50 protein-coding genes and 1 tRNA gene (2 of these 51 running past the window's edge) are annotated in these 57,671 nt (G+C 63.1%); 31 read left to right on the forward strand and 20 right to left on the reverse strand.

Going from position 1 to position 57,671, the window contains the following annotated elements:
• On the reverse strand, positions 1–448 hold the 5' portion of the coding sequence (locus tag JYP46_RS20095; protein WP_206549125.1) for an SDR family oxidoreductase. 257 nt of this gene lie to the left of the window's left edge; only the first 448 of its 705 coding nucleotides appear in the window; it begins with the start codon at positions 446–448; the stop codon falls past the left edge of the window.
• Positions 449–477: 29 nt separating this feature from the next.
• Positions 478–1,815, reverse strand: a complete 1,338-nt coding sequence (gene aroA, locus JYP46_RS20100) for a 3-phosphoshikimate 1-carboxyvinyltransferase (RefSeq protein ID WP_113156111.1) — start codon at positions 1,813–1,815, stop codon at positions 478–480.
• Between the two features lie 302 nt (positions 1,816–2,117).
• Between aroA and JYP46_RS20105 the strand changes: the two genes are divergently transcribed.
• The 10 genes from JYP46_RS20105 (at position 2,118) to JYP46_RS20150 (ending at position 12,544) form a co-directional block, all read left to right on the forward strand.
• On the forward strand, positions 2,118–2,522 hold the full coding sequence (locus tag JYP46_RS20105; RefSeq protein ID WP_113153747.1) for a TIGR02300 family protein: 405 nt from the start codon (positions 2,118–2,120) through the stop codon (positions 2,520–2,522).
• Between the two features lie 174 nt (positions 2,523–2,696).
• Positions 2,697–2,772 (forward strand) — tRNA-Ala (locus JYP46_RS20110).
• 426 nt (positions 2,773–3,198) lie between these two features.
• Positions 3,199–4,785, forward strand: a complete 1,587-nt coding sequence (locus tag JYP46_RS20115) for a peptide ABC transporter substrate-binding protein (RefSeq protein WP_113153748.1) — start codon at positions 3,199–3,201, stop codon at positions 4,783–4,785.
• A gap of 74 nt (positions 4,786–4,859) precedes the next feature.
• Complete coding sequence (gene oppB, locus JYP46_RS20120; protein ID WP_113153749.1) at positions 4,860–5,777, forward strand: oligopeptide ABC transporter permease OppB; 918 nt, start codon at positions 4,860–4,862, stop codon at positions 5,775–5,777.
• Positions 5,770–6,912, forward strand: a complete 1,143-nt coding sequence (locus tag JYP46_RS20125; RefSeq protein WP_206546553.1) for an ABC transporter permease — start codon at positions 5,770–5,772, stop codon at positions 6,910–6,912. The genes oppB and JYP46_RS20125 overlap by 8 nt, the downstream gene beginning before the upstream one ends.
• A 1-nt stretch (position 6,913) precedes the next feature.
• Positions 6,914–8,554, forward strand: coding sequence for an ABC transporter ATP-binding protein (locus tag JYP46_RS20130; RefSeq protein WP_206549126.1), 1,641 nt, complete (start codon positions 6,914–6,916; stop codon positions 8,552–8,554).
• Positions 8,555–9,102: 548 nt separating this feature from the next.
• Entirely contained in the window at positions 9,103–10,122 is a 1,020-nt protein-coding gene (locus JYP46_RS20135; RefSeq protein ID WP_206549127.1) for a TRAP transporter substrate-binding protein, read from the forward strand.
• A gap of 84 nt (positions 10,123–10,206) precedes the next feature.
• Positions 10,207–10,797 carry a TRAP transporter small permease gene (locus tag JYP46_RS20140; RefSeq protein ID WP_222474306.1) on the forward strand — a complete coding sequence of 197 codons (591 nt, stop codon included), beginning with the start codon at positions 10,207–10,209 and terminating at the stop codon, positions 10,795–10,797.
• 15 nt (positions 10,798–10,812) lie between these two features.
• Positions 10,813–12,096 (forward strand): TRAP transporter large permease, encoded by a 1,284-nt coding sequence (locus JYP46_RS20145; protein ID WP_206546555.1) that lies wholly within the window; start codon positions 10,813–10,815, stop codon positions 12,094–12,096.
• A gap of 10 nt (positions 12,097–12,106) precedes the next feature.
• A complete protein-coding gene (locus JYP46_RS20150; protein WP_206546556.1) occupies positions 12,107–12,544 on the forward strand; it encodes a universal stress protein in 438 nt (145 codons plus the stop codon).
• A 135-nt stretch (positions 12,545–12,679) separates the two neighbouring features.
• Here JYP46_RS20150 and JYP46_RS20155 read toward each other — a convergent pair whose 3' ends face one another.
• Entirely contained in the window at positions 12,680–12,859 is a 180-nt protein-coding gene (locus tag JYP46_RS20155) for a hypothetical protein (RefSeq protein WP_113153756.1), read from the reverse strand.
• 309 nt (positions 12,860–13,168) lie between these two features.
• Between JYP46_RS20155 and JYP46_RS20160 the strand changes: the two genes are divergently transcribed.
• A complete protein-coding gene (locus tag JYP46_RS20160; protein WP_206546557.1) occupies positions 13,169–14,089 on the forward strand; it encodes a LysR family transcriptional regulator in 921 nt (306 codons plus the stop codon).
• A 188-nt stretch (positions 14,090–14,277) separates the two neighbouring features.
• Here the strand turns inward: JYP46_RS20160 and JYP46_RS20165 are convergent, their stop codons facing one another.
• The 5 genes from JYP46_RS20165 to JYP46_RS20185 are packed head-to-tail and all read right to left on the reverse strand — an operon-like array spanning position 14,278 to position 19,569.
• Entirely contained in the window at positions 14,278–15,105 is an 828-nt protein-coding gene (locus tag JYP46_RS20165) for an ABC transporter ATP-binding protein (protein WP_113153758.1), read from the reverse strand.
• Positions 15,102–15,971: an ABC transporter ATP-binding protein gene (locus JYP46_RS20170; protein WP_113153759.1), complete on the reverse strand. Its 870-nt coding sequence runs from the start codon at positions 15,969–15,971 to the stop codon at positions 15,102–15,104. The genes JYP46_RS20165 and JYP46_RS20170 overlap by 4 nt, the downstream gene beginning before the upstream one ends.
• Position 15,972: 1 nt before the next feature.
• Positions 15,973–16,908, reverse strand: coding sequence for an ABC transporter permease subunit (locus JYP46_RS20175; RefSeq protein WP_210343997.1), 936 nt, complete (start codon positions 16,906–16,908; stop codon positions 15,973–15,975).
• A 2-nt stretch (positions 16,909–16,910) separates the two neighbouring features.
• On the reverse strand, positions 16,911–17,915 hold the full coding sequence (locus tag JYP46_RS20180) for an ABC transporter permease subunit (protein WP_206549128.1): 1,005 nt from the start codon (positions 17,913–17,915) through the stop codon (positions 16,911–16,913).
• Between the two features lie 58 nt (positions 17,916–17,973).
• A complete protein-coding gene (locus tag JYP46_RS20185; RefSeq protein WP_206546559.1) occupies positions 17,974–19,569 on the reverse strand; it encodes an ABC transporter substrate-binding protein in 1,596 nt (531 codons plus the stop codon).
• Positions 19,570–19,797: 228 nt separating this feature from the next.
• Here JYP46_RS20185 and JYP46_RS20190 point away from each other — a divergent pair, with 228 nt between their 5' ends.
• Together JYP46_RS20190 and JYP46_RS20195 are read left to right on the forward strand one after the other, a co-directional pair.
• A complete protein-coding gene (locus tag JYP46_RS20190; protein ID WP_206549129.1) occupies positions 19,798–20,349 on the forward strand; it encodes a DUF924 family protein in 552 nt (183 codons plus the stop codon).
• A gap of 155 nt (positions 20,350–20,504) precedes the next feature.
• Complete coding sequence (locus tag JYP46_RS20195; protein WP_210346649.1) at positions 20,505–22,280, forward strand: long-chain-fatty-acid--CoA ligase; 1,776 nt, start codon at positions 20,505–20,507, stop codon at positions 22,278–22,280.
• 265 nt (positions 22,281–22,545) lie between these two features.
• Here JYP46_RS20195 and JYP46_RS20200 read toward each other — a convergent pair whose 3' ends face one another.
• Both JYP46_RS20200 and murA read right to left on the reverse strand, forming a co-directional pair.
• On the reverse strand, positions 22,546–23,445 hold the full coding sequence (locus tag JYP46_RS20200; protein ID WP_206549131.1) for a glucosamine kinase nucleotide-binding domain-containing protein: 900 nt from the start codon (positions 23,443–23,445) through the stop codon (positions 22,546–22,548).
• Positions 23,442–24,698, reverse strand: a complete 1,257-nt coding sequence (gene murA / locus JYP46_RS20205; RefSeq protein WP_206549132.1) for a UDP-N-acetylglucosamine 1-carboxyvinyltransferase — start codon at positions 24,696–24,698, stop codon at positions 23,442–23,444. Before murA ends, JYP46_RS20200 begins: the two co-directional genes overlap by 4 nt.
• Before the next feature lie 195 nt (positions 24,699–24,893).
• Between murA and JYP46_RS20210 the strand changes: the two genes are divergently transcribed.
• A complete protein-coding gene (locus tag JYP46_RS20210; RefSeq protein ID WP_206546564.1) occupies positions 24,894–25,745 on the forward strand; it encodes a MurR/RpiR family transcriptional regulator in 852 nt (283 codons plus the stop codon).
• A 13-nt stretch (positions 25,746–25,758) separates the two neighbouring features.
• On the opposite strand, the gene JYP46_RS20215 is transcribed toward JYP46_RS20210, so the two are convergent.
• Positions 25,759–26,715 (reverse strand): AraC family transcriptional regulator, encoded by a 957-nt coding sequence (locus tag JYP46_RS20215; RefSeq protein WP_222474307.1) that lies wholly within the window; start codon positions 26,713–26,715, stop codon positions 25,759–25,761.
• Between the two features lie 198 nt (positions 26,716–26,913).
• On the opposite strand from JYP46_RS20215, the gene JYP46_RS20220 reads away from it, so the two are divergent.
• From JYP46_RS20220 to JYP46_RS20235, 4 genes are all read left to right on the forward strand, one after another.
• Entirely contained in the window at positions 26,914–27,366 is a 453-nt protein-coding gene (locus tag JYP46_RS20220) for a cupin domain-containing protein (RefSeq protein ID WP_113153768.1), read from the forward strand.
• Between the two features lie 152 nt (positions 27,367–27,518).
• A complete protein-coding gene (locus tag JYP46_RS20225; protein WP_206549134.1) occupies positions 27,519–29,009 on the forward strand; it encodes a flavin-containing monooxygenase in 1,491 nt (496 codons plus the stop codon).
• Positions 29,010–29,139: 130 nt separating this feature from the next.
• Positions 29,140–30,180, forward strand: coding sequence for a dihydroorotase (gene pyrC / locus JYP46_RS20230; protein ID WP_113156113.1), 1,041 nt, complete (start codon positions 29,140–29,142; stop codon positions 30,178–30,180).
• 181 nt (positions 30,181–30,361) lie between these two features.
• Complete coding sequence (locus JYP46_RS20235) at positions 30,362–32,740, forward strand: S8 family serine peptidase (protein WP_206549135.1); 2,379 nt, start codon at positions 30,362–30,364, stop codon at positions 32,738–32,740.
• Between the two features lie 58 nt (positions 32,741–32,798).
• Here the strand turns inward: JYP46_RS20235 and JYP46_RS20240 are convergent, their stop codons facing one another.
• From JYP46_RS20240 to JYP46_RS20265, 6 genes are all read right to left on the reverse strand, one after another.
• Positions 32,799–33,044 (reverse strand): formate dehydrogenase subunit delta, encoded by a 246-nt coding sequence (locus JYP46_RS20240; RefSeq protein WP_113153772.1) that lies wholly within the window; start codon positions 33,042–33,044, stop codon positions 32,799–32,801.
• Entirely contained in the window at positions 33,034–33,861 is an 828-nt protein-coding gene (gene fdhD, locus JYP46_RS20245) for a formate dehydrogenase accessory sulfurtransferase FdhD (RefSeq protein ID WP_206549136.1), read from the reverse strand. Before fdhD ends, JYP46_RS20240 begins: the two co-directional genes overlap by 11 nt.
• A 16-nt stretch (positions 33,862–33,877) precedes the next feature.
• Positions 33,878–36,781: a formate dehydrogenase subunit alpha gene (gene fdhF / locus JYP46_RS20250; protein WP_206546569.1), complete on the reverse strand. Its 2,904-nt coding sequence runs from the start codon at positions 36,779–36,781 to the stop codon at positions 33,878–33,880.
• A 10-nt stretch (positions 36,782–36,791) separates the two neighbouring features.
• The gene (locus tag JYP46_RS20255) at positions 36,792–38,348 is read right to left on the reverse strand and encodes a formate dehydrogenase beta subunit (protein WP_206546570.1); all 1,557 of its coding nucleotides are present in this window, start codon (positions 38,346–38,348) and stop codon (positions 36,792–36,794) included.
• Positions 38,345–38,818 (reverse strand): formate dehydrogenase subunit gamma, encoded by a 474-nt coding sequence (locus JYP46_RS20260; RefSeq protein ID WP_113153776.1) that lies wholly within the window; start codon positions 38,816–38,818, stop codon positions 38,345–38,347. Before JYP46_RS20260 ends, JYP46_RS20255 begins: the two co-directional genes overlap by 4 nt.
• 95 nt (positions 38,819–38,913) lie before the next feature.
• On the reverse strand, positions 38,914–39,813 hold the full coding sequence (locus JYP46_RS20265) for a LysR family transcriptional regulator (protein WP_113153777.1): 900 nt from the start codon (positions 39,811–39,813) through the stop codon (positions 38,914–38,916).
• Positions 39,814–39,986: 173 nt separating this feature from the next.
• On the opposite strand from JYP46_RS20265, the gene JYP46_RS20270 reads away from it, so the two are divergent.
• Both JYP46_RS20270 and paaG read left to right on the forward strand, forming a co-directional pair.
• On the forward strand, positions 39,987–41,147 hold the full coding sequence (locus JYP46_RS20270) for an Mrp/NBP35 family ATP-binding protein (protein WP_206549137.1): 1,161 nt from the start codon (positions 39,987–39,989) through the stop codon (positions 41,145–41,147).
• 145 nt (positions 41,148–41,292) lie between these two features.
• Positions 41,293–42,090: a 2-(1,2-epoxy-1,2-dihydrophenyl)acetyl-CoA isomerase PaaG gene (gene paaG / locus JYP46_RS20275; protein ID WP_206549138.1), complete on the forward strand. Its 798-nt coding sequence runs from the start codon at positions 41,293–41,295 to the stop codon at positions 42,088–42,090.
• A 141-nt stretch (positions 42,091–42,231) separates the two neighbouring features.
• Here the strand turns inward: paaG and JYP46_RS20280 are convergent, their stop codons facing one another.
• Positions 42,232–42,714, reverse strand: coding sequence for an SRPBCC family protein (locus tag JYP46_RS20280; RefSeq protein ID WP_113153780.1), 483 nt, complete (start codon positions 42,712–42,714; stop codon positions 42,232–42,234).
• A 168-nt stretch (positions 42,715–42,882) separates the two neighbouring features.
• On the opposite strand from JYP46_RS20280, the gene chrA reads away from it, so the two are divergent.
• Complete coding sequence (gene chrA / locus JYP46_RS20285) at positions 42,883–44,100, forward strand: chromate efflux transporter (RefSeq protein ID WP_206549139.1); 1,218 nt, start codon at positions 42,883–42,885, stop codon at positions 44,098–44,100.
• A 42-nt stretch (positions 44,101–44,142) separates the two neighbouring features.
• Here chrA and pdxR read toward each other — a convergent pair whose 3' ends face one another.
• The gene (gene pdxR / locus JYP46_RS20290) at positions 44,143–45,639 is read right to left on the reverse strand and encodes a MocR-like pyridoxine biosynthesis transcription factor PdxR (RefSeq protein ID WP_113153782.1); all 1,497 of its coding nucleotides are present in this window, start codon (positions 45,637–45,639) and stop codon (positions 44,143–44,145) included.
• A 162-nt stretch (positions 45,640–45,801) separates the two neighbouring features.
• On the opposite strand from pdxR, the gene pgi reads away from it, so the two are divergent.
• The 8 genes from pgi to JYP46_RS20330 all read left to right on the forward strand — a co-directional run bounded on the left by pgi (position 45,802) and on the right by JYP46_RS20330 (position 56,284).
• Complete coding sequence (gene pgi, locus JYP46_RS20295) at positions 45,802–47,442, forward strand: glucose-6-phosphate isomerase (RefSeq protein ID WP_206546575.1); 1,641 nt, start codon at positions 45,802–45,804, stop codon at positions 47,440–47,442.
• A gap of 263 nt (positions 47,443–47,705) precedes the next feature.
• Positions 47,706–48,644, forward strand: coding sequence for an N-acetylmuramic acid 6-phosphate etherase (gene murQ / locus JYP46_RS20300; RefSeq protein ID WP_206549140.1), 939 nt, complete (start codon positions 47,706–47,708; stop codon positions 48,642–48,644).
• 79 nt (positions 48,645–48,723) lie between these two features.
• On the forward strand, positions 48,724–50,232 hold the full coding sequence (locus tag JYP46_RS20305; RefSeq protein WP_222474308.1) for an ABC transporter substrate-binding protein: 1,509 nt from the start codon (positions 48,724–48,726) through the stop codon (positions 50,230–50,232).
• Between the two features lie 359 nt (positions 50,233–50,591).
• Positions 50,592–51,551 carry an ABC transporter permease gene (locus JYP46_RS20310; RefSeq protein ID WP_113153785.1) on the forward strand — a complete coding sequence of 320 codons (960 nt, stop codon included), beginning with the start codon at positions 50,592–50,594 and terminating at the stop codon, positions 51,549–51,551.
• Entirely contained in the window at positions 51,551–52,390 is an 840-nt protein-coding gene (locus JYP46_RS20315) for an ABC transporter permease (RefSeq protein ID WP_065816583.1), read from the forward strand. Before JYP46_RS20310 ends, JYP46_RS20315 begins: the two co-directional genes overlap by 1 nt.
• Positions 52,387–54,132 carry an ABC transporter ATP-binding protein gene (locus tag JYP46_RS20320; RefSeq protein ID WP_206549142.1) on the forward strand — a complete coding sequence of 582 codons (1,746 nt, stop codon included), beginning with the start codon at positions 52,387–52,389 and terminating at the stop codon, positions 54,130–54,132. The genes JYP46_RS20315 and JYP46_RS20320 overlap by 4 nt, the downstream gene beginning before the upstream one ends.
• A gap of 2 nt (positions 54,133–54,134) precedes the next feature.
• Complete coding sequence (locus tag JYP46_RS20325) at positions 54,135–55,148, forward strand: serine hydrolase domain-containing protein (RefSeq protein ID WP_206549143.1); 1,014 nt, start codon at positions 54,135–54,137, stop codon at positions 55,146–55,148.
• 8 nt (positions 55,149–55,156) lie between these two features.
• Positions 55,157–56,284: an anhydro-N-acetylmuramic acid kinase gene (locus tag JYP46_RS20330; RefSeq protein WP_206549144.1), complete on the forward strand. Its 1,128-nt coding sequence runs from the start codon at positions 55,157–55,159 to the stop codon at positions 56,282–56,284.
• On the opposite strand, the gene JYP46_RS20335 is transcribed toward JYP46_RS20330, so the two are convergent.
• Positions 56,281–56,727: a GNAT family N-acetyltransferase gene (locus JYP46_RS20335; protein ID WP_206549145.1), complete on the reverse strand. Its 447-nt coding sequence runs from the start codon at positions 56,725–56,727 to the stop codon at positions 56,281–56,283. The two genes, JYP46_RS20330 and JYP46_RS20335, sit on opposite strands and share 4 nt — an antisense overlap.
• Positions 56,728–56,916: 189 nt before the next feature.
• Here JYP46_RS20335 and JYP46_RS20340 point away from each other — a divergent pair, with 189 nt between their 5' ends.
• Together JYP46_RS20340 and JYP46_RS20345 are read left to right on the forward strand one after the other, a co-directional pair.
• Entirely contained in the window at positions 56,917–57,282 is a 366-nt protein-coding gene (locus tag JYP46_RS20340; RefSeq protein WP_113153789.1) for a YciI family protein, read from the forward strand.
• Positions 57,279–57,671, forward strand: the 5' end (the start) of a protein-coding gene (locus JYP46_RS20345) for an RNA polymerase sigma factor (RefSeq protein WP_206549146.1). The gene runs 837 nt beyond the window's last position; only the first 393 of its 1,230 coding nucleotides appear in the window; its start codon is at positions 57,279–57,281; the stop codon falls past the right edge of the window. The genes JYP46_RS20340 and JYP46_RS20345 overlap by 4 nt, the downstream gene beginning before the upstream one ends.

A 57,671-nucleotide genomic window follows, 5' to 3' on the forward strand; every position in this document is an offset into this window, starting at 1 on the left:
ACACGCCCGATGTGGGGAATGCGGCTTCCGGCTCGAACGTGGCGTAGGTGGAGATGTTGACGATCGAGCCCGATTTCTGCGCCTGCATGATCGGGGTGACGAGCCGTGTCGCGCGCACCACGTTGAGCAGGTAGAAATCCATGCCCGTGTGCCAGTCCCCGTCCGAAAGCGCCAGCACGTCGCCCTTGGGGCCGTGGCCAGCGCCATTCACCAGCGCATCGATGCGGCCGAAGCGCTCCATCGTCGCGTCGGTGAAGCGCTTGAGGTCATCCGTGGAAAGGTTGGAGCCGGTGAAGCCCAGCCCGCCCAGTTCCCTGCCCAGCGCCTCGCCCTTGCCGGAGGACGACATGACGGCGACCTGATAGCCGTTTTCGGCCAGCTTGCGGGTTGCAGCAGCGCCCATGCCGCTGCCGCCGCCGACAATCATGGCTGTTTTCCCGGTGCTCATGCCGTTTCCTCCCGTGCAGGTTTTTCGTGTCAGTCCAGCTTTGCGCCCAGTCGCGTCATCAGGGCGGTGAAGTCGGGGAAGCTGGTTGCGATCATCGCCTGGTCGTCGATGGTCACCGGCTTCTCGCTCGCCAGGCCCATCACGAGGAAGCTCATGGCGATGCGGTGGTCGAGATGCGTCTTGACCGTTCCGCCGCCAAGGCCCTTGCCGCCGGGGCGGCCCGTCACGCGCAGGGTTGCTTCGCCTTCTTCGCAGTCGACGCCATTGGCCTTGAGGCCGTCGGCAACGGCGGAAAGCCGGTCGGATTCCTTGACGCGCAGCTCTTCCAGCCCCTGCATCAGTGTGTCGCCCTCGGCAAAGCAGGCTGCCACGGCGAGCACCGGGTATTCATCAATCATCGACGGCGCGCGGTCTTCGGGCACGGTCACGCCCTTCAGTTCGGAGCCGCGCACGCGCAGATCCGCCACGTCTTCGCCGCCCTCATTGCGGCGGTCGAGAATCTCGATATTCGCGCCCATCTCGATCAGCGTGGTCACGAGGCCGGTGCGGGTCGGGTTCATCAACATGTTTTCGATGACCACGTCTGAGCCCGGCACGATCAGCGCCGCCACCAGCGGGAAAGCGGCCGAGGACGGGTCGCCCGGAACGGCGATGGTCTGGCCCGTCAGCGTCGGCTGGCCTTCGATGCGGATGTGGCGCACGCCGTCGGCGTCGGTCTCCACTTCCAGCGATGCGCCGAAGCCGGCCAGCATCTTTTCGGTGTGGTCGCGGGTCGCCACGGGTTCGATCACGGTGGTCACGCCGGGCGTGTTCAGCGCGGCCAGAAGCACGGCGGATTTCACCTGTGCAGACGGCATCGGCACCCGGTAGCTGATGGGGGCAGCGTGCTTGGGGCCGCGCAGCGTGATCGGCAGGCGGTCGCCCGGCTCGGCGGAAACGACCTGCAGACCCATTTCCTTAAGCGGATCGAGCACGCGGCCCATCGGGCGCTTGGAAAGCGAGGCGTCGCCGATGAAGCGCGTGGTCATGTCGTAGGAGCCGACAAGGCCCATGGTCAGGCGCACGCCGGTGCCGGCATTGCCGAAGTCGAGCGGCTCTTTGGGTTCCAGCAGCGCGCCGTTGCCCGTGCCGATGGCGATCCATTCATCGCCGCGCTTTTCGATTTTCGCGCCCATGGCCTTCATGGCCTCGCCGGTGCGCAGAACGTCTTCGCCTTCCAGAAGGCCGGTGATGCGCGTCTCGCCCGCAGCCAGGCCGCCAAACATCAGCGCCCTGTGCGAGATCGACTTGTCGCCGGGCACCCGGGCCCGGCCGGAAAGGGCGTCGGATTTGCTGGCGCTCATGGGGCGCGGTTCATGATCGTGCATTGCGTGGTCCTTGGCGATATGCATGCTGCCGGGCGGCAGATTATTCGAGGATTTTCACAGCTGGCTCTAGCATGATGGCGATAGCTGGTCATCCCCCGGTTGACGGATGGCCCCTGACGGGGTTGTAAAGAGAGTGCGCCTTCGCAGGAGAGGCATAATCCAGGGTTCGCATTAAGCTTTGACAGGTGCTCGACTTGCCGTTATGGGGACCAAAATTTTCAAGTAGGCAGGAAGCGCTTCCGGTGCCGGCCGCGATGGAGCCGTCGCAGGCTGGGCCGACCGCAAGACGATGAGGCAGCAAGGTGGCTAAACCGGAACTCGGAACAAAACGCATCTGCCCGGAGACGGGCCGTAAATTCTACGATCTGAACAAGGATCCGATCGTGTCGCCCTATACGGGGCAGACCTATCCGCGCAGCTTCTTTGAAGCTGTCTCCGACACTTCCGTGGAAGAAGAAGAGGAAGTGGAAGAGAAGGAAGTGGATGGCGAGGGCGAAGGCCCCGAAGTGGTTTCGCTCGAGGACGCCGATGATGAGGCGACCTCCAGCAAGAAGTCGGAAATCCCGGATCTCGACGACGATGACGACGACGATGATGTCGATCTCGGCGACGATGATGACGACACGTTCCTCGACGAGGACGATGATGACGACGACGACGATATGAAAGACATTATCGGCGTTGGCGACGACGAAGACGAAAGCTGATTTTTCAGCACCTGCGGGAAGAAAAACCCCAGCCAGCGTTAAAATCGACGCACAGGCGAAAAACGGGGCTTGATCTTCCCGCCGGGCGGGTTTAGAAGCCGCCCACACGGTTGGCCCAGCGGGCCGGCCGGACCTCTTCGCCGGAGACGGCGACCGGCCAAATCGCCGGAGTGTGGGGCCATAGCTCAGTTGGGAGAGCGCTTGAATGGCATTCAAGAGGTCAGGGGTTCGACTCCCCTTGGCTCCACCAAATTTTCTCTGATCTCAGACACACAGAACCGGTCAAGTCGAAGTTGCTTCTTCTTCCGCGGCTTTTGCACAGTCAATCCGGTTGCGTGTTGCGACATATGGCCTTGAGCGATGTGGACGCACAGGCCGTCACAGCCGTCCGTCGGGCTGCATGAAATGTCGCAGGCAGAGGCCCGGCCCCAGCGTGAAATCAAGCCCGGACGCCTTGCTCCCCAAACGCATCTTTTGCCCTCTGCCCGAAAGCCGTCGAGCCTCTCGCAGTGTTCCGCTCAGCGGTAATGCATCCCATCGGTGTTTGCTGCGAATTTCTTGCAACCTTAGGAAATCCTCCCCGAAAGCGTTTGACGTATACGGAAATTCGTTGCCAAATGCCGCGTCTCTCATCCGTTCGTCGGATGATATGAAAGCAAAATGGGAGTGAGGGAAAATGTTGAAATCCCTGGTACGGCCGCTGCTCGCGGGTACGATTCTGGTCTCGACGGCGATGGCAGCGTCCGCCGTGACCTATGTACGCGGCAATGACGGCGATCCGGAAACGCTGGACCAGCACAAGACGTCGCTTGTTGCCGAAGCCCACCTGATGCGCGATCTCTATGAAGGCCTGGTCGTCTATGACGCCAACGCCAAGATCATTCCGGGTGTGGCCGAGGAGTGGAGCGTGTCCGATGATGGCACCGTCTACACCTTCAACCTGCGCGACGATGCAAAATGGTCGAATGGCGACCCGGTGGTGGCTGAGGATTTCGTGTTCTCGCTGCGCCGTATCATGATGCCCGACACGGGCGCGAAATACGCCAACATCCTCTATCCGATCAAGAACGCCGAGGCGATCAACAAGGGTGAGATGGAAGCCGATCAGATGGGCGTGAAAGCCGTCGATGATCGCACGCTTGAGATTACGCTCGAGCAGCCGACCCCGTTCTTCCTGGAGCTTCTCACGCACCAGACCGGCCTGCCGGTGAACCCGAAGGCCGTCGAGGCGCATGGCACGGATTTCGTGCAGCCCGAAAACATCGTCACCAACGGCGCCTACAAGCTCGTTTCCTTCACGCCGGGCGACAAGATCGTCATGGAGAAGAACGAGAACTTCCATGACGCCGACAATGTCCAGATCGACACGATCGAGTACATTCCGTTCGAAGACCGCGCGACCTGCGTGCGCCGCTTCGAGGCCGGCGAGGTTCAAAGCTGCTCCGATCTTCCGACCGAGCAGATCAAGTCCATGAAGGAGCGTCTGGGCGATCAGGTTCGCATTTCGCCCTATCTCGGCACCTACTATTACTCGCTCAACATGAAGCGCGATGTCATGTCGGACCCGAAGGTGCGGCAGGCGCTTGCCATGGTCATCGACCGCGAGTTCCTGGGCGACGAGATCTGGGCCGGCGCGATGCTGCCCGCCTATTCGCTGGTTCCGCCCGGCATCGGCAATTATGAAGGCGGCGGTTCGCCGGCCGAGTGGGCCGACATGTCCCTGCTCGATCGCGAAGACAAGGCCATCGAGCTGATGACGGAAGCCGGCTACGGTCCGGACAATCCGGTCACGGTCGAGCTTGCCTACAACAACTCCGAGAACCACAAGAACACGGCAACTGCGATTGCCGACATGTGGAAGCCGCTCGGCGTCAATGTCGAATTCAATGTCCGCGACCTGTCCGCTCACTATGCGAACCTGCGCGACCAGAAGGATTTCGACGTGGCGCGCGCCGGCTGGATCGGCGACTACTCCGACCCGCAGAACTTCCTGTTCCTGGTCGAGAGCGACAACACCGGCTTCAACTACGCCCAGTATGAGAACCCGGACTATGACGCACTGATGGACAAGGCCGCTGCCGAGACCGATCTGGTCAAGCGCGCCGAGATCCTGCGCGAGGCAGAAGCGACGTTCATGGCAGACATGCCCTACATCCCGCTTCTGTTCTACTCGTCCCTGTCTCTGGTGTCGCCCAAGCTCAATGGCTGGGAAGACAACATCCAGAACGTCCATGGGACGCGCTTCATGAGCATCAGCGAGTAACAACAGCGTTCGATCTTTCCGCCCGGCCCCTTCGTGGGCCGGGCGGTTTCGAACACATATGAGAGTTGGTAGCGATGCTCGGTTATGCCGTGCGCCGTCTTCTTGGCGCTATTCCGACCCTGTTCCTCATTGTCACCTTCGCCTTCTTCCTCATGCGGGTGGCGCCGGGCGGTCCCTTCGACCGCGAGCGCACGCTGGAGGCCAAGGTCCTGGAAAACCTCAACCGCGTTTTCCACCTCGATAAGCCGCTTTGGGAACAGTATTTCTATTATCTCGGCAACCTCGCCCGTGGCGATCTGGGTCCGAGTTTCATCTATCGTGATTTCTCCGTTCAGCAGTTGATCGGCAATGGTCTGCCCGTGTCCATCCAGCTCGGTGGCATGGCCCTGCTTGTTGCGCTGCTGATCGGTAGCGTGCTCGGCAGTATTGCCGCGCTGCGCCAGAATTCCTGGGTCGACTATTCGGTCATTGCGGTCGCCACTTTCGGCATCACCGTGCCGAACTTCGTCGTCGCCCCGCTTCTGTCGCTGATTTTCGGCGTCTGGCTCAGCCTGTTGCCGGCCGGCGGCTGGAGCAGTCCTGAATCCATGGTGCTGCCCGTCATCACGCTCGCCCTGCCGCAGGTGGCCATCATCGCCCGCCTGATACGCGGCTCCATGATCGAGGCGTTGCGTTCCGACCATGTGCGCACGGCGCGGGCCTATGGCCTGCCGACCCGCATGATCGTGGTCGTGCATGCGTTGCGGGCGGCCTGTCTGCCGGTGATTTCCTATCTCGGGCCTGCGGCTGCCGCGCTGCTGACAGGGTCCGTGGTGGTGGAAACCATCTTCGGCCTGCCGGGCATCGGCCGTTACTTTGTCCAGGGCGCCCTGAACCGCGATTACACGCTGGTCATGGGCACCGTCATCATCATCGCCGTCTTCGTGGTGGTCTTCAACCTGATCGTCGACCTCCTCTATGCGGCGCTGGATCCGAGAGTGCGTTATGACTGACATCGCCACCGGCCCAATGCCGCCAGAGGGCGAGCTGCCGACCACCAAGAGCCGTTCGGCCTGGGAGACGGCTTTCATGCGGCTGCGCAAGAACCGCGCAGCCATGGCCAGCCTGTTCGTTCTGATCCTGTTCGTTTTCGCGGGCATCTTCGGGCCGATGCTGGCGCCGCATCCCTATGCGCGCGTCTATTCGGACTTCGTGAAGGTGCCAGCGAGCCTCGAGCCCTATCCGCGTCAGGCAGAAATCGTGCCGCTGGCCGAGTCCGCCCTGTCGCGGGCGCGGCTTGAAACCAGTTCCATCGAGCTTGATGGCGACAGGGTGCGGATCGAAGCAACATCCAGCCGCGAGATCGATCCGCGCGTGACGCGCTATCTCGACCGCTCGGATCTGTTCTCGAACGCCCGTGTGGTCGAGCAGGCCGGCGACAACAAGTCGATCATCATGGAGGCAGACGTCCAGCGTCTGCGTTTCATATTCGGCACGGATGCAAACGGGCGCGACCTGTTTGCACGCGTGCTGATCTCGATCCGCATTTCGTTGATGATCGGCGCGCTCGCCACGGGCGTGGCGCTGTTGATCGGCGTGATCTACGGAGCCACCGCCGGCTTCCTGGGCGGGCGCATCGACAACGTGATGATGCGCATCGTCGACATACTGTACTCGCTGCCCTTCACCTTCTTCGCCATCCTTCTGGTGGTGTTCTTCGGGCGAAACGTGGTCCTGATGTTCATTGCCGTCGGCGCGGTCGAGTGGCTGGACATGGCGCGTATCGTGCGTGGCCAGACCATCGCGCTGAGAAGGCGTGAGTTCGTGCAGGCGGCCGAGGCGCTGGGTGTCGGCTCAAGCGGCATCCTGAAGCGGCACATCATCCCCAACACGCTCGGCCCGGTGATCATCTACATGACGCTGCTGGTGCCCAAGGTCATTCTTCTGGAGAGCTTCCTCTCCTTCCTCGGCCTGGGCGTGCAGGAGCCGCTGACCAGTCTGGGCGTGCTGATCTCCGAGGGCGCGCGCAACATGCGCGGGGCGGCCTACATGCTGCTCTATCCGTCGCTGGCGCTGACCGCGCTCCTGTTTGCGCTCAACTTCCTGGGCGATGGCCTGCGCGATGCGCTCGATCCGAAGGACCGCTGACATGAAGCAGCAGAACGAGGAACGCATCTTCGACATCCGCGACATTCGCGTCACCTTCGACACGCCCGATGGCGCAGTCGAGGCGGTGCGTGGTGTGGACATGCATGTGAACGCCGGCGAAACGGTCGCCGTCGTGGGCGAATCGGGGTCCGGCAAGAGCCAGATCATGATGGCGTCGATGGGGCTTCTGGCGTCCAACGGCTCCGTCTCCGGTTCCGTCAGCTATCGCGGGCAGGAACTCATCGGCCTGCCGCGCGCGAAGCTCAACAAGATCCGCGGCGCGAAGGTCACCATGATCTTCCAGGAGCCAATGACCTCGCTTGATCCGCTCTACACGATCGAGCGGCAGATCTGTGAGCCGATCCGGGTTCATGGCGGGCTTTCGGCCGGGGCGGCGCGCAAGCGCGCGCTGGAGCTTCTCAAGCTCGTCCACATTCCCGATCCCGAGCGACGGATGAAATCCTATCCGCACGAAATGTCCGGTGGCCAGCGTCAGCGCGTGATGATCGCCATGGCGCTCGCCAACGATCCGGACCTGTTGATCGCCGACGAACCGACGACGGCGCTCGACGTGACCATTCAGGCCGAGATCCTCGGCCTGCTGGCCGAACTGCAGAAAAAGCTCGGCATGGCCATTCTCTTCATCACGCATGATCTCGGCATCGTCGAAGCTTTTGCCGACCGGGTCTATGTGATGCAGAAGGGGCTCGTGGTGGAGACTGGCGAGACTGCCGATATTTTCGAGCGGCCGCAGGAGGACTACACCAGAATGCTGCTGGCGGCGGAGCCGGAAGGGCACAAGCCTCCGGTCGGCAACGACCAGCCCATCCTGCTCGATGCGAAGGATGTCTGCGTGACCTTCGTCGTGAAGGGCGGCTTCCTGTCCGGTCCGGGCTACGAGGTGAAGGCCGTGCAGAATGTCGGGCTGACGCTGCGCGCCGGCCAGACCATCGGCATTGTCGGCGAATCGGGGTCGGGCAAGTCCACGCTCGGCCGCGCGCTCCTGCAGCTTCTGCCGTCCGAGGGGCGGGTGGTCTATCAGGGCACGTCCATTCAGGGGTTTGACCGGGCGGCCATGCGGCCCTTCCGGCGCAATCTGCAAATGGTGTTCCAGGACCCCTATGGCTCGCTCAGCCCGCGCATGACGGTGGGCGAGATCATCACCGAGGGGCTGCTCGTTCATGAGCCGCAACTGTCCGCGCGCGAGCGCGACAAACGGGCCATTCAGGCGCTGGAGGAAGTCGGGCTCGACCCGTCCATGCGCAACCGCTTCCCGCACGAGTTTTCGGGCGGTCAGCGCCAGCGCATCGCCATCGCCCGCGCGGTGATCCTCAAGCCCACCGTGATCGTGCTGGACGAACCGACCTCGGCGCTTGACCGTTCGGTGCAGAAGCAGATCATCACCCTGCTCAGGCGCATCCAGGAAAGCCACAACCTGTCCTTCATCTTCATCAGCCACGACCTGTCTGTGGTGAAGGCGCTGTCCGACTACGCCATCGTGATGCGTTCGGGCCAGGTCGTGGAAGAGGGGCTCACCAGCGACGTCTTCGATAATCCACAGAGCGATTACACGAAGGACCTGATGGAAGCAGCGTTCAATCTCAGGGAAGTCTTGCATCGCCAGGCAGCAGCCCGCGCATAGTATAAAACAGGGCTGTCCGCAGGATCGCGGGCAGCCCGTCATCGGTTTTCACTCCCCTCAATTACAGCCGCAAATATAAAGTTTCCGATTTTTCGGGAACTTTATCTCCCGCCGTCGCTTCTGCTAATGGAAACAATCGATTGCACAATCGATTGACTCTGCCGTGCGTCTGTTTCACGCTGGCCGGGTCGAACGACGACTGGGAGCAAGGAGGCGCGCTTGAGCGCACCCCAAATGATCGGCGCGAACAATGATGAGGCCATGCCCCTGCGGTGTGGCCATCTGCGTTCGTTCTGCTGGCAGCAGGCGTATATCGTCGCTGTCATCATGAGCGCCGCATCTTTCCCCCTGCTTCTCGGGCGCAGCAAAAAGCGCCGTCGTAGATTCCCGGCAAAAGCGCGTTTGCGCGGAATTGCGACCGTACCGGGCTGGTTTCCAGCCAGTTGACGCCGTTCGCCTGAATACGATTTGCCTTTAGCCGACAACGGCTTCTGGCGCGGATTCCCTTTTTGCCTAAACCAAGTACGTCAAAGACAGAGGAGAACAGAATGCGTTCCATCAAGACCCGCTTAAAGGCAGGCCTCGCCGGCGTCGCGATCTTTGCGGCCGGTGTAACCGCTGCCCAGGCGGACACCTGGAAATACGCTTTCGAAGAAGCGATGACCGACGTTCAGGGCGTCTACGCCCAGAAGTTCAAGGAAGAGATCGAGGCCAATTCGGACCACGAAGTCCAGCTCTTCCCGTTCGGCACGCTTGGCGAGTCTGCCGACATCATGGAGCAGGCACAGGCCGGCATCCTGCAGTTCGTTGACCAGTCCCCGGGCTTCACCGGCGCGCTGATCCCCGAAGCGCAGGTCTTCTTCGTGCCTTACCTGCTTCCGGCAAAGTCCGAAGAACTGGGCGACTTCTTCCGCAACTCCAAGGCCATCAACGAGATGTTCCCGGAGCTCTACGCTCAGCAGGGCCTCGAGCTTCTCACCATGTTCCCCGAGGGCGAAGTGGTGATGAACACCAAGGACCCGGTGGAGAAGCCGGAAGACCTGAACGAAGTGAAGTTCCGCGTCATGACCAACCCGCTTCTGGTGGAAAGCTACAAGGCATTCGGCGCAACGCCGACGCCGCTTCCCTGGGGCGAGGTCTATGGCGGCCTGCAGACCAACATCATTCAGGGTCAGGAAAACCCGCTGTTCTGGGTCGAGTCCACGAAGATGTATGAAGTGACCGGCGCGATCACGCTTACCGGCCACAACAACTTCACCACCGCTGTGATGGCCAACAAGGAATTCTATGATGGCCTGAGCGACGAGGAGAAGAAGCTCGTCCAGGACGCGTCTTCCGCAGCATTCGAGCACATCCTCGAATACCAGAAGGGTCTGAGCGAGGAATCGCTTGCGAAGATCAAGGAAGCCAAGCCCGAGATGACCATCAGCGATCTCACCGAAGAGCAGCGCGCTCCCTTCAAGGAAGCCGCCGCGCAGGTTGAGGCCAAGTTCATCGAGATGACCGGCGACAGCGGCAAGCAGATTCTTGACCAGATGAAGGAAGACCTGAAGGCCGCGACGCAGTAGCCCGCTGCCCGCAGCAAAAACAAGAAGAGCCCTGCGGCCCCTTTTGGGTCGCGGGGTTCCGTCATCTCACTGAGGGGAATGAAGATGGGCAGTGACGACGAAACATCTGAACAGCACAGCGAAACATACGAATCCACACTGCCCGGTGTGATCGGCATGTTCGACAATGCCATCAGCCGCATCGAGTCGGTGATGCTCGCGCTCGGCGTCATGCTCATGGCGCTCAACACCATCGCCAATGTGGTCAGCCGGGGCATCGGCCACACAATCTTTTTCTCCGAGGAGCTCAACAGCATCCTCATCATTCTCATCACCTTCGCCGGCATCGGCTATGCCGCGCGTCACGGGCGTCACATCCGCATGTCCGCCCTTTACGACGCCCTGCCGCCCAAGACGCGCAAGGTGCTGATGATCGTCATCACGGTCATCACCGCGCTGACCATGTTCGCGCTCTGCTATTTCGCAATTGGTTACATCGGCAAGGTGGCCAAGTCCGGTCGCATCCTGCCGGCCATGCAGATCCCCGTTTACTGGATCTATCTCTGGGTCCCTGTCGGCTTCTTCATCACCGGTGTGCAGTACGCGCTCACCGCGCTGAAGAACGTCGTCCAGAAGGACATCTATCTCTCCACGCATGTTCTGGAGGGATACGAAGAAGACGAAATCGAGATCTGACCGGGGCCAGCGACCATGACACTCAAAATCTCCACCATCATGATCGTGTTGCTGCTCTTCGGCTTCCCGATGATGATTCCGCTCATTCTGGGCGCAGGCTACGGCTTCTATGGCCTGTTCGGCGGTTTCGACCGCATGGACTTCATGGTTCAGCAGATGCTGGCCGGCATTCGCCCGGCGTCGCTGATCGCCGTGCCCATGTTCATCCTCGCCGCAGACATCATGACCCGTGGCCAGTCGGCCGACCGTCTGATCGACATGGTCATGAAGTTCATCGGCCACATCAAGGGCGGCCTGGCCGTCTCCACCGCCACCGCCTGTACGCTGTTTGGCGCGGTGTCCGGTTCGACGCAGGCCACGGTCGTTGCCGTCGGTTCGCCGCTGCGCCCGCGCATGCTCAAGGCCGGCTACAATGATTCCTTCGTTCTGGCGCTGATCATCAACGCCAGTGACATCGCCTTCCTGATCCCGCCATCCATCGGCATGATCATCTATGGCGTCGTCTCCAAGACCTCGATTGCAGAACTCTTCATCGCCGGCATCGGGCCGGGCCTTCTGCTTCTGGTCCTGTTCTCCGCCTACTGCATCGTCTACGCGACCATCAAGGGCGTGCCGACGGAACCAAAAGCGCCGTGGGGCGAGCGGGTCGCAGCAGTGCGGGCGGCCATCTGGCCGCTGTTCTTCCCGGTCATCATCGTTGGCGGCATTTATGGCGGCATCGTCAGCCCCACCGAGGCCGCGGCCATCTGTGTGGCCTATGCGCTGTTCCTGGAGCTGGTGATCTTCCGGTCGCTTTCCATTGCCGACATCTACAAGATCTCCAAGTCGACCGGCCTCATCACCGCGGTGGTGTTCATTCTGGTCGCAGCGGGCACGGCCTTTTCCTGGGTCATCTCCTTTGCCCAGATCCCGCAGGAGATCCTCGGCGCCATCGGAATTGACGAGATGGGGCCGAAAATGGTCCTCGCGGTCATTTCGATCTCGTTCTTCGTCGGCTGCATGTTCGTGGACCCGATCGTGGTGATTCTCGTTCTGGTGCCGATCTTTGCGCCGGTGGTGGATTCGGTCGGTCTCGACAAGGTTCTGGTCGGCACGATCATCACGCTGCAGGTGGCCATCGGCTCTGCCACGCCGCCATTCGGGTGTGACATCTTCACGGCCATCGCCATCTTCAAGCGGCCCTATATGGACGTGATCCGCGGCATCCCGCCATTCACGCTCATCCTGCTTGGCGTGTCGGTCGCGCTGATCTTCATCCCGCAGATCGCCCTGTTCCTGCCCAGCCTGGCATTCGATTAGGAGACGCGTCATGTTCAAGAGAATACTTGTACCCGTCGACGGTTCGGAAAACGCGCTGAAGGCACTCGAGATGGGCGTTCAGATGCAGAAGACCACGGGCGCCGAGTTGATGACGCTCACCGTTTTCCGGCATCACAGCCTGCTTGAGGCGTCCATGTCGATGGTGCGGCCCGATGATCCGCAGAACATCGATGACGTGATGCGGGAGCATGCCAAGGAGATCGCCGATGCGGCCAAGAAGGCCGCATTGCAGATGGGGGCGGAAAACCCCCGCGCCTTCGTGAAGAACGGCCAGCCGGCGCGCACCATCGTCAAGTTCGCAAAGGAACGCGAGGTGGACCTGATCGTGCTCGGCAGTCGTGGTCTGGGCGATCTGGAGGGTTATCTATTGGGCAGTGTGTCGCACAAGGTCACCAGTCTGGCCGGTTGCCCGGTCATGGTGGTCTAGTCAGTCTGCGGCCGGGCGGTTGTGCCCCAAGCGAAGCGTTCTGTGTCTGAATGCAATAAGGGCCGGTTCCCGCCATCGGGACCGGCCCTTATTCGTCGTGTTCCAAAAGCGATTCGGCGCTCTGCCCTGGCAGTCTCAAACCGGATCCGCTCCACCAATCGGCGGCGTGCCCGTGGGCTTGCGCCAGATGTGCCCGATACGCGTGCCAATTGCGGTCAGGGCATGCTTGAGGACCGCCGAACGGGCCTTGTTCGCCTGCCGCGCATAGCGCTGCATTTCAGGGCTGGAACCAACGCCCACCGTGTAGTGTGACATCAGAACCTCCTTGAGAGGGTTAGCAATGTAGAGAGTCTGCGGCGGTGTGCTGCCGGTTTCGGCCGGTCAACCCATCGCTACAGTTCCTATTTGGGGTCTATGGCCGTTTTACACAATAGAAATTATTCTTCCCGTTGTGTGCGTTTATGTTACGCTGCGGACAGGGCCATTACCCCCCCCCGGGGGATCAAGGGCTTTGACGCAGCAGGTCGCCGGTCGATCGAGCGTCCATCGGATCGGCCCGGCGAGCATATCCGCGCAAATCAGGCCGACCATTGCGGCCATAGGAAGAGGTCCTGACCCCAAGCCATGCGCCAGCGTCTGCCCAATCTCAACGCCGTTCGGGCGTTCGATGCCGCCGCCCGGCACCAGAGCTTCTCGCGCGCCGCCGAAGAGCTTGGCGTCACCCATGCCTCCGTCAGCCGACACATCAAGAATCTCGAAGCCGATCTCGGCATGCCGCTGTTCGAGCGGCGGCACCGGCAGGTGGCGCTCACGCCGGGGGGCGCGCGCTATGCGGAAATCGTCGCCGATGCGCTGATGCTCATCTCGCTGGATACGGGCACGCGCGCCACGCGAAACGCCAAGGGCAGGGTGGTGCTGGAATCCGATTCGGACCTGGCGGCCCTCTGGCTCATGCCGCTGCTCACCGACGAAGTTCTGGAAACGCTGGGCATCGAGCTGGAACTACGCTCCTATCCCGAGCCGCCGCGCACCATCGCGCCCGACACGGATCTGGCGCTCACCTGGGGGCGGTTGGATGTGCCGGGCTATTCGCGCGAGCCATTTCTGGATTTCACGATCTTCCCCGTCTGCACGCCGGAGCGCGCAGAGCATGTGCGCACCCACGGGCTCATCGCCAACAAGCTGATCTACGACCGGGGCGTCAACACATGGGACGAGCTTCTGCGGCGTCAGGGGTCCAGCCTCAGCGCCGCATCGGGCCATCTCATCTTTCACCGCACGCAGCTTTGTCTAGAGGCTGCGGCGCGCGGGCTCGGCGTGGCGCTTGGCGATGACGTCACGGCGGCGGCCATGCTGCGCGACGGGCGTCTGGTGCGGCCCTGCGGCCCGTCCGTGCCCGGACGCAACAGCTATTATCTCTCCTCGGTGTCGCGCGGGCCTGTCAGCCCCTCCGTCATCGCCATGCGCACATGGCTTCTGGAAAAGGCGGAGGAGCATGTGCGCTGGGCGGAAGAGGCAGGCTATGCTCTGCCGAAGAGCCCCTAGAGCAATTTCGCTGAAACGCGAAAACACCCTGGCTCTTTGTTTTAACGCGATTCCGGACGGAAAACCGGTTCCCACTTTTCCTGGAATTTGCTTTAGCCGCATTCTTTCAGGCGCCGCGCTGTGATCATAAAAAAAGCCCGGGGCCTCTGCGGTCCCGGGCTTTTCAATGTCTGTCAGGCTGAGGCGCTTCAGGCGGCCTTTTCAGCCAGCCGCTTGCGGATGCTTTCCACATCGGCGCGCGGCGTCGCTGCAAAGAGCGACCGGGTGTATTCGTGCTGCGGGTCGGAGAACACCGCATCGCGGGTTCCGTACTCCACGGCTTCACCGAAATACATCACCATCACCTCGTCTGCGATGTAGCGCACCACCGAAAGGTCGTGGCTGATGAAGACATAGGTGAGGCCGAACTCTTCCTGAAGGTCCGCCAGAAGGTTCAGCACCTGCGCCTGCACCGAAAGATCGAGCGCGGAAACCGGCTCGTCCAGCACCAGCAGGCGTGGTCGCAGCATCAGCGCGCGCGCGATGGCGATGCGCTGGCGCTGGCCGCCCGAGAACATGTGCGGATAGCGGTTGAAGTGTTCGGCCTGCAGGCCAACCTTCAAGAGCATCTCCATGGCGCGTTCGCGCCGTTCCTGGGCAGGAACCTTCTCGTTGATGATCAGCGGCTCCATCAGAACGTCACCGATCTTCTGGCGCGGGTTCAGCGAACCATAGGGGTTCTGGAAAACGATCTGCACCTTGCGGCGCATTTCGGGATCCACGCCCTTCTTGCCGATCTCAACCGGCTTGCCGTCGATCAGCAGTTCACCGGAGGTGGGCGCATCGATCATCGTCATGATGCGGGCGAGGGTGGATTTGCCACAGCCCGATTCGCCGACGATGGCCAGCGTCTTGCCCTTCTCGACCTTCAGGTCGACGCCTTTCAGCGCATGGACGGTGCGGCCTTTTCCAAAAAAGCCGCCGCCGATGTGATAGTCGCGCGTAATGCCGCGCGTCTCCAGGACGATCTCGCTCATGGGCGGGCTCCTGTCTGCGGCGCTTCATCGAACACGAAGTCGGAGACGGTCGGCAGGCGGTCGCCCGTCGCATTCTCCGGCAGGGCCGAAAGCAGCGCCTTGGTGTAAGGGTGCTGGGGCTTTTCAAACAGCGAAAGCACGTCGGCTTCCTCCATCTTCTTGCCCTTGTACTGCACGATCACACGGTCGGCCGTTTCCGCCACCACGCCCATGTCATGGGTGATCATGATCATGCCCATGTCCTTCTCGACCTGGATCGACACCAGAAGATCGAGAATCTGCTTCTGGATCGTCACGTCGAGCGCGGTGGTCGGCTCGTCGGCGATCAGAAGCTTGGGATCACAGGCAATCGCCATGGCGATCATCACGCGCTGGCACTGGCCGCCGGACATCTGGTGCGGATAGGCGCTCAGCCGATCGGCGGCATTGGGCAGGCCCACGGCCTCGAAGAGTTCCACCGTCCGGTCGCGCCGCTGGCGGGACGTCAGATTGGTGTGCATCTTCAGCGTTTCGTCGATCTGGAAGCCGACCGTGAAGCACGGATTGAGGCTGGCGATCGGCTCCTGGAAGATCATGGCGATGTCCTTGCCGACGATCTTGCGTCGTTCGGCAGGAGACAGGTTCATGATGTCGCGGCCCTGGAAGAGCATCGCGTCCGCCTTGACCTTCGCGGTCCAGGGCAGAAGCCCCATGACCGCAAGCATCGAAACGGATTTGCCCGAGCCCGATTCGCCGACGATGGCCAGCACCTCTCGCGCATCGACGGACAGCGAAACGCCGTCCACCGCACGCAGGGTGCCACCCGCCGTTTCGAACTCGACGCTCAGATTGCGGATGTCGAGAAGAGCACCGTTCTTGTTACTCATGTCACGACCTCTTCAGCTTGGGATCGAGCGCATCGCGAAGACCGTCGCCCATCAGGTTGATGGCCAGAACGGTGATCAGGATGGCGAGACCCGGGAAGGTGACGACCCACCAGGCGCGCAGGATGAACTCGCGCGCTTCGGCCAGCATCGTGCCCCATTCGGGTGTGGGCGGCTGTGCGCCCATGCCCAGGAAGCCCAGCGCCGCCGCATCAAGGATCGCGGCCGAGAAGGAGAGGGCCGCCTGCACGATCAGCGGTGCGGTACAGTTCGGCAGGATGGTCTTGAACATCAGCCGGATGTTGCCCGCGCCGGCAACGCGTGCCGCCGTCACATAGTCGCGTCCCTTCTCCGACATCACCGCAGCGCGCGTCAGGCGCACATAGTGCGGCTGCTGCACAAGCGCGATGGCGATCATCGCGTTGACGAGGCCCGGTCCCAGAATGGCGACCAGAACCAGCGCCAGAAGCAGCGACGGGAAGGCGAGGATGATGTCCATCACGCGCATGATGACCGTGTCCACCGCGCCGCGGAAATAACCGGCGATGAGGCCGATCAGAATACCCACGGAGACGGCGACCGACACCACCACCACGCCGATGAACAGCGAGAAGCGCGCGCCATAGATCAGGCGTGAAAGCACGTCGCGGCCCACGGCGTCGGTGCCGAGGATGAACGACCAGTTGCCGCCCTCCTCCCAGACCGGCGGTAGCAGGAAGAAGCCGCGGTTCTGCATGGTCGGGCTGTGCGGTGCAAGCACCGGCGCGAAAATGGCGATCAGAACGATTGCGATGAAGACATAGAGGCCGATCACGGCGCCACGGTTCTGGCTGAAATAGTACCAGAACTCCGCAAGACGGGCGCGCCGTGAGACCGCGATGACCGTGCCGCCTTCGAGACCGACGGCGGCATTCGGGTCTTTTGTGTTTGTCGAGGTCATGGTCAGTGCCTGATTCTCGGATTGATCAGACCGTAGAGGACGTCCACGATCAGGTTCACGATCATGATGATGGCGGCAATGAGCAGAAGTCCGCCCTGCACCACCGCATAATCGCGCTTGAACACGCTATCGACCATCCACTTGCCGATGCCCGGCCAGGAGAAGATCGTCTCGGTCAGAATGGCGCCTGCGAGCAGCACACCCACCTGGAGACCAATGGTGGTCACCACGGGGATAAGAGCGTTGCGCAGCGCGTGCAGGCCGATCACCCGGCGGGGCGGAAGGCCCTTCGAGCGCGCCGTGCGCACATAGTCCTCGCCAAGCACTTCAAGCATGGCCGAGCGCGTCTGGCGGGCGATCACCGCAAGCGGGATCGTGGCCAGCACGATGGTCGGCAGGATGAGGTGCGAAACCGCCGATTTGAAGGCGCCGGGCTGGCCCGACAGAAGACTGTCGATCAGCATGAAGCCGGTCACGGGCGGGAAGAAGTAGAGCAGCGAGATACGGCCTGAAACCGGCGTCCAGCCAAGAATGCCGGAGAACAGGATGATCAGCAGCAGACCCCACCAGAAGATCGGCATGGAATAGCCGACAAGGGCTGCGCCCATCACCGTCTGGTCGAGCCAGGAGCCGCGCTTGACGGCGGCGATGACGCCGACAGGAACGCCGATGGCAATCGCCAAGATGATCGCGGACAGCGACAGTTCCAGCGTGGCCGGGAACAGCGTCAGGAACTCCTGAAGCACCGGGCGCTTGGTGACGATGGAGGTGCCGAAATCACCCTGCAGCAGGTCCGTCATGTAATGGAAATACTGAACGAACAGCGGCTGGTCGAACCCGTAGAGCGACTGAAGCTGCTGGTAGCGCTCCTCGCTCATGCCGCGTTCGCCGGCGAGAAGCATGATCGGATCGCCTGGCAGGAGGCGGATGAAGGCAAAGGCAACAATGGAGACCCCGATGAATGTGGGGATCAGCAGCGCCAGCCGTGAAAGAAAGAAACGGAGCATCTAATACACGACCGGCGACAGCTCGCGCTGCCGCCGGTTCCTGTCTCTGTTGTGGGGCCTACTCGGCGAGGTCTACGCCTTCAAAGGCGTGGCCACCGAGCGGGTCCATCTTGTAGCCGGTGACTTCCTTGCGCATCGGCATGTGAACCACGGAGTGCGCAATGGTTGCCCAGGGTGCTTCGCGCTTGAAGACGACCTGGGCCTCTTCATAGAGCTTGGCGCGCTCGTCCTGCGAGGAAAGCGTCTTGGCCTTCTGGATCAGGCCCTCGAACTCCTCGTTGCACCACTGGGCGCGGTTGGAGCCGCCAACACCGTCACAGCCGAGCAGCACGGCGAGGAAGTTGTCCGGATCGCCATTGTCGCCGGTCCAGCCGAGCAGCACTGCGCCGTCGCGGTCTTCCTCCTTGGAGCGCTCGAGATACTCACCCCATTCGAAGGAGACGATCTCAACATTGACGCCGACCTTGGAGAAGTCTTCCTGGATCAGCTCTGCCATGCGGCGTGCGTTCGGGTTGTACGGACGCTGAACGGGCATCGCCCAGATCTTCATGGAGAGATCCGTAACGCCTGCTTCCTCAAGCATCTTCTTCGATGCTTCCGGATCGTAGGCGTCGTCTTCAACGGCGTTGTTGTACGACCACATTGTCGGCGGGATCGGGTTCTTGGCTGCCTGACCGGCGCCCTGGAACACGGCGTCGAGAATGGCTTCCTTGTTGATCGCCGAGTTCAGCGCCTTGCGGACCTTCGCATTGTCGAAGGGCGCAACCTTGGTGTTGTAAGCCAGGTAGCCGACATTCAGGCCTTCCTGCTCGTCAACCTTCAGCGCATCGTTTGCCTTCAGGCTCTCGATGTCGGCCGGGTTCGGGTAAGGCGTGATGTGGCACTCGCCTGCGATCAGCTTCTGCTGGCGCACGGAGGCCTCGGTGGTGATGGCGAACACCAGATCGTCGATCGGCTGCTTGCCGTTCCAGTAGTCCGGATGCGCCTTGTAGCGGATCACGGCGTCGGGCTGGTAAGCCACGAACTGGAAGGGGCCGGTGCCGACGGGCTTCTGGTTCAGGTCAGACATGGTGCCGGCTTCTGCGAGCTGGTCAGCATATTCTTTCGAGAAGATGGAGGCGAAGTCCATGGCCAGGTTGGCGATGAACGGTGCTTCCGGGCGGTTCAGCACGAACTTGACCGTGTAGTCATCGACCTTGTCGATGGACTTGATCAGGTCCGGCATGGACATGCCGTTGAAGTATTCCCAGGACGCGCCCTCGACATAGGCGTTGTAAGGGTGGTCCTTGCTGTACTGACGGTTGAAGGAAAACAGCACGTCGTCAGCGTTGAAGTCGCGGCTCGGCGTGAAGAAGTCCGTGGTGTGGAACTTGACGCCTTCGCGAAGCTTGAAGGTGACCTCAAGACCATCGTCGGAAACTTCCCAGCTCTCTGCAAGGCCCGGAACAGTCTTCGTCGTACCCGGCTCGAACTGCACGAGACGGTTGTAGACGGGCTTCGACGACGCGTCGAACGTGGTGCCTGCGGTGTAGAGCGCCGGATCAAAGCCTTCCGGGCTTCCTTCCGAGCAATAGACAAGCGTCTTGGCGCTGGCAGCGCCGCTCAGAACCGTGGCGGCAAGCAGCGCAGCCGCAAAGGTCGTTTTGGTTTTCATTGAGGTCTCCCTAACTCTCGCATGAGCCTACTTATGAGGCCCTGGAAGCCGGCATATAAGCAAAGATCGAAAGGTGAGGGAACTCCCTCGATCACTTTCACGCCGCAAATGCAACTTTTTGTCGAATCAGTCTTGATGGGCGCAACAAATCTCCATCCAGGATATTGTAGTATAGGTCCCGCAAGGACCATATGCATAAGCATACCGTTATTTCGAGGAGAGAACCGCATGGGCGAAAACTGGCAAGACGAGGTTCTGGACTTCTGGTTCGGCACGCTGACGCCCAGGGACTGGTTCACCGTCAGTGAAGAGACGGACGCGCTGATCCGCGAGCGCTTCGGCGCGCTGCACGAACAGCTCGTGCAGAAGCTGCCTGAAAATGTGAAGACCGATCCAAAGGCCGCTCTGGCCGCCGTGATCGTACTCGATCAGTTCCCGCGCAACATCCATCGGCGTCAGCCCGGCGCGTTCTCCTCGGATGAACTCGCCATCGAAGTGGCAGGCGACGCCATCGAGAGAGGTTTCGACGATGGAATGAACGAGCGCGAGCGGCAATTCCTCTACATGCCCTACATGCACTCCGAAGTGCTGGCGGATCAGGAACGCGCGGTGATGCTGTTCCGTTCGCTCGGGCAGGAAGAGGCGTTGAAGTTCGCCATCGAGCATCGCGACATCGTTGCGCGCTTCGGCCGGTTTCCGCATCGAAACCGGGTGCTTGGCCGCGAGAGCGGGCCGGAAGAGCTGGCGTTTCTCGAAGAGCATGAAGGCTATGGACAGTGATGCCGTCCCCCGCCTTGCTCCGGGCAGAGCCGCAGTGAAGCCGTGCGCCCGCCCTTTCTTTCAAATACGGTTGGCCTTTCAAAAACGCTTGGCGTTGCGTTTTTTGTTACGTGAACGTAAACGTTATAGCTGGGTTTTCTTTCTGGGAGGAACAGTTGTCTAAAAGCGCAAAGACGACCGCCAAGGGCGAGAAGACCGTCGCCCCCACGGCGGAGCCCGCCAAAAGCGCCAAAACGGCGGCCAAAAAGACAAAAAATACCGGGGCGGATTTTCCGCGCCCCTGGGTCGATCATTACCCCGAAGGCGTTCCCGCCGAGATGGGGGACTATCCGTTCGCGTCGCTGGGCGATCTTCTGGTCGATGCCTGCAAGGCCCATGGCGACCGTCCGGCCTTCACCTGCATGGGCAAGGCGCTCAGCTATCGCGCGCTTGATGCGCTGTCAGAGCGCTTCGCCGCCTATCTCCAGTCGCTTGGACTGAAGCCCGGCGCGCGCGTTGCGCTGATGATGCCCAATGTCCTGCAATATCCCGTCGCCATGATGGCGGTGCTGCGGGCCGGTTACGTGGTGGTCAACGTCAATCCGCTCTACACGCCGCGCGAGCTTGAGCATCAGCTCAACGACGCCGGGGCCGAGGCCATCGTCATCCTTGAGAATTTCGCCCACACGCTTCAGGCCGTCGCGGCAAGAACGACGGTCAAGCATGTGGTCGTGGCCTCGATGGGCGATCTTCTGGGGCTCAAGGGCTTCATCGTCAATCTGGTCGTGCGCCGGGTGAAGAAGATGGTGCCGGCCTGGTCGCTGCCGGGGCATGTTTCCTTCAACGATGCGCTGAAGCGCGGCGCATCAAAGGGCTTCAAGCCGGTCAATGTGACACTGTCCGACAATGCGTTCCTGCAATATACGGGGGGCACGACGGGCGTTTCCAAGGGCGCGACGCTGCTGCACAGCAATGTCATGGCCAATGTGATCCAGAACGAATTGTGGTTCCGCAGCGCCTATATCGGCAAGCCGAAGCCCGAAGCGCCGGTGCTCATCTGCGCGCTGCCGCTCTATCACATCTACGCGCTCACGGTGAACGCGCTGATGGGCATGAAGCTGGGCGGCAACAATGTGCTGATCCCCAATCCGCGTGATATCCCGGCCTTCGTGAAGGAATTGCAGAGCTTCGATTTCCACATTTTCCCGGGCCTCAACACGCTGTTCAATGCGCTCCTCAACAATGAGGATTTCCGCAAGCTTCCCTTCAAGAGCCTTCTTGTCACCTTCGGCGGTGGCATGGCGGTGCAGCGCGGCGTTGCCGAACGCTGGCAGGAGCTGACGGGCTGCGTCATTTCACAGGGCTACGGCCTGTCGGAAACCTCTCCGGTCGCAACCGTCAACAGCTTCGACGCGAAGGAATTCACCGGAACGATCGGCTATCCGGTTCCCTCGACCGACATCACCATTCGCGATGACAACGGCAAGGATCTGCCCGGCGGCAAGGTCGGCGAGATCTGCATTCGCGGCCCGCAGGTCATGGCCGGATACTGGAACCGCCCGGACGAGACCGCCAAGGTGATGACGGAGGATGGTTTCTTCCGGTCGGGCGACATGGGCACCATGGCCGAAGACGGTCAGGTCACCATTGTCGACCGCAAGAAGGACATGATCGTGGTGTCCGGCTTCAAGGTCTTCCCCAATGAGGTGGAAGAGGTGGTCGCTGGTCATCCCGGCGTTTTGGAAGCGGCCATTGTCGGGGTCGAGGACGAGCATTCGGGCGAGGTGCCCAAGCTCTTCGTTGTCCGCAAGGACGCAAACCTCACCGAGGCGGACCTGAAGAAGTTCTGCAAGGAAAACCTCACCGGCTACAAGCGTCCGAAATATGTCGAGTTCCGCGACGATCTGCCGAAATCCAATGTCGGCAAGATCCTGCGCAAGGAACTGCGCTGAACAGGATGGCCCGCGCCCGGTGCGCGGGCCTCGTTTCTTGAGGGCGGCATGCGGTGATTTCGTGGCAGCAGCGCTGTGCGTGGTTCGACAGGCTCACCATGAGGGAGGAACATACCTTGCGGAAAGGGGACTGTGTTTAGGTGCCCTCTTTTCCAAGGTGCCTGGATCAGGCATGCAGCCAGCGTCCTCCCTCATGGTGAGCCTGTCGAACCACGCACCGCGTTGATGCAACGCGGTTGTACGGTTCAACCCAACCGTGATGCGCCTAAAGCGCTGCCCGCCCCTCCGCCGCCCGGCGCGCCAGAATGATCGCCCCATCCACGGCGTCGCCATCGGCGGGTTTCAGCCGCCGGCGCACATCGGGCGAGAGCCAGGGTTCCAGCGGTCCTGACAGACCTCCCAGAAGCGTCACGCGCGGTGCGCCCAGATCGAAAAGCGTGCGCACCAGCATGTCGATCTGCGCCGCCGCATCCTGCACGATGCGCCGGGCTGCCGCGTCACCCTGATCTGCGTGGCGCAGCACCATGGGCGCAAAGGTGGCATAGTCGGTGGCGGTGGCCCGATCCATCCACGCGATCACCTCGGCAGGATCATCATCGAAGCGGCGCATGAGTTCCGTCAGGAGCGCGCTGTTGGGGATGCGCCCGTCATGCCCCTGCAGGGCGGCGCGCACGGCGTTGAGACCCATATCCGCACCGCTGCCTTCATCGGAAATCGGAAAGCCATAACCGCCGATGCGCAGCCGTCTTCCTTCCACGAGACCAAGCCCGACAGACCCGGTACCGGCAATCGCAATGGCCCCGTCGAGGCCCGAATGCGCACCCAGACAGGCCGTGTCGCTGTCGCTGGCGAAAACGATGCCGGCAAATGGATGCGGCAGCGCCTCAAAGGCTTCAACCGCGCCCTTGCGGCGCATGCCGGCAAGGCCGACGCCGGCATATGTGCGGGCAGTCTGCGCGTCGCCAAAACCCGCTTCCTCAATGGCGGCCTCGAAGGCGCGCCGCACCGAGGCCCAGGCCTCATCGACGCCAAGCCGGGTGGTTGCAGGGCCTGACAGGCCCTGTCCGAGCACCGCGCCCCGTGCATCCTCGATGCGCGCCCGGCAGCCCGTGCCGCCGCCATCGACGCCAAGATAAAAGCGCTCCTGCGCCTGCGATCCACTCATGCCCGCAACCGTTCGATATCCGCGCCGCACTGCGCCAGCTTGCGGTCGAGTTGTTCATAGCCCCGGTCGATATGGTAGACGCGGTTGATGACGGTTTCCCCTTCGGCTGCCAGCGCCGCCAGCACAAGGCAGACCGAGGCGCGCAGATCCGTCGCCATCACCTGTGCGCCCTTGAGCGGTCGCCCGCCGCGCACCACGGCGGTGGTGCCCTGAAGCGAGATGTCGGCCCCGAGCCGCGTCAGTTCCGGCACATGCATGAAGCGGTTTTCAAAGATCGTCTCGCGGAACAGCGACGTGCCTTCCGCGCAGCAGGCAAGCGCCATGAACTGCGCCTGAAGATCGGTCGGAAAGCCGGGATAGGGTTCGGTGGTCAGGTCCGCTGTGCGCAGGGGCGCGTTTCTTGAAACGACCAGCCCCCGGTCGCTTGGCCACACATTCACCCCCATCACCTCCAGCGCCTGGATCACGGCAGCGAGGTTCTCCATGCGTGCATTGACCAGCTCCAGCGCTCCGCCGGTGATGGCCGCAGCCACCGCATAGGTGCCCGCCTCGATGCGGTCGGGAATGATGTGATGCGCCGCTGCGCGCCACGCCGTGTCGCCTTCAATGATGATGCGGTGCGTTCCCGCTCCCTCGATCTTCGCGCCCATGGCGTTCAGGCAGGCGGCGAGGTCGGCCACTTCCGGTTCGCGCGCCGCGTTCAGGATCTCCGTTTCGCCGCGCGCCGTGGTCGCCGCCATCATGGTGGTCTCGGTCGCGCCCACCGAGGGCGAGCTCAGGATCACGCGCGTGCCATTGAGGCCGTCACTCGCGCGGGCGACGATCAGGCCGCCCTCCATGCCGATTTCCGCGCCGAGCATTTCAAGCGCCTTCAGATGCATGTCCACGGGCCGCGCGCCGATGGCGCAGCCACCCGGCAGCGAAACCCGCGCCACGCCGAAGCGCGCCAGAAGCGGTCCCAGAAACAGAACCGTGGCGCGCATCCTGCGCACGGTCTCATAGGAGACTTCGCGCGCCGCGATCTCTTTGGCGTCGATGGTGGCGCAATGCGCGTTGCGGGTCACCTTCGCGCCGTAGAGTTCTGCGACGCACAGCATGTTCTCCACGTCGGAAACCAGCGGCAGGTTTGAAAGCTCAACCGGGTGCGGGCTCAGAAGCGCCGCTGCGATCTGCGGCAGGGCCGCGTTTTTTGCCCCGGCAATGGCGACGGTGCCGTGAAGAGGCTTTCCGCCTGTTATTCTCAGTCTGTCCATGATTGCTGTTCCGGTAACACCGTGTGGCGAAGGGCCAGTCTCTACGGGCGAATTCCTTTGATCAAGCCCTCTTGGGAATATATTATTCCATACTGTAATTCCTTCGGGATTCCCCTGGCAGCGAAATTCATCTAGTTTCGCGCCCCAGTCTCATGCCCGGCCGCATTTCCGGCCCTGCGCCCACGAAAGGAAGCCATGTCCGTCCTGAAGATCATCGACGCGCAGCTTGAGACGATGGCTCCGGCCGATCGGCAGATCGGGCAGTTCATCATCGACAATCCCGACCGGGTGCTCAGGCTTTCATCGGCAGCCCTTGCCGAAGAGACGGGCCGCAGCCAGTCGAGCGTGGTGAAATTCAGTCAGAAGCTCGGGTTTTCCGGCTATCAGGATCTGAAGCTGGCCGTCAGCAAGGCCAAGGCGCAGGAATGGCAGGTGCCGCCGGGCATGATCCACTCGACCATCGAGATGGGCGACAGCCATGCCACGATTTCGCAGAAGCTGATCAGCAGCAAGCTTCTGTCGATGCAGCAGACGCTGGCCGCCAATCACGAGCCGGAGATCGTCCGGGCGCTCGATGCGCTCGACAGTGCGCGCCGCATCCACATTGCCGGCGTCGGCGCTTCGTCGCTGGTGGCGCGTGACTTCTCCTACAAGCTGCAAAAGCTTGGCCGCAACGCGCTGCATGACAGCGACAGCCATGTGCAGATGGCCAATGTCTCGACACTGCGCGAAGAGGATGTGCTGTTCGCGCTTTCCTATTCAGGAACCAGCATCGAGACCGTGCGCATTGCCGAACTCGCCAAAGCGCGTGGTGCGACCGTCATTTCCGTCACGGGTCTTCAGCAGAACCCGCTGATGCGCGCCGCCGACATTCGCCTGCACACGGTGGCCGATGAAGAGCGGGTGCGCTCCTCGGCCATCACCTCGCGCGATGCGCAGCTCACGCTGATGGATTTCCTGTTCATCCTGATCCTGCAGCGGCAGCCGGACGCGGCCGATTACGTTCACAACAGTGAGGCTTCGGTGTCTGCGCTGAAAATGCCGTAGGCAAAACAGGCTGTCAGTAAGCGGCGCGGCGCGCCGTTTCGCTGGGGCGTTCGCCGAATGTTTTTCTGTAGTCGGCGGCAAAGCGTCCGAGATGGGAAAAGCCCCAGCGCAGGGCCGTTTCCGTCACCGACACGTCGCCCTGCGCATTCTCCAGATCGAACCGCACACGGCACAGCCGTTCATGCGTCAGCGCATGCATGGGCGACATGCCGTGTGCGCGCTTGTAGGCAAGCTGCAGCGCCCGCGCGCCAACGCCGGAGGCGGCGGCAATCTCGGTCAGCGTGACCGGGCGGTGGGCATTGGCCCTGATGAAGTCGTCCGCGCGTTTCACCTGGCGGGGCGCTGCCTCCTGCGGCCTGTCGAAAAAGGGTGAGAGATTGTTGGGCTGGAGCCTGAGAAGCGCTTCGAGAATGCGCTGCTCGTTGAAGGCGGCGCACAGGCTGAAGGCCTTTTGCTCGCGCGCATCGGCGGCGCGAAACATGGCGTTGACCAGATAGCGCCAGGCGGAGAGCTCGGGCCGGGTGAAGTCGATCACCGGGTCAAACACGAGTGGCCCCGGCAGGCTGCGCTCGCACAGCTGCTCGGCGAAATCCATGAACGAGGCCTTGTGGATCTGCACCAGAACCTGCTCGCATCCCGCCCACCAGCGCATGGTGGTTTCGCGGTCGGCGTTGAGCAGCGAGGCGGTTTCGCCATCGGTCAGAAACTCCCGCCGGTTGTGCTTTATCGTGGCGCAGCCGGAGATCGGAAGCTGAATGAGATAGAAGGTTTCCAGCGCGCCGGGATCGATCAGCACATCGGCGCCATAGCTGATGTAGTTAAGTGAGATGAGGCGTCCGGGCTGGTGGTGATGCGCGGCGCGAAAATGCCCGCCACCGACCACTTCAAGCCGATGGTTGCAGAATTTCCGGGCGACCTTCTCCCGCGCGCAGTCCAAATCGTCCGATTGAAACAGGACGTGGCTGGACAACGGGTGGCCGCCCCACTCCTCCCGGGCGATCACCATTCCCGGAGTTTAGCAGGCGCTGCGGTTTCGCCAAGAACCGTCTCGTTTTCGGGAAAAATGCCGTCATTTTTTTTCGTTTTTCGGATATTCGCTGCGGTTTCCGGATATTCTTTCGCTCTCCCTCGGCGCACCATGAGCCTCCGTGATCAAGGGAGGAACATCATGGAAAAGGAACTCGAAAAGGGCGTCACCGCGAATGGCGAGGGCTATGCCGGCACGGAATGGAACATTCTGGGCCAGGTCTATTTCCCCAAGGCCACCTGCGATTCCACCTTCGCATTCGAAACCAACAGCGACCCGGGCCAGTTCGTGCCCGTTCACGTTCACCCCACCCAGGAAGAGTTCATTCTGGTGCAGGAGGGCGAGCTGGACCTGAAGCTTGACGGAAAGTGGATGAAGGCGAAGGCCGGCGACCTGGTGCGCATGCCGCGCGGCGTTCCGCATGGCTATTTCAACAAGTCCGACAAGCCGGCCCGCGCGCTCTTCTGGGTGTCGCCGGCGCGCAAGCTCGAAGCCCTGTTCGAGAAGCTGCACAACATGACCGACCCGGAGGAAGTGGTGAAGGTTTCAGCGCTTCACGAAGTGGACTTCCTGCCGCCGGAAGCAAACGACTAGAGCGTTTCATTCCAGGCATTTGGCCGGCTCGGGGTTGGGCCGGCCCACAGACCCGATAACAATCGAACCGGCAATCGGATCTTCGGCGACGTGCGGGAACGCGGCGCGGGGAGATGCTCGTCCCGAATTTGCCGGACGGGAGGAACAACGCCATGACAACACGAAAGAAAGTCTGCGTGATCGGCGCAGGCGTCAGCGGCCTCGCCGCAGCCCGCTCCTTCAAGAAACGCGGCCACGCGGTCACGGTTCTGGAGCGCAGTCACGAACTGGGCGGGGTGTGGGAACCGTCACGCTCCTACCCGGATGTGCAGACGCAAAGCCCCAAGGATCTGTATCGCTACACCGACAAGGCGATGCCGAAGGATTTTCCCGAATGGCCCAAGGGGCCGCAGGTGTTTTCCTACCTCTCGGATTACGCGAATGATCACGGCCTGCGCCCGCTCATCCGCTTCAACACCGCCGTTTCCTCGATGCGCCGGCGGGCAGACGGCAAGCCCGGCTGGGAACTCGATCTGGAAACCGCCGATGGCGGAAAGACCAGCGAAGGCTTTGATTTCGTCGCCATCTGCACCGGGCAGTTCAGCGAGAAGAACATCCTCACCCATCCGGGGCAGGAGAAGTTCGAGGAAGCGGGCGGAACGGTCATCCATTCCTCAGAATACACCGACCCCGCCATGGTGAAGGGCAAGAATGTCACCGTTCTGGGTTTTTCGAAATCCGCCACGGACATTGCCGTCAGTGCGGTCAAGTCGGGCGCTGCCTCGGTCACCATCGTCTATCTGGAATCGGTCTGGCGCATTCCCTACTTCGTTGGCGGGCTGATCAACTTCAAACGCATCCTCTATATCCGCGCGCAGGAAAAGATGTTTCCCGGCTGGAGCCTCAGCGGTCTCGCGCGTTTCAACCATGCAGTTGCCCGTCCATTCGTCTGGGCGCACTGGCGCGCGCTCGAGGCGCTTTTGACCGTGCAGCTCAAGCTGAACAAGACCGGGCTGAAGCCGAAAGAGCCGATTGAGGGCGGGGTCAATTGCTCGGTGCCCATCGCCACGCCCGGCTTTTTCGAGATGGTGGCGGACGGGCGCATCAAGGCGGTGCAGGGCACGTTTCAAAGCTATGAGCCCGGCGCGATCCGGCTCACGGGCGGCGAGCGGATCAAGGCCGACATGGCCATTCTCGCAGTGGGCTGGAAACTGGGCGTGCCCTATTTGCCGGCCGAGTATCGCGAAAAGCTGGTGGAGCCGGATGGCCAGTACCGGCTTTATCGCCTGATCGCCAATCCGGACATTCCCGATCTGGGCTTCGTCGGTTTCAACTCGTCCTTCTGCACGGTGCTGTGCGCCGACCTCGCCTCCGAATGGCTGGTGCGCTACGCGGACGGCCAGCTGGCGAAGCAGCCGACGCCGGACGAGATGCGGGCCAATATGGACATGATGCTGAACTGGCGGCGCAATGAACGCCCGGCGGCCAAGATCTATGGTGGCCTTTGCGTCGCGCCCTATCACTTCAAGCATTTCGATGAGCTGATCGACGATATGGGCGCACGTGAGAAGCGGCGGAACCCGCTGGCCGAGAACCTCTCGCCGCCCGATGCCGATGCCTATGCGCGCTATCTGCGGTCTGCGCCCGACTATCAGGTGGCGTGAGGCTTTGCCGCGCCGCCTTCATCGACTGGCGGCGCTGCGCCCGCCCTTGAAATCCGGTGCGGCATGAGCGATTGAAAAGGGGCGCGCAGGTTCCATGCGCGCCCCGTTTGCTGTCAGGAGTATCCGTTCCGTGAAATCTCTCACCATCCGCCGCCCCGACGACTGGCATCTGCATCTGCGCGATGGCGCGGTTCTGGAGGCGGTGCTGCCGCATTCCTCCGACGACTTTGCCCGCGCGATCATCATGCCCAATCTGGTGCCGCCGGTGGTGACGGTGAAAGACGCGCTCGCCTATCGGGAGCGGATCATGGCGGCCAAGCCGGAAGGCCATGATTTCACGCCGCTGATGACACTCTATCTGACCGAGCAGACGGATGCCGAGGATGTGGCTGCGGGCTATCGCGACGGACACATTACGGCGGTGAAGCTTTATCCGGCGGGCGCGACCACCAATTCGCAGAGCGGTGTGCGCGATCTTCTGAAGGTGCAGCCGGTGCTGGAGCGCATGGCTGAAATCGGTCTTCCGCTTTGTGTGCATGGCGAGGTGACGGATGCTTCCATCGACATTTTCGACCGTGAGGCCGTGTTCATCGAAACCGTGCTGCAGCCGCTGCGCGAGCGTCTGCCCGAGCTCAAGGTCATCATGGAGCATGTGACGACGAAGAACGGCGTCGACTATGTGCAGGGTGCAGAGAAAAACCTCGCGGCATCGCTGACCACCCATCACCTGATCATCAACCGCAACGCCATTCTGGCCGGCGGCATTCGCCCGCATTACTACTGTCTGCCCGTCGCCAAGCGCGAAGAGCACCGGCTGGCGCTGCGCAAGGCGGCGACGTCGGGCGACAGCCGCTTCTTCCTCGGCACGGATTCGGCCCCGCATCTGGACCCGGCCAAGGAATCGGCCTGCGGCTGCGCTGGCATCTACACCTCCATCAACACCATGTCGTGCCTGGCGCATGTGTTTGAGGAAGAGGGGGCGCTGGACCGGCTGGAGGCCTTCGCCTCGCTCAACGGACCGGCCTATTACGGTCTGCCGGCCAATGAAGACACGATCACGCTCGAGCGTCGCGACGAACCGGTGGAGTTCCCGCATTCGGTCTACAGCTCCGATGGGACGATCACCGTTTTCGATCCGATGTTCCCGATCCATTGGGCCGTGGTGAAGTAAGCCGCGCCGGAAGTTGCAGCCGGTTTTCCGTTGCCTGTTCGCGCCGTCGGGACAATGCGCCTGACGGCATGATGAGCGGGCGGATGCCTAGGGTCAGGACCCTGCATAAGTTCATCTTGCTTTGCGCATAAGGATGTTTCCGTGTTGATGCCATTCGGTTTCGACAAGGGAGCGCCATTTCATGGGCCGTTACTGCCGTTTCTTTCTGACAGTCTGGCTCAGCCTTTTTCTCACCGCCTGCGGTGGTGGAGACGGGGAAAAGGCGAGCAGTGTTCAGCAGCCCGAACCGCCCGAACAGCCCGAGCCACCGGTCTATACGGGCGGTTATCCCGCGTTCGACCCGGTGGCGGCAGCGCAATACCGGGAGACGCCGGAGTTCAGACGTTCCGACCCTGGCGAAGGTGAGGAGAACCATATTCGCAGCCAGTTCGGCCAGCCGCGATTGTGTTCTCAGTCTGCCAATCCCGATTGTGCGGGCACGTCCGCCTATGCCTTGCAGAACATCCATTTCGCCCATACGGCCACCGACTGGAGCGGCAGGCCCCTGACGGGCCATGGCCAGACGATTGCGATTTTCGACAATGGATATCGCCTGTCGCATCGAGAGCTCGCGGGCAAGGATGTCATCCGCTACACCGCGCCGGGCCGCACGATAGGGCGTGACAGCCATGGCACGGCGGTCGCCGCAATCGCAGCAGGGGCCGCCGATGGAGTCGGTGCGATGGGGGTGGCGCCCGATGCACGTCTTCATATCTCTTCCTGGGAGGATGTGTCGGACGATGACGCCATGGCGCATATGGTCGCCGCGATCCGCGATGCAGCCAGGCACGGGGCTGTGGCGCAAAACAATTCCTGGGGTTGGCAAACGGAGAAGCAGGCCGATGCGGAAGCGCGGGATTTCGGGGCCTCGGGAACCACGGATTATGCGCGACACCTCGCTGACCGGCAGGGCGACGACCCGCAGACATGGCGTACGCTGTTTGCAGCCTATGACGCGTTCCAGAAAGGCGGTGTTCTGGTTTTCACGAACTCCAACGACCGGACTTTGCATAACGCAACAGCCTGGGCTGCCCTGCCCGAGTTCGTTCCCGAACTCGCCGAGGCGTGGATCGCCGTGGGCAATGCGCTCTTCTCCGTCGACGGGAAGACGGGAGACATTCTCGACGCAGATCTCCTTTCAGCGCCATGTGGTATGGCGGCGCGCTATTGCGTCATTGCCGACGGGACGCTGCGTGTCGCGACAGATGTCGGTGACGGGAGTTACCAGCTTGGCACGGGAACATCTTACGCCGCCCCGCAGGTGGCGGGAGAGATAGCGCTTCTCGCGCAGGCGTTTCCGACCCTTTCGCCGGGGGAGTGGACCACGCGCCTGCTCGCCACGGCGCAGCGCGACTGGGACGGTTTTCAGAATTCGATCGCCGGGCATCAGAATTTTGCGCCGGGTGTCCGCCGCGCCTATTCGCATCTTTACGGCCATGGCGTGCCGGACATGAAGGCGGCGCTTTCGCCGGTGGGGGGGCTCTCCATCGCCTCGGGCGCAAGGGTGGGCGAGGGGCCGCAGACGCCGCTTTCAGCAGCTGCCACAAGCGCGCCGCCGATTGTCGGCAACGCGGTTTCCAAGGCGCTTTCGGGCAGACGGATCATGGCGCTTGATGCGCTGGGCGGAGATTTTTATCTCGATGGCAGGGTGCTCGCGCCGGCAAACAGGATGCATGCGCCATCGGGCATCGGTGTGGCGCAGAGGCTCGCCGCGCAGCAGGAAAAGCTGGATTTCGCCTTTGCCTTTGCAAACCTGCCCTCATCCGAGTGGCAGAGCCTGCACAGCACCGCATCGGCCAAACTGTTCTTTTCACACGGCTTCACCGAGACACAGGACGGGCTGGTTCTCTCCCGCCTGATGCCGCTGGGGGCGGGGGACTACCTGCAATTTGCAGGCGGTATGGTGGAGCGGAATGAAAGCGAGGCGGTTCAGTTCGCGCTGTCGCGCCTGACAAGGCGTGGGATCATGACGAGCGAGGTCACGCTTTCGGGCGGGCACGGGCGCGGCCGGCTTTTTGGCATGTCGACGTCAAGCCCGTTCGCCCTGGCTGAAAGCAGCGGCCGGTTCTCCGCCGGCGCAACGCTGACGGCGCGGCTCGGCGGGGGCTGGTCCTTCTCGGGTTATGGCGAGGTGGGTCTGGCTCATGCGCAGGAAGGGGAGGAGGCGCTGATCGATTACGGCGCACTCACCTATGCAAGCGGCGGCCTGATGCTGGACAAGACCGGGCTTTTGCAGGCGGGCGACCGCGCAAGGTTCTATGCGGGCATGAAACCCAACCCGCTGGCGGGCCACACCACGCTGCGCGTGCCGGTGGCGCGCACAAAAGAAGGGCTGATCACCTATGAAACCGTGGATGTGAACCTGGCGAGCGGCGATCTGCCCGCGCGCTTCGGTTTTTCCTATACGCATCGCACAGCGCGGAACTTCGATTTGAGCCTCAACGCCAATGCGGATCTCTTCATCACCGCGCCGAAGAGCGCGGTGACGGATGTCTCGATCAATTTAAGGAAGTCGTTTTGAGCATCGGACCGAAAAGTGGAATCCGGTTTTCGGATTGATCCGAGGCTCCATTGATGACTCAGGCCGCCTTCGGGCGGTTGATCTGCCCGGAGGCTTCCATGACCATGGGCGACAGGCCCATTCCGCCCTGCTCGATGATCTGGAACAGGTGCGTGCGCATGCGCGGCTCCCAGAACTTGTTGATGTGGTCGGCCACGCCCGCGACCTGCTCTTCCTTTGGCTGGGAAGTGAAGAAGGTGGCGATCTGGTTGGCCATGTAGACCAGGCGCTCGTCGCCGGATTTGAACTTATCGTCATGCGACATGTCTGGTCGCTCCAATCGTCACGCGTTCCGGATGGGTGAAAATGTCGAACTCCTCGCCCCGCACGAGGGCGACGAGGGTCATGCCGGCGGTTTCCGCCGTGCGGATGGCAAGTGCTGTCGGGGCGGAGACGGCGGCGATGAGCGGCGCGCCGATGGCCGCCGTTTTCTGCACCATCTCGACGGAGACGCGAGAGGTGACGACGACCGCGCCGGTTGCGCCATCGATGCCGGCCTTCACCAGCGCGCCCGCCAGCTTGTCGAGCGCATTGTGCCGGCCCACATCCTCGCGAACGGCCACGATGCCCTTGCCGGCGACATAGAAGCCGGCGGCATGCACCGCGCCGGTGGCGTGATGCAGCTCCTGAAACTTGTGAAGCTCGCTGACCGCCCCGGTGAGATCTGCGGCGGTGAAGCGCGGCGATGCGGAAACCTCCGGCACGCTGCGCATCGCTTCCTCGATGCTTTCAATGCCGCACAGGCCGCAGCCGACCGGGCCGGCAAGACGCCTGCGCCGCGCCTCGAAGCGTCTGTTGGCGGTGTCGCGCAGGCGGATCTGCAGGTCGACGCCCGCACCCAGCTCCTGAACCGTGATCGTGTCGATCTCGTCGGCGCTGGCGATGATGCCTTCCGTGACGCTGAAGCCCAGGGCGAAGTCTTCGAGGTCCGCCGGCGTCGCCATCATCACGGCATGGGTTGTGCCGCCATAGGAAAGCGCCACCGGCGTTTCCTCGGGCACAGTGCGCGAGCTGACCTTCGTCCCGCCGGTTCGGCGGGCCGTTCTGGTAACGCGGGCTGTGGCTGGAACACCGCTGCTCATGCTGGAACCGGCGGGGTTATTCCGCCGCCTCCACATGCACGATGCGACGGCTCTGGCGCGCGTGCTCCTCGTAGTCTTCCTGCCACTCGGACGGACCGTTGGACGGGGCAACCTGCACCGCAGTGACCTTGTATTCGGGACAGTTGGTGGCCCAGTCGGAATACTCGGTCGTCACCACATTGGCCTGCGTGGCCGGGTGGTGGAAGGTGGTGTAGACGACGCCCGGCGCAACGCGCTCGGTGATGGTGGCGCGCAGGCTGGTCTCGCCGGAGCGGCTCTTGAGCTTCACCCAGTCGCCCTCGCGAACGCCACGGGTCTCGGCGTCGAAGGGATGGATCTCAAGCAGATCCTCCTCATGCCAGACCACATTCTCCGTGCGGCGCGTCTGTGCGCCGACATTGTATTGCGAGAGGATGCGGCCGGTGGTGAGCAGCAGCGGGAAGCGCGGACCGACCTTCTCGTCGGTGGCCACATAGGCGGTGCGCACGAACTTGCCCTTGCCGCGCACGAAGCCGTCGATATGCATGACGGGCGTGCCGGTGGGGGCCTTCTCGTTGCACGGCCACTGGACCGAGCCTTCCTTTTCCAGAAGCTCATAGGTCACGCCTGCGAAGCTTGGCGTGGTGGCCGCGATTTCGGCCATGATCTCGGAAGGATGCGTGTAGTTCCAGTCCTGACCCAGCGCACGGGCCATGTCCTGCGTGACCTCCCAGTCGGCATAGCCGTTCTTGGGCTCCATCACCTTGCGGACGCGGTTGATGCGGCGCTCGGCATTGGTGAAGGTGCCGTCCTTCTCAAGGAAGGTCGAACCCGGCAGGAATATGTGGGCGTAGTTGGCGGTCTCGTTCAGGAAGAGATCGTGAACGATGACGCATTCCATCGCTTCCAGACCGGCCGCCACATGATGCGTATTGGGATCGGACTGGAGAATGTCTTCGCCCTGCACGTAAAGCGCCTTGAAGGTGCCTTCGACGGCGGCGTCGAGCATGTTGGGAATGCGCAGGCCCGGCTCATTGTCGAGCTTCACGCCCCACAGGCTCTCATAGATCGCGCGGGTCGCATCCTCGGAGATGTGGCGGTAGCCCGGCATCTCGTGCGGGAACGAGCCCATGTCGCAGGAGCCCTGCACGTTGTTCTGGCCGCGCAGCGGGTTCACGCCCACGCCCGGCCGGCCGATATTGCCGGTGGCCATGGCGAGGTTGGCGATGGCCATGACGGTGGTGGAGCCCTGGCTGTGCTCGGTGACGCCGAGGCCGTAATAGATCGCGCCATTGCCGCCGGTGGCGTAAAGACGCGCCGCGCCGCGGATCAGCTCCGCCGAAACGCCGGACATCTTTTCGATGGCTTCCGGGCTGTTTTCCGGCTGGAGAACGAAGCTCGCCCAGTCCTGGAACTCGTCCCAGTCGCAGCGCTCGCGGATGAACGCTTCGTTGAAGAGGCCTTCGGAGACGATCACATGGGCAAGCGCGGTCAGCACGGCGACGTTGGTGCCGGGCTTCAGCGGCAGATGGTAGCTCGCCTCCACATGGGGCGTGCGCACCAGCTCGATGCGGCGCGGGTCGATGACGATCAGCTTTGCGCCCTCGCGCAGGCGCTTCTTCAGGCGCGAGCCGAACACGGGGTGACCGTCGGTCGGGTTTGCGCCGATGACCAGAACCACGTCGGAATGCTCGACTGAATCGAAATCCTGCGTGCCGGCAGAGGTGCCGAAGGTGGTTTTCAGACCATAGCCGGTGGGCGAGTGGCAGACGCGGGCGCAGGTGTCGACATTGTTGTTGCCGAAACCCTGGCGCACCAGTTTCTGAACGAGATAGGTCTCTTCATTGGTGCAGCGCGACGAGGTGATGCCGCCGACGGCAGCCCTGCCGTATTTTTCCTGGATTCGGCCGATCTCGCTGCCGATATGGGCGTAGACCTCTTCCCAGGACACTTCGCGCCACGGGTCGGTGATCTTTTCGCGGATCATCGGGTTGAGGATGCGGTCCTTGTGGGTGGCGTAGCCATAGGCGAAGCGGCCCTTCACGCAGGAGTGGCCGCGATTGGCCTTGCCATCCTTGTAGGGCACCATGCGGACGACTTCCTCGCCCTTCATCTCTGCCTTGAACGAGCAGCCAACGCCGCAATAGGCGCAGGTGGTGACGGCGGAATGATCGGGCATGCCCATCTCGATGATGGACTTTTCCTGAAGCGCGCCGGTGGGGCAGGCCTGCACGCAAGCGCCACAGGAAACGCATTCCGACTGGAGGAAGGGCTCGTCCATGCCGGCGGTGATGCGGCTTTCGAAGCCACGGCCTTCCACTGTCAGGGCGAAGGTGCCCTGCTGCTCCTCACAGGCGCGAACGCACAGCGAGCAGACGATGCACTTGGACGGATCGTAAGCGAAATAGGGGTTGGAAACGTCCAGTTCCTTGAAGTTCACCCCATGCTCGCCGATCGGCGAGGGTTCGAGGTGATTTGCCCCTTCATCGCCATAGCGGTTCTGCTTCAGGCCGACGCTCTCGGCCATGTTCGCCATCTCGCAATTGCCCATGGCGCAGGCCGCGCAGTCTTCCGGATGGTCGGACATGTAGAGTTCCATCACGCCGCGGCGGATGGTGTTGAGGCGGTCGGTCCGGGTGTTGACGGCAATGCCGTCCATGGCCGGGGTGGTGCACGATGCCGGCGTGCCGCCCTTGCCCTCGATCTCGACAAGGCAGAGACGGCAGGAGCCGAAGCTCTTGACCATGTCGTTGGCGCACAGCTTGGGCACGGCGATGCCGGCCTCGCGCGCGGCGCGCATGATCGAGGTGCCTTCCGGAACGGTGACAGACTGGCCGTCGATGGTCAGCGTTACCGTCTTGTCAGAGCGGACAGCGGGTGTGCCGTAGTCGATTTCTTCTACGAAACGCTTGTCGGTTCCACGTTCTTGAGTTCCGCACATGGGTTTCCTCCTATTCCGCTGCTTCGCGCACGGGCGCGGGGCGGAAATCTTCCGGGAAATGGGTCAGTGCGCTCATGACAGGGTAAGGCGTGAAGCCACCCAGTGCGCACAGCGATCCGAACTTCATCGTGTTGCAGAGATCGGTCACGGTCTCGATCTGCTCTTCGGGCGCGATGCCCTGCTTCAGCCGGTCGAGCACTTCGACACCGCGCGTCGAGCCGATGCGGCAGGGCGTGCACTTGCCGCAGCTTTCCACGGCGCAGAACTCCATGGCGAAGCGCGCCTGCTTCAGAAGGTCGACCGTATCGTCGAAGACAACGATGCCGGCATGGCCGATGAGGCCATCCTTGGCGGCGAACGCCTCGTAGTCGAAGGGCGTGTCGAACAGGTCGCGCGGCCAGTAAGCGCCGAGCGGACCGCCCACCTGCACGGCGCGCACGGGACGGCCCGTGGCGGTGCCGCCGCCGATATCGTCCACCAGCTCGCCGAGCGTCATGCCGAAAGCTGCCTCGAACAATCCGCCATGCTTCACATTGCCGGTGATCTGGATCGGAATGGTGCCGCGCGAACGGCCCATGCCGAAGTCGCGGTAATAGGCCCCGCCCTTGTCAAGAATGATCGGCACGGAGGCGAGCGAGATCACATTGTTGATGACGGTCGGCTTGCCGAACAGGCCTTCATGCGCCGGCAGCGGCGGCTTGGCGCGGACCTGGCCGCGCTTGCCTTCCAGACTGTCGAGCAGCGCCGTTTCCTCACCGCAGACATAAGCGCCGGCACCCACGCGCACTTCCATGTCGAAGGCGTATTTCGAGCCGAGCACGCTTTTGCCGAGCATGCCGGCGGCGCGGGCGGCGTCGATGGCCTCGTTCAGGATGCGGTGAACATTGGGATATTCCGAACGCAGGTAGACATAGCCCCTGGTCGCGCCCGTCGCGATGCCGGCAATCGTCATGCCCTCGATGAGCACGAAGGGATCGCCTTCCATGATCATGCGGTCGGAGAAGGTGCCTGAATCGCCTTCGTCGGCGTTGCAGACGATGTATTTCTGCGGGCCGTCGGTGTCGTGCACCGTCTTCCACTTGATGCCGGTCGGGAAGCCTGCTCCGCCACGGCCGCGAAGACCGGATTCGGTGACTTCCTCGACGATGCCGAGCGGCGTCTTTTCAAGCGCGTTGCGCAGGCCACGGAGGCCGCCATGCTTCTCGTAGTCCTCAAGCGAGACCGGATCGATGATGCCGCAACGGGCGAAGGTCAGCCGGGTCTGCTTTGCAAGGAAGGGGATTTCCTCAGGCTTGCCGAGGGAGAGGTCGTGCGCGCCGCCTTCGATCAGGCCTGCGTCGAACAGGCCCGCCACATCGCCGGGCTTCACCGGCCCATAGGCCACGCGGCCCTCGGCGGTTTCCACCTCGACCATGGGCTCAAGCCAGAACATGCCGCGCGAGCCATTGCGAACGATCTTCGCGTCGAGGCCGCGTTTCCCGATTTCCTCACGCGCGGCGGCAGCGACTTTTTCGGCGCCCAGCGCCAGCGCACCGGCATCGCGCGGAATGTAGATGTTGATGGTCATGCCCGCACCTCTGCTGCGATTTCCTCGGCCCGCGCCTCATCCAGCCGGCCAATCACCTCGCCGTCGAGCATGGCGGAGGGCGCACAGGCGCACAGACCGAGGCAATAGACAGGCTCCAGCGTCACCGCGCCATCGGCGGAGGTCTCATGAAACTTGATGCCGAGCAGCTTCTGCAGCTTCTCGGCCACCGCATCGCCGCCCATCGACTGGCAGGCTTCGGCCCGGCACAGTTTCAGCACGTGACGGCCTGCCGGCTTCTCGCGGTAGTCGTGATAAAACGATACGACGCCATAAACTTCGGCGCGTGTCAGGTTGAGGGCCTCGGCGATGATGGGCAGGCTTTCACGCGGCACATGGCCGAGTTCCCGCTGAATCCCATTGAGAATGGGGAGTAACGGGCCCTCTTCGTTCTTCCAGCGGTCGATAATGACCTCGACGGCGGAAGTGATTTCGGTACGTGCTTGCTGCATCTCGCAGCGCCCTCCCTAACGATGCTCGTTCTGGAGGAGAAACAAATCCCGTGTGAAGGATCAATATAGCATATCCGTCAGACGATAGAAAATTTCTATCGATGCTCGCCGTATCGCTCGGCCAGAAGGCCCGCTTCATAGAGCAGGGCGGAGACGAGCGGCGTGTGCGGCTCACGCTTGACGGCGACCAGACCGACCAGGTGGCTGGCGTCGGGCTCGACGATGGGAATGGCGCGGATCGGCTCGGAGAAGCCGAGAACTTCGGCCAGGTTGAGCGGCATGATCGAGGCCCATTTCCCGGTGCGGATATGGGAGAACAGCACGATCATCGAGTTCGATTCGAGCGTGGGGTGGGCCGTCGCCCCCACTTCTTCCAGGTGTTTGTTGATGATCCGGCGGTTCTGCATGTCCGGCGTCAAAAGGCAAAGCGGCAGGTCGGCCACCTCTTTCCAGGTCACGCTCTCGCGGTCGGACATCCGGCTCTTTGCGGCGGTGATGAGCTGGTAGCGCTCGGAGTAGAGCGGTACGGCAGCGACGTGGCCGAGCGGCTCATTGTCGAGATAGGTGATGCCGATGTCGATCTCGAAATTCTCCAGAAGCGAGAGAACTTCCAGCGAGGTGCGCGAGATGATCGAGAAGGTCACCTCGGGGTGTTTGTCGCGAAAGGGCGTGGTGAGTTCGGGCAGCATGGCGAGCGCGGTGGGGATCGCCGCGATGCGCACATGGCCGGCAAGACCGCGCCGCGCAGCCTTCATCTCGGCGCGCATGGTGCGCGTGTCGCCAACGATGCGACGCGCCCATTCCAGCACGCGCTGGCCTTCGGGCGTGAGGCCCTGAAAGCGTGATCCGCGCTGAACCAGCATGACGCCGAGCTGGTCTTCCAGCTGCTTGATGGCGGCTGAGAGCGTTGGCTGCGTGACGCCGAGCTCCGTTGCCGCTCGCCCAAAATGCTGCTCCCTGGCGAGCGCGATGAAAAATTCCAGCTTGTCGATCATGCGCCGACGCTACAGCGCAGCCGCGCTGCGGGCAATCCATCTTGCAGAGCGCCCATCTTGCAGAGCGTGACGGGGCGGTTTGGCAATGCTGCATTACGGGGTCGGTCGATTTGCCTCTCTTGGCCATCGAACCCATCTGCTTTATCTGGGAGAAAAAGCAAAGGCACGTGCACATGACTCTCGACAGACAGACCGTCATCGACCGCTTAAAGTCCGTGAAAGGGCCGAATCTGGAGGGCGACATCGTTTCGCTCGGGCTCGTCTCGGAGATTTTCATCGCCGACGGCAAGGTGTTCTTCTCGATCACCGTGCCATCGAGCCGCGCCCAGGAACTGGAGCCTCTGCGGCAGGCGGCGGAGAACGCCGTGAAGTCGCTGCCGGGCGTCAAGGGCGCCGTGGTGGCGCTGACAGCCGAGAAGCAGGGCGGCGGCATGGGCGCCACACCACCGCCGCGTCCGAAACCGGCACCCCAGCGTCCGATGCCGGGTGGCCCCGCCGCACAAGCCGGTCAGCAGCCGACCAAGCAGGATGTGCCGGGCATCAAGGCCATCGTCGCCGTGGCCAGCGGCAAGGGCGGCGTCGGCAAATCCACCACCGCCGTCAACCTGGCGCTGGGGCTGAAGACGCTCGGGCTCAGGGTCGGCATTCTCGATGCGGATATCTACGGGCCTTCCATGCCGCGTCTGCTCGGCCTCACGGGAAAGCCGGAAACCGCCGATGGCAAGACGCTGAAGCCGATGGAGGCGTTCGGCGTGAAGGTCATGTCCATGGGGTTCCTTGTCGAGGAAGACACGCCGATGATCTGGCGCGGCCCGATGGTCGTTTCGGCGCTGCGGCAGATGCTGCGCGACGTGGCGTGGGGCGAACTGGACGTGCTGGTGGTCGACATGCCGCCCGGCACGGGCGACGCACAGCTGACCATGGCGCAGCAGGTGCCGCTGGCCGGCGCGGTAATCGTCTCGACGCCGCAGGACCTGGCGCTGATCGACGCGCGCAAGGGGCTGAACATGTTCCGCAAGGTGGATGTGCCGCTGCTCGGCATCGTCGAGAATATGAGCTACTTCCTCGCCCCCGATACGGGCGCACGCTACGACATCTTCGGTCATGGCGGCGCGAAGAACGAGGCGGAGCGGCTTGGCGTTCCGTTCCTTGGCGAAGTGCCGCTGACGATGGATGTGCGCGAAACCTCGGATGCGGGAACGCCCGTTGTGGCGTCGAACCCGGAGGGCGCGCAGGCGAAGGTCTACAGGGACATCGCCGCTAAGGTGCAGACGCAGCTGGCAGCGGCCATGCAGAGCGCGGCGGACGAGGCCCCGGCCATCGTCTTCGATTAATGCGTTAGGGGAATAATGCGTTACGGGCGATTGAACAAAGCGGTCGCCTGTGTAACGTAACCGCCATCAGGGAGCACCGCACGCCCGTTCGGGCGTGCGCGGGACGCTCTGCCAATCGCGTGCCATTTGCTCTGGAGGTTGAAGCATGAGCGTCGAAAACACCGAAACCATTCTCCATGAGCGCCTTGATGGCTGGCACCGGATCACGCTGAACCGGCCGGAAAAGCTCAACGCTTTCAACGAAGCGCAGCATGTGGCGCTGCGGGACGCGCTGGAAGCCTGTTCTGCGGATGAGGGCTGCCGTGCGGTGCTTCTGACGGGCGCGGGGCGCGGCTTCTGCGCCGGGCAGGATCTGGGCGATCGCGATCCGGCCAAGATGGAAAGCAAGCCGGACCTCGGCTATACGATCGAAAATTTCTATAATCCGCTGGTTCGCAAGCTGCGCGGCATGAACAAGCCCATCGTCTGCGCGGTCAACGGCGTTGCGGCCGGCGCCGGCGCGAACATCGCGCTGGCATGCGACATCGTGCTGGCGGCGAAATCGGCGAAGTTCATCCAGGCATTCGCAAAAATCGCGCTGGTGCCGGACTCCGGCGGCACATGGTTCCTGACGCGCATTCTGGGCGAGCCGCGCGCCAAGGCGCTGGCGCTGACGGGCGAGCCGCTCTCGGCGGAAGATGCTGCGAACTGGGGCCTGATCTGGCGTGCCGTGGAAGACGAAGCCCTGATGGAAGAGGCCGAAGCGCTGGTGACCAAGCTGGCGCACGGCCCGACGCAGGCCTATGGCCTGATCAAGAAGGCGATTCACGCTGCGCCGGGAAGCTCTCTCGACGCGCAACTGGAGCTGGAGCGCGAGCTGCAGCGCGAGGCCGGCCGCTCGGACGATTACCGCGAAGGCGTCGCGGCGTTCCTCGAAAAGCGCAAGCCCGTGTTCAAGGGCTAGGGCATCTTGCAGTCAGTTGCCCGCGCCTGACATTTGTTCATGCGCCCTTGCGTATTCAGGTGCAACAGAGAAAGAGCGGGCAGCGTTTCACTGAAACAACGACCCGCTCGATCAGGAAATCTCCAGAACGAAAAAGCGTCCTCACGCTGAGGGCGCTTCGGCTTCTTCCGTGTCGCCGCCGGTGACGCGGGTGTTGAAGTCGGAGAAGAACTGGCCGGCCAGCTTCTTGGAGGTCGACTGGATGAGGCGGCTGCCGAGCTGGGCCATCTTGCCGCCGACATCGGCCTTGGCGCTGTAGGTCAGGATGGTGGCGTCCGGGCCGTCTTCCTTGAGCGACACATCGGCGCCGCCCTTGGCGAAACCGGCCACGCCGCCCTTGCCCTCGCCGCTGATCGTGTAGGAGTGCGGCGGGTTGAGATTGGTGAGCTCAACCGCGCCGCTGAACTTGGCCTTGATCGGGCCGATCTTCAGGGCGACGATTGCCTCGAACTCGGTGTCCGACGTCTTTTCCAGTTCCTGACAGCCGGGAATGCAGTCTTTCAGCACATCCGGGTCGTTCAGCGCCTGCCAGACCGTTTCCACCGGCGCTTCGATGCGTTCTTCACCTTCGATGACCATGGCCATGGCGCGTCCCTCCTGAAATCATGTCTCAATCTGGCTAACCCACTGCTTGCGTCTTGTCCATCCGCGCGGGCGTCGGCAGTGTTGTCTTGCGGGTGACCAGTCTTGTCTTGCAGGTGACATGTGCCGCGATTATGCGACATCGAATCGGCCGAGACATCAGGTGGAACAATGAGCGACAGCGACGTGCGGGGCGGAACAGGGGCAGAGGCAAAGGGAACGGCGGGAGAGGTTTTCCGCGTCTTCCTCAAGCTCGGTGTGACCTCGTTCGGTGGCCCCATCGCGCATCTCGGCTATTTCCGCGACGCGCTGGTGGTGCGGCGCAAATGGCTGGACGAAAAGGCCTATGCGGACCTCGTTGCGCTGTGCCAGTTCCTGCCCGGCCCGGCGAGCAGCCAGGTGGGCTTTGCGCTGGGTTTCCTGCGGGCAGGCCCCATGGGGGCGGCAGCCGCGTGGGCGGCCTTCACCCTGCCTTCGGCCCTGCTTCTCTTTGCGTTCGCGCTTTTTGCGGGGGCGCTCGACAATCCGCTCGGCGCGGGGCTGTTGCACGGGCTGAAGATCGTGGCGGTGGCCGTGGTGGCGCAGGCGGTGTGGGGCATGGCGCGGTCGCTCTGCCCGGACCGCGAGCGCGCAGGCATCGCGCTTGCAGCGCTTGTTCTGGTGACGTTAGCGGCCAGCGCCTTCGCGCAGATTGCGGCCATTCTGTCAGGCGCGCTGCTTGGCTGGTGGCTGTGCCGGGATAGGGTCGGTGAGGCTGGGCAGACGGTGGCCTTCGGGCTGTCGAAGCGCGCCGGGATCATCTGCCTTTCCCTTTTCGCGTTTCTGCTGTTCGGTCTGCCGCTGGCAGGGCAGATGACGCAGGGGCTTGCCGTGTTCGACACCTTCTATCGTGCGGGCGCGCTGGTGTTCGGCGGCGGGCATGTGGTGCTGCCGCTGCTTGAGGCGGGCGTCGTCGAGCCTGGCTGGGTCTCGCAGGATGCGTTTCTTGCCGGCTACGGCGCGGCGCAGGCGGTGCCGGGGCCGCTCTTCACATTCGCTGCCTATCTGGGCGCGGTTCTGGACATGCCGCCCACGGGCGTGGCCGGCGCTGCAATCGCGCTTGTCGCGATCTTCCTGCCGGGCTTCCTGCTTTTGATGGGCGTTGCGCCCTTCTGGGACCGTTTCCGCCAGTTCGATGCGGCGCGCGCGGCAATGATGGGCACGAATGCGGCGGTGGTCGGCATATTGGCGGCGGCTCTCTACGATCCGCTCTGGACCACGGCGATCCTTGCACCGGCAGACTTTGCGCTGGCGGCGGTCGGCTTTCTGCTTCTGACGGTGTGGAAGACCCCGCCATGGGTGGTGGTGGTGCTGTGCGCGCTGGCGGGAATGGCGCTGGCAGTCTTTTGAAAGAGGCCCGTCCCGGAAACCGGGAGGGGCCTTTGTCTGCGGTTATGCAGCGGCGCGTCGATGTTCGGCGGAAGCGGCTGCTGCGAGTTCGCGGATGCCGGGCTCGATCTGTTGGGCCGCGATGGACGAAATGCCAAGCCGCATGAACTGCGTCGCGCGCGGGCGGTCAATGAAGAAGCGCGCACCGGGCTCGATCAGCACGCTGCGCCGGGCAGCCGATTTGGCAAGGGCCACAGTGTCCAGTCCGGGCGGGCCTTCGAGCCAGAGCGAGGTGCCGCCGCGAATGTCGGCTGCGTTCCAGTCCGGCAGGATGTCGCCGACAGCCTGATAAAGCTTTTCACGCCGCTCCTCGAAAGCCGCAGAGATACGGCGCACCAGCGTGTCGTGATGGCCAAGCGACAGGAACAGCGCCACGGCCCGCTGGTTGTTGGCCGGCGGATGGCGCAGCATGAAGCGGCGTAAGGCGCGCAGTTCTGCGATCAGGTCAGCCGGGGCAACGATGTAACCCATGCGCAGGCCCGGTGCGAGCGTCTTGGACATGGAGCCCAGATGCACAACGCGGCCCGTGCGGTCGAGCCCCTTGAGGGCTGCCTGCGGGCGCTCGTCGGCGAGCTGGCTGTCATAATCATCCTCGATGACGATCCAGTCATTGCGCTCCGCCCCTTCCAGAAGCGCCTCGCGGCGCGCCTGGCTGAGCGGCACCATGGTCGGGCAATGATGGCTCGGCGTGGCGAAAACGAAGTCTGCATCTTCCGGAATCTGCGCCACGTCGATGCCCTGCCGGTCGACGGGAACCGGTGCGATCTGCGCGCCGGCGAGCTGGAAGATGGAGCGCGCGTCGGGATAGCCGGGGTTCTCCACGGCCACCTTCTTGCCACGGCTCATGAGCAGCGTGGCGAGCATGTAAAGCGCGTGCTGCGAGCCGAGCGTGATCAGGATTTCGTCGGGATTGGCGAAGATGCCGCGACGCGGAAGAAGCCGCGCCTGGATCTGCTCGATCAAGAGCGGGTCGTCACGGTCGACCATATCGGCCGCCCAGTTGCGAATCTCCAGAACGGCAAGCGCCATGCGGTTGCATTCGCGCCATTCGGCGGTCGGGAAAAGCCCCGGATCGAACTGCCCATAGACGAAAGGATAAGAGGCCTTCATCCAGTCTTCGTTCTTGCGCGGCTCGGGCATTTCGCTGGCCAGAATCTGGAACCGCTCGCCCCAGTTCACGCCATCCTTGCCACCCTGTTTGCGCGGCGGGCGCGGGGGCGCGGCCAGCACCTCCGGATTGACAAAGTGGCCGCGGCGCTCGCGCGCGATCAGGAAGCCCTGATCGACGAGCTGCTGGAAGGCCAGCACCACCGTACCACGCGCAACACCCAGCTTTTCCGCGAGAATGCGGCAGGATGGAAGCGGCATGGAAGGGGCGATCTGGCGATCGAGAATTGCCGACACGATGGCCTGGCGGATCTGTGCCTGGAGCGTCTGTCCCGATTCGGGGGAAATCTTGAACAGACCGGTCCAGAGGGCGGTGTCGTTTCTGGCTGACATATGGTTTTCCTCTCCGGGGCGGAGCGTAACCTTGGGGCAATGCATGTCAACCCTGGTACAATTGATTGTTCCAACAAAGAAATTGATGGATGCCAGCAACCCCCTGTGCCGCCTCATTTTGTCTGATAAAAGAGGCGCGTTTCTTTTTGCAGGAGGGCCCCCTTGGACACGGCATTCGAAACCGCGCTGGCTGCGCTTCAGGAGCATCGCGGGAAAACCGCGCCCATGGATATGCGCGCCGCCTTTGATTCCGACCCGAATCGTTTTGCCCGCTTCTCGCTCGCTCTCGACGATCTGACGCTGGATTATTCGCGCGCCGCAGTGGACGAGGAAACGGTGGGGCTGCTCCTCAAGCTTGCCGAAGCGGCCGGGCTGGAGCAGGCGCGGGACGATATGTTTGCCGGCAAACACATCAACGTCACCGAGGACCGCGCCGTGCTGCATACGGCTCTGCGCGCGCTCTCCGGCGGTGCTGTCTACAATGACGGCGATGACGTGATGCCGGATGTGCGCGCCGTGCTGGAGGCGATGGACGCTTTTGCCGACGGCGTGCGTTCGGGCGCGATCCATGGCGCGACCGGCAAGGCCTTCACCGATGTGGTGAACATCGGCATTGGCGGCTCGGACCTTGGCCCCGTCATGGTGACGCGGGCGCTCTCGCCCTATCATGACGGGCCGCGCCTTCATTATGTCTCCAACGTGGATGGCGCGCATATTGCCGACACGCTGTCGGGGCTCGATCCGGAGACCACGCTCTTCATCATCGCCTCGAAGACCTTCACGACCATCGAGACGATGACCAATGCCCGCACGGCGCAGAAATGGGTCGCCGCAAAGCTCGGGCAGTCGGCGACGGGCGATCATTTCGCCGCCGTTTCCACCGCGCTCGACAAGGTGGCGGAGTTCGGCATCGATCCGGCGCGCGTGTTCGGATTCTGGGACTGGGTCGGCGGGCGGTATTCGCTGTGGTCGGCCATTGGCCTGCCGATCATGATCGCGCTTGGTGCTGATGATTTCCGCCGTCTGCTCGCCGGTGCGGAAGCCATGGACCGGCATTTCAAATCCGCACCGCTCAGAGAAAATTTGCCGGCTATTCTTGGTCTCGTCGGCTACTGGCACCGGGTCGTGTGCGATTATCCGGCCCGCGCGATCATTCCCTATGACCAGCGCCTTGAGCGGCTGCCGGCCTATCTCCAGCAGCTCGATATGGAATCGAACGGCAAGGGCGTGCGGCTCGACGGTTCGCCGGTCATCACGCCCACCGGGCCGCTGGTGTGGGGCGAGCCGGGCACCAATGGCCAGCACGCTTTCTTCCAGCTTCTGCACCAGGGCACCGACATTATTCCGGTGGAGTTCATGCTGGCGGCGGAAGGCCATGAGGCTGGCCTGCAGCACCATCACGATTTGCTGGTGGCCAATTGTCTTGCGCAGGCTGAAGCCCTGATGAAGGGGCGCACGCTGGCCGAGGCCGAAGCGCAGCTTCTGGACAAGGGGTTCCCCGAAGACGAGATCAGGCGGATCGCGCCGCATCGGGTCTTCACCGGCAACCGGCCGTCGCTGACGGTTCTCTACCGCAAGCTTGATCCCTATGCGCTTGGCCGCCTGATCGCGCTCTATGAGCACCGGGTTTTCGTCGAGGCGCAGCTCTTCGGCATCAACGCTTTCGACCAATGGGGCGTGGAGCTGGGCAAGGAGCTCGCCACGGAACTCCTGCCCGTGGTCGAGGGCAAGGCGGACGCTGCCGATCGCGATGCCGCAACTGCAGGCATGGTGAAACGCATCACGGCGCTGCGCGAAGGCTGAATCGGACGCCGGCCTCCTCCTTCCGGGGGGGGGGGCGCCGGCACCCCGCCATCCTGTTTCCAGACGGTCATTTTGTACCTGAACCGGCGGGCCAGCTCTCATGGGAGAGCCGGTCCGGTCGGGGTTTCCGTGCATCCGGACAGGAATAGATTATTCCTAACTGTAATTGACTCTTGGAATTTTCAATCTTAACACTTCTGAAAGGCGAGTAGACCGGCGAAAGCGGTGAGACCGCGCGCCGGAAGGCGATTTCGGGAGACGTTATGAACGCGCAGACGCTTATGTCGGAGCTGGAAAAGCTCGTTTCGGAAGGACGCAACCCCGACACGATGCAGATCGATCTGCAGCCGACGACCGAAATCCTCAAACTCATCAACACGGCAGACAAGGACGTGCCGCTGGCCGTCGAAAAGGTGATCCCGGAGATCGCGGAAGCCGTCGACCGGATCGTCGAGGCGTTTCAGAACGGTGGCCGGCTGATCTATATGGGCGCTGGCACGAGCGGCCGGCTCGGCGTGCTCGACGCTTCGGAATGCCCGCCCACCTTCAGCGTGCCCGAAGACATGGTGACCGGGGTGATCGCCGGCGGCGACCATGCGCTGAGGCACGCCGTTGAAGGCGCGGAAGACGAGCCGGAACAGGGACGGCAGGCGCTTGTCGATCTGGCGCTCACCGACAGGGATGTCGTGGTGGGCATCGCGGTGAGCGGCCGCACGCCCTATGTGATCGGCGGCCTGAAATACGCCCGCGAGACCGGTGCGAAAACCGTTTCGCTTTCGTGCAACCCGGATTCGGCCATCGGCGCGATTGCCGATATCGCCATCGCGCCCGTGGTGGGGCCGGAAATCCTGACCGGCTCGACGCGGATGAAATCGGGTACGGCGCAGAAGCTCATCCTCAACATGCTCTCCACGGCGAGCATGATCCGCATCGGCAAGATCTACCAGAACCTGATGGTGGACGTTAACATCAGCAACCAGAAGCTTCTGGCGCGTGCATCGCGCATTGTCATGGAGGCAACGGGCTGCTCGGCGGACGAGGCCGAGACGCTGCTGGGCCAGAGTGGCAATGATGTGAAACTCGCGATCTTCATCGCATTGACGGACATGGATGTGGAGGAGGCGCGCGCGGCGCTCGAGCAGGCTGGCGGCTTTCTGCGCAAGGCAATAAACGACAGGCAGGGCCAGACGGCCAGCAAGTGAAGCAGGCATTCATGCGGTCCGTCGAAAGGCCGCTGGCATCAATCGCTTTCGGAGGAAGATGATCATGGGAAAAACTTTGATGAAGAATTTCGCAGCGTCGGTGGCGCTCGCGGCAACGCTCGGCGCAACGACGGCAATTGCGCCGGCTGCGGCCGAGACGCTGCGCATGGCCTGGTCGCAGGACGCGACGGGTCTTGATCCGCACAAGCAGACGGCCTTCTCGTCGCTTCGGCTTCTGGAACTGGTCTATGAGCCGCTGGTGCGTCTCGACGCCGAGCTGCAGATCGTTCCCGCAGTGGCCGAGACCTGGGAGTTCTCCGAGGACGGCAAGACGCTGACCTTCAAGCTGGATGGCGATGCGCAGTTCCAGAACGGCGAAAAGGTGACGTCGGCTGACGTAAAGGCTTCCTTCCAGCGCATTCTGGACGAAGCGACGGGCGCTGCCGCCCGCGCCAACTTCACCTCCATCGAGAGCATCGACACGCCGGACGAGACGACCGTTGTCTTCAACCTGTCGCAGCCGGACGTTCCGATGCTGACGGCGATGACGAGCATCAACGCTGCCGTTGCTCCGGCGAGCGAGATCGAGGCCGGCACGATCGGCACGAAGGCGATCGGCTCCGGCCCGTTCAAGCTGGACAGCTGGGAGCCGAACCAGAAAGAGGTTCTGAGCGCCAACCCGGACTGGGCCGGCGGCGAGGTGAAGGTCGACGGCATCAACATTTCCGTTCTGCCGGACGAGACCGCCATTCTGGCGGCGCTGCGCACCAAGCAGGTGGATTTCGCGCTGATCAACGATCCGCTCGTGGCCACGCTGGTGCCGAACGAGGCGAGCCTCGAACTGAGCCGCACGCCGGTTCTGGCCTATCACGTGCTGCAGCTGAACCCGTCGCGCGAGCCGATGACGGAACTGGCCGTGCGTCAGGCCATCTCCTGCGCCATCGACCGTCAGGACGTGCTTGATACAGCGCTTCTGGGCGAGGGCGCCGTGACCGGCCCGCTGACCATGCCGGCCTACCGCTCGGACCCGGCTTCGCTGTTCTGCTATGAGCGCGATGTCGAGAAGGCCAAGGCGCTGATGGCCGAGGCCGGATATGCAGACGGCTTTTCCGCAACGGTGATCGCAGCCACGGGCGAGCCGCCCACAGCCGCTGCCGAAGCACAGGTGATCCAGTCGCAGCTTGCCGAGATCGGCATCGATCTCGACATCAAGATGATGGAGCTCAACGTCTATGTGGACACCTGGCTGAAGGGTGATTTCGACATGGCGGTGGCTCTGAATGGCGGTCGCGCTGATCCGTTCTCCATGTACAACCGCTACTGGACCAAGGCAGGCAACCTGCAGCATGTCGCCAACTATATCGACGACACGCTGGACAGCCTGATGCAGGAGGGCCGCGAAGAGACCGACCCGGCGAAGCGCAAGGAGATCTTCTCCAGGTTCGAGACGCATCTCGCCGAGGTTTCGCCGTGGATCTGGCTCTACACGGGCTACACCTACACCGCGCAGCAGAAGAATGTGGGCGGCTTCGTGCCTTCCCCGACCGGCACGCTGTTCGGCCTGACCGAGGTAACGGTCGGCGAGTGATTGCGAAATGGGGCCGCACGTTCAGGTGCGGCCCCGTTTGCGCCTGGCGCCCTGTCGCGCTTGAAACGTGAGAATTTGATGCGGCTCCGCCCAGCGCCCTCGTGGTTCGACAAGCTCACCATGAGGGCTATTGATGGCCCGTCACCCTGCAATGATCTGCAGGTCGGTACCGGAGGCGTATGAGATGTGTGGTGTTTGGTTCAAACCCTCAGAGTGCCGGGGCCAAGGTCCTCAATGTGAGAACTGATCCCCAGCCCTCATGGTGAGCTTGTCGAACCACGGGGGCGGCATGAAGGGCGCGGCCCTCAACCCCACGGCACAAGACGATTGCAGTTAGAAGGACACGGAGTGGAAGCTTCATGAATTACCTGGCCCGAAGGCTGATGACCTTTCCATTGGTCATGCTCGGGGTGTCCATCCTCGTCTTTGTCTCGATCCGGCTGGTGCCGGGCGATGCCATCACGGCCATGCTGGGAACAGAGGCCGGGCTTCTGACGCCCGATCAGCGCGCAGCGCTTGAGGCCTATTTCGGCATCGATCAGGGCTGGTTCACCCAGTACTGGCGCTGGCTTGCGGGTGCGGTTCAGGGCGATCTCGGCGTGTCCGTGACCTTCGGCAAGCCGGTGCTCGACGTGATTCTCGAACGCTTTCCGCTGACACTGGAACTGGCGCTTCTCTCCATGGTCATCGCGCTCGCCATCGGTCTTCCGGCGGGCATCTTCGCCGCCACGCGCAATGAAAAGCCGTCCGATCTCGCCGTGCGCATCTTCGCGATGATCGGCCAGTCGACGCCGAATTTCGTGTTCGCGCTTCTGGCGATTTATGTGCTGTCGGTGGGCTTCGGGGTGCTGCCGGCCATGGGCGAATTCACGCCCTTCCTTGAAAATCCGCTGCGCAATCTGGGGCAGATGATCCTGCCGGCGCTGACGCTGGGCTTTGCCTTCGCCGCCGCCGTGACGCGCATTTCGCGCTCGGCCATGCTCGACATTCTGAGCGACGATTACATCCGCACCGCGCGCGCCAAGGGCGTGCCGGCGCGCAAGGTGATCTGGCGGCATGCGCTGCCCAACGCGCTGATCCCGGTGGTGACGCTGAGCGGCGTCGAGTTCGGCTATCTCCTGGGCGGCGCGGTGATCGTGGAACAGATTTTTGCGCTGCCGGGCCTCGGGCGCATGGTGCTCGACGCCATTCTCCAGCGCGACTACGCGCTGGTGCAGGGCTCGGTCCTGTTCATCGCGCTCAACTTCATGATCGTGAATCTTCTGGTCGATCTCGCCTATGCGGTGCTCGACCCACGCATTCGGCTGGGGGGCAAGTGATGCAGTTGCTGCGCGCCATTTTCAGCCATTCGAGCGGCCGCATCGGCGGCGCCATCGTTGGCCTTTACATCATCATCGCCATTCTCGGGCTTCTCGGCATCACGCCGCATGACCCGCTGATGCAGTTCCGCGTCGACCGTCTGCATGCGCCCGACGCGACCTACTGGATGGGCACGGACCTGTTCGGCCGCGATGTGGCGAGCCGGTTGATGCTGGGCATCAGCCAGTCCTTCATCGTCGCTTTCGCCTCGGTGGCGCTGGCGGCTGTGGCGGGCATTGTGCTCGGTCTTGCGGCCGCGTGGTTCGGCGGCTGGTGGGACGGCACGATCATGCGCTTCATGGACGTGCTTCTGGCTTTCCCGGCGATCCTTCTGGCGCTGCTCATCATCGCAATCGTGGGGCCGGGCACCTGGACCAGCGTGATGGCCATCGCCATCGTCTACACACCGATCTTCACCCGTGTGGTGCGCGGGCCGGCGCTCTCCCTGAAGACGCGCGACTTCGTGGACGCCGCGCGCACTTTCGGTTCGAGCCGCAACTACATTCTGACGCGCCATCTGATGCTGAACCTCGTCGCGCCGCTGACGGTGCAGGTGACGCTGGCGCTCGCATGGGGCCTTCTGACGGAAGCGGGCCTGAGCTTTCTCGGTCTTGGCACGCAGCCGCCGGCCTCGTCGCTTGGCCTGATGCTCGCCGACAGCCGGAATCTGATGGAGATGGCGCCCTGGCTCCTGATCTTCCCGGGCATTGCGATCATGATCGGCATTCTCGGCTTCAATCTTCTGGGGGATGCGCTGCGCGACATTCTCGATCCCAAGACGCGGAGGTCGGTCGCATGACATCGCTTCTGTCCGTTTCAAACCTGCGCGTCGGTTTCGGCCGCAAGCCAGAAGACAATGAAATCGTCCATGGCGTGAACTTCGATCTCGCTGCCGGCGAGACGCTGGCCATAGTCGGCGAAAGCGGTTCGGGCAAATCCGTCACCGCGCTGTCGATCAACCGGCTGGTGGATTTCGGTGGCGGCCGCATCATCGACGGGTCCATCCGGTTCCGGCGCGAGGACGGCAGCACGCTCGATCTGGCAGCAGCCGGTGAGCAGGAGCTGACGAAGATCCGCGGCGGCGAGATCGGCATGATCTTCCAGGAGCCGATGACCTCGCTCAATCCGGTTCTGACCATTGGCGAGCAGATCGAGGAATCGTTCCGCCTGCATCGCGGCCTGACCGGCCGGCAGGCGCGGGAAGCGGCGAAGGACGCGCTTGACCGGGTGCGCATTCCCGATGCCGCGCGCCGGCTGAAATATTGTCCGCACCAGCTTTCCGGCGGCATGCTCCAGCGCGTGATGATCGCCACGGCCCTGTCGTGCAATCCGCGTCTTCTGATCGCTGATGAGCCCACCACGGCGCTCGACGTGACGGTGCAGGCGCAGATCATGGCGCTGCTCGCCGAGCTGAAGCGCGAGACCGGCATGGGCATGATCTTCATCACCCATGACATCGGCCTGGTGGCCGGCATCGCCGACAAGGTGATGGTGATGCAGAATGGCGAGGCGGTGGAGCAGGGACCGCTCGACGCGGTGCTCGATGCGCCGCAGCATCCCTATACGAAGCATCTTCTGAGCGCCGTGCCGCATTTCGAGGCCGGGCGCGCCACGCGCACCGACTATCGCCGGGCCGACGAGCCAAGCGCCGCGCCGGCGCTTAAAGTGGAAGGGCTGACGGTTCGCTTTCCGGTGACCGGCGGTCTCCTGCGCCGGCAGACCGGTGCGGTTCATGCGGTGGACGGGGTGGATTTCGACCTGATGCCGGGCGAGACGCTGGGCATTGTCGGCGAAAGCGGTTCGGGCAAATCGACCACGGCGCGCGCCATTCTGGGGCTGGTCGAGCCGACGCGCGGCACCTTCTCCGCGAACACGAATGGCGCGGCGCGGCAGAGCAGCAAGCCGGTGCAGATGGTGTTCCAGAACCCCTATGCCTCGCTCAATCCGCGACTTCGGGTGGACAGCATTCTGGCCGAGCCGGTGATTGCCGCCGGTGGCGGGCTGAACGGTGAAACGCAGGCGCGCATGCGCATGCTGCTCGACCGGGTTGGTTTGCCGGAGAACGCGCTGCAGCGCTATCCGCACGAGTTTTCCGGCGGCCAGCGGCAGCGCCTGTGTATCGCCCGCGCGCTGATGCTCAACCCGTCCGTGGTGGTGCTGGACGAGGCCGTCTCGGCGCTCGACGTTTCGGTGCAGGCGAAGGTGCTGGAACTCCTGGTGGACCTGCAGCGCGAGTTCGGCCTCGCCTATCTCTTCGTCTCGCACGACATGGCGGTGGTGGAGCGCATCGCGCACCGCATCGCGGTGGTCTATGCGGGGCAGATCGTCGAGATCGGTGATGCGGCGTCGGTCCTTTCCGATCCGAAACACGCCTATACGAAACGGCTGATCTCGGCGGTGCCGAGCGTCGACCGGCGCAAGGAGACCTTTGAGGTGGACACGCGGCAGGTGCCGTCGCTGGTGCGGCCACTGGGCTTCGAGCCGGAGCCGGCCAACTGGCAGAGTTTTGGTTCCGACCACATGGCGCGGGCGGAGGCATGAGCATGATGGACACGCCTGCCTTTGCGCCGCGCTTCGAGCGCGCCTTTGCCCTGCTGAACGCCTCGGTGGAGGCGGGGCGCATTCCCGGCGGGGTGCTCGGTGTGATCGACCGGGATGGCGGGCGCATGGTGCGCGCCACCGGTTATGCGCAGCGCGTGCCGCATGAGCGTGAAATGCGCACCGACACCTGGTTCGATCTTGCATCGCTGACCAAGGTTATCTTCACCACCACGCGCATTCTGGAACTGGCGAAAGAGGGCGTGATTGATCTCGATGCGCCGCTCACCACGCTTCTGCCGGATCTGCGCCAGTATGATCCGGGCGCATGGGAACGACAGGTGACATTTCGCCAGTGCCTCGGCCACCAGACGCCGTTCCCGGCGGTGGAGCCGATCTACACCTATGGCCGCGATGCGGACCTGCTGCGCGCCTTCATTCTCCAGCGGCGCTGGGAAAAAGGCCCGTCGGTCTATTCCGACATCAACTTTATTCTGCTCGGCTTCGCGCTGGAGCGGCTTGAGGGCAAGCGGCTGCGGGCATTCGATCCGGGGCCGGGCTTCGCCTTTGCCGCCGATCCGGAAAAGACGGCGGCGACCGAGGACTGCACATGGCGGCACCGGGTGCTTTGCGGCGAGGTGCATGACGACAATTGTTCAGCGCTTGAGGGCGCGGGGCATGCCGGACTGTTCGGCACGGCCGACGCCGTGCTCGATTTCGCGGCAGGGCTTTTTGCAGGCGATGCCGATGGGGATGAGACGGTGGCGCTGATGCGCACGCCGCTTTCCGAAAAACGCACCCATGGCTGGGAACGGCCATATGAAAACTGGCCCGGCGGGGCGCTGGCCAGCGCCGGCACGATCGGGCATACGGGTTTCACGGGAACCGGGCTGTGGGTCGATTTCGACAATGGCCTTGCGTGGACCCTTCTCACCAACCGCATACATCCGACCCGGCATTTCGACAGCGGCATCGCTGCGCTGCGACAGGCGGTCGGCGATTGCATGAACGCAGGATAGGAACGCACATGGCTGAAGGATTTGAGCCTGTCTGGGCCGTCGGCCTGATGACCGGCACCGTACTCGACGGAAACATCGACGTGGCGCTTCTGAAAACGGATGGCGAGCGCATCGAAGCGTTCGGCGCTTACACGCTGGCGCCCTATCCGCAATCGACGCGCGACCTTCTGGAAGAGACGTTGCAGCAGGCGCGGGCCTGGAATTTCGAGGGCGATGAACCGGCGATCTTCGCCGAGGCGGAAGAGGTTCTGACGCGCGCGCAGGCGCACGCTGTGCGAGAGCTGGTGGAGAGCCATGGCCTGACCATGGCCGATATCGGCGCGGTCGGCTTTCACGGGCAGACGGTGTTGCACCGTGCGCCGCAGGAAGGGCGTCTCGGCGAGACGCGGCAGCTCGGCGACGGCGATCTGATGCATTCCATTCTGGGCTGTCCGGTGGTCTATGATTTCCGCTCGGCCGACATGCGCGCCGGCGGGCAGGGGGCACCGCTTTCGGCAGCCTATCATGCAGCTCTCTTGCGGGACGTGGACACGGATGGCGAGACGGCGGTGCTCAATCTGGGCGGCGTGGCCAATGTGAGCTGGTGGGACGGTGCGGACCGGCTTATCGCTTTCGACACCGGCCCGGCCAATGCGCCGATCAATGATTTCGTCAAGGCGCAGGGGCTTGGCGACATGGACCGCGACGGTGCGCTGGCGGCTTCGGGCACGGTGGACGAGGCGCGGCTGGCGGAGCTTTTGAAGCATCCCTACCTCACCGCGCCCTATCCGAAATCGCTCGACCGGTTCGACTTCGGTGCGTCCATGGCCGATGGTCTCGACGCCAGCACGGGTGCGGCGACGCTGACGGCCTTCACCGCATCGGCGGTTGGCAAGGCGCTCGATCTTCTGCCGGTTCGGCCAAACCGGCTGATCGTGTGCGGCGGTGGCCGGCACAACCCGACCATCATGAAGATGCTGGGCGAACGCGCCGGGGTGGAAGCAGCCCCCGCCGAAACGGTTGGCTGGCGTGGCGACGCCATCGAGGCCGAGTGCTTCGCTTTCCTTGCGGTGCGCGTGCTGCGCGATCTGCCGATCAGCTTCCCGACGACGACGGGCGCGCCCGAGCCGCTGCGCGGCGGGAAGATCGCCCGCTAAATTTTTGTGTGAGACGAGGGCAGCCGCTTCTGGAGAAAGATGCGGCTGCGCCCGATCGGGAAATTCTCAAGCCGTCCGAATTCCACATAGCCCTGACGGGTATACGCCTTCTCGGCGCTGGGATTGAACGTGTCGATCAGCGCGGAGTGGCAACCGCGCCGCTCTGCCTCTTCTTCCGCCGCCGCGAGCATGCGCCCGGCCATGCCCTGCCCGCGCAGGCTGTCATCCACCCACAGTTTCTGAATGTAGAGCCAGCCCCAGGCGGTGTAGCCGGAGATGCCGGCAAGCACGGCGCCGCTCTCATCGCGCACGATGATGGCGAGCGTGGCCTTTTCGGACGGGCCGACATCGGCGTCGTTGAATGCGGCGAGCTCCGTCTCCACCCGCGCCAGCGCCGCCTCGTCCGGTGTTTCGGTAACTTTGATTGTGACGCTCACGGCCATTCCATCCTTGTTCAAAACGGTTTCGAGCGTTCTATCCTTCCTGCGGGGAACGGCAAGAGGTCGGGGGAAGATGGACCGCATCGGCAGGTTCATTTCGACAGGGCGCGAAAAATTTTTCATGGTGTTGTCGATTCCGGCTGCCGCCAGACGACCATGGGCGTTCGAAGCGCTCATATAAGGAGAGACACCATGCGCTATGCCTGCCTGATCTATTACAATCCGAAAGAGCTGTTCGGCGGTAGCCCGGAAGCGAATGCGGCGCTGGCCGAGTGCGCTGGCTATGACGAGAAGCTGAAGGAGACCGGCCACTTCGTCATGGGCGAGGCACTGGAGCTGCCCGAAAACGCCATGACCGTGCAGATGCGCGACGGGAAGATGTCGGCGGTGGATGGCCCCTTCATGGAGACGAAGGACATGCTTGGCGGCATCGTGCTCGTCGAAGCGCCCGACCTGAACGATGCGGTGCGCGCGATCAGCGGTCATCCGCTGGCGAAGATCGGTTCCATCGAAGTGCGTCCGCTGGTCGACTTCTCGAGCCCGCCGCCGCAGCTGTGAGCGGGGCCGACGCACGCGCTGCCGTCGAGGCGGTCTATCGCCGCGAGAAGCGGCGTGTGCTCGCAACACTGATCCGCCTTCTGGGCGGGTTCGATGCGGCGGAGGAAGCGCTCCATGAAGCCTTCGCCGCCGCAGCGGACCGGTGGCCACGCGAGGGCGTGCCGGCCAATCCCTATTCGTGGCTGGTGTCGACCGGCCGTTTCAAAATGGTGGATCGCTGGCGTCGGCAGGCGCGGCTTGCCGGCGCTCTGCCGCAACTTGCGGCGCTGGCCGACCCGGCTTCGGAACCGGCTATTCCCGAACATATCCGCGATGACGAACTGCGGCTGATCTTCACCTGCTGCCACCCGGACCTGCCTGCCGATGCCAGCATTGCGCTGACACTGCGC

The organism is Nitratireductor aquimarinus (genome assembly GCF_017255295.1).
Lineage (GTDB): Bacteria > Pseudomonadota > Alphaproteobacteria > Rhizobiales > Rhizobiaceae > Nitratireductor > Nitratireductor aquimarinus.

Bases quoted from the DNA above. Each gene is read 5' to 3' on its own strand.
- aroA (WP_113156111.1), bottom strand. From the start codon at position 1,815: ATGCACGATCATGAACCGCGCCCCATGAGCGCCAGCAAATCCGACGCC.
- JYP46_RS20115 (WP_113153748.1), top strand. From the start codon at position 3,199: ATGTTGAAATCCCTGGTACGGCCGCTGCTCGCGGGTACGATTCTGGTC.
- oppB (WP_113153749.1), top strand. From the start codon at position 4,860: ATGCTCGGTTATGCCGTGCGCCGTCTTCTTGGCGCTATTCCGACCCTG.
- JYP46_RS20125 (WP_206546553.1), top strand. From the start codon at position 5,770: ATGACTGACATCGCCACCGGCCCAATGCCGCCAGAGGGCGAGCTGCCG.
- JYP46_RS20130 (WP_206549126.1), top strand. From the start codon at position 6,914: ATGAAGCAGCAGAACGAGGAACGCATCTTCGACATCCGCGACATTCGC.
- JYP46_RS20135 (WP_206549127.1), top strand. From the start codon at position 9,103: ATGCGTTCCATCAAGACCCGCTTAAAGGCAGGCCTCGCCGGCGTCGCG.
- JYP46_RS20140 (WP_222474306.1), top strand. From the start codon at position 10,207: ATGGGCAGTGACGACGAAACATCTGAACAGCACAGCGAAACATACGAA.
- JYP46_RS20145 (WP_206546555.1), top strand. From the start codon at position 10,813: ATGACACTCAAAATCTCCACCATCATGATCGTGTTGCTGCTCTTCGGC.
- JYP46_RS20150 (WP_206546556.1), top strand. From the start codon at position 12,107: ATGTTCAAGAGAATACTTGTACCCGTCGACGGTTCGGAAAACGCGCTG.
- JYP46_RS20155 (WP_113153756.1), bottom strand. From the start codon at position 12,859: ATGTCACACTACACGGTGGGCGTTGGTTCCAGCCCTGAAATGCAGCGC.
- JYP46_RS20160 (WP_206546557.1), top strand. From the start codon at position 13,169: ATGCGCCAGCGTCTGCCCAATCTCAACGCCGTTCGGGCGTTCGATGCC.
- JYP46_RS20165 (WP_113153758.1), bottom strand. From the start codon at position 15,105: ATGAGCGAGATCGTCCTGGAGACGCGCGGCATTACGCGCGACTATCAC.
- JYP46_RS20170 (WP_113153759.1), bottom strand. From the start codon at position 15,971: ATGAGTAACAAGAACGGTGCTCTTCTCGACATCCGCAATCTGAGCGTC.
- JYP46_RS20175 (WP_210343997.1), bottom strand. From the start codon at position 16,908: ATGACCTCGACAAACACAAAAGACCCGAATGCCGCCGTCGGTCTCGAA.
- JYP46_RS20180 (WP_206549128.1), bottom strand. From the start codon at position 17,915: ATGCTCCGTTTCTTTCTTTCACGGCTGGCGCTGCTGATCCCCACATTC.
- JYP46_RS20185 (WP_206546559.1), bottom strand. From the start codon at position 19,569: ATGAAAACCAAAACGACCTTTGCGGCTGCGCTGCTTGCCGCCACGGTT.
- JYP46_RS20190 (WP_206549129.1), top strand. From the start codon at position 19,798: ATGGGCGAAAACTGGCAAGACGAGGTTCTGGACTTCTGGTTCGGCACG.
- JYP46_RS20200 (WP_206549131.1), bottom strand. From the start codon at position 23,445: ATGAGTGGATCGCAGGCGCAGGAGCGCTTTTATCTTGGCGTCGATGGC.
- murA (WP_206549132.1), bottom strand. From the start codon at position 24,698: ATGGACAGACTGAGAATAACAGGCGGAAAGCCTCTTCACGGCACCGTC.
- JYP46_RS20210 (WP_206546564.1), top strand. From the start codon at position 24,894: ATGTCCGTCCTGAAGATCATCGACGCGCAGCTTGAGACGATGGCTCCG.
- JYP46_RS20220 (WP_113153768.1), top strand. From the start codon at position 26,914: ATGGAAAAGGAACTCGAAAAGGGCGTCACCGCGAATGGCGAGGGCTAT.
- JYP46_RS20225 (WP_206549134.1), top strand. From the start codon at position 27,519: ATGACAACACGAAAGAAAGTCTGCGTGATCGGCGCAGGCGTCAGCGGC.
- JYP46_RS20235 (WP_206549135.1), top strand. From the start codon at position 30,362: ATGGGCCGTTACTGCCGTTTCTTTCTGACAGTCTGGCTCAGCCTTTTT.
- JYP46_RS20240 (WP_113153772.1), bottom strand. From the start codon at position 33,044: ATGTCGCATGACGATAAGTTCAAATCCGGCGACGAGCGCCTGGTCTAC.
- fdhD (WP_206549136.1), bottom strand. From the start codon at position 33,861: ATGAGCAGCGGTGTTCCAGCCACAGCCCGCGTTACCAGAACGGCCCGC.
- fdhF (WP_206546569.1), bottom strand. From the start codon at position 36,781: ATGTGCGGAACTCAAGAACGTGGAACCGACAAGCGTTTCGTAGAAGAA.
- JYP46_RS20255 (WP_206546570.1), bottom strand. From the start codon at position 38,348: ATGACCATCAACATCTACATTCCGCGCGATGCCGGTGCGCTGGCGCTG.
- JYP46_RS20260 (WP_113153776.1), bottom strand. From the start codon at position 38,818: ATGCAGCAAGCACGTACCGAAATCACTTCCGCCGTCGAGGTCATTATC.
- JYP46_RS20265 (WP_113153777.1), bottom strand. From the start codon at position 39,813: ATGATCGACAAGCTGGAATTTTTCATCGCGCTCGCCAGGGAGCAGCAT.
- JYP46_RS20270 (WP_206549137.1), top strand. From the start codon at position 39,987: ATGACTCTCGACAGACAGACCGTCATCGACCGCTTAAAGTCCGTGAAA.
- paaG (WP_206549138.1), top strand. From the start codon at position 41,293: ATGAGCGTCGAAAACACCGAAACCATTCTCCATGAGCGCCTTGATGGC.
- JYP46_RS20280 (WP_113153780.1), bottom strand. From the start codon at position 42,714: ATGGCCATGGTCATCGAAGGTGAAGAACGCATCGAAGCGCCGGTGGAA.
- chrA (WP_206549139.1), top strand. From the start codon at position 42,883: ATGAGCGACAGCGACGTGCGGGGCGGAACAGGGGCAGAGGCAAAGGGA.
- pdxR (WP_113153782.1), bottom strand. From the start codon at position 45,639: ATGTCAGCCAGAAACGACACCGCCCTCTGGACCGGTCTGTTCAAGATT.
- murQ (WP_206549140.1), top strand. From the start codon at position 47,706: ATGAACGCGCAGACGCTTATGTCGGAGCTGGAAAAGCTCGTTTCGGAA.
- JYP46_RS20305 (WP_222474308.1), top strand. From the start codon at position 48,724: ATGAAGAATTTCGCAGCGTCGGTGGCGCTCGCGGCAACGCTCGGCGCA.
- JYP46_RS20310 (WP_113153785.1), top strand. From the start codon at position 50,592: ATGAATTACCTGGCCCGAAGGCTGATGACCTTTCCATTGGTCATGCTC.
- JYP46_RS20315 (WP_065816583.1), top strand. From the start codon at position 51,551: ATGCAGTTGCTGCGCGCCATTTTCAGCCATTCGAGCGGCCGCATCGGC.
- JYP46_RS20320 (WP_206549142.1), top strand. From the start codon at position 52,387: ATGACATCGCTTCTGTCCGTTTCAAACCTGCGCGTCGGTTTCGGCCGC.
- JYP46_RS20325 (WP_206549143.1), top strand. From the start codon at position 54,135: ATGATGGACACGCCTGCCTTTGCGCCGCGCTTCGAGCGCGCCTTTGCC.
- JYP46_RS20330 (WP_206549144.1), top strand. From the start codon at position 55,157: ATGGCTGAAGGATTTGAGCCTGTCTGGGCCGTCGGCCTGATGACCGGC.
- JYP46_RS20335 (WP_206549145.1), bottom strand. From the start codon at position 56,727: ATGGCCGTGAGCGTCACAATCAAAGTTACCGAAACACCGGACGAGGCG.
- JYP46_RS20340 (WP_113153789.1), top strand. From the start codon at position 56,917: ATGCGCTATGCCTGCCTGATCTATTACAATCCGAAAGAGCTGTTCGGC.